Annotated in this window: 57 protein-coding genes and 1 pseudogene (2 of these 58 running past the window's edge); 41 read left to right on the top strand and 17 right to left on the bottom strand. The window is 68.7% G+C overall.

Translation table 11 applies throughout. From position 1 onward, the window contains the following. Positions 1-1,015: the 3' portion of an ArsA family ATPase gene (locus ACEWX3_RS27565; RefSeq protein WP_374158286.1), read on the top strand. It extends 47 nt beyond the left edge of the window; 1,015 of the gene's 1,062 nt are visible here — the last part of the coding sequence; its start codon lies off the left edge, out of view; its stop codon occupies positions 1,013-1,015. Between the two features lie 319 nt (positions 1,016-1,334). Beyond that, entirely contained in the window at positions 1,335-2,309 is a 975-nt protein-coding gene (locus ACEWX3_RS27560) for a pirin family protein (RefSeq protein ID WP_374158285.1), read from the top strand. Between the two features lie 137 nt (positions 2,310-2,446). On the opposite strand, the gene ACEWX3_RS27555 is transcribed toward ACEWX3_RS27560, so the two are convergent. Beyond that, positions 2,447-3,112: a nitroreductase gene (locus tag ACEWX3_RS27555; protein ID WP_207068837.1), complete on the bottom strand. Its 666-nt coding sequence runs from the start codon at positions 3,110-3,112 to the stop codon at positions 2,447-2,449. Between the two features lie 184 nt (positions 3,113-3,296). Then, positions 3,297-3,776, bottom strand: coding sequence for a MarR family winged helix-turn-helix transcriptional regulator (locus tag ACEWX3_RS27550; RefSeq protein WP_207068838.1), 480 nt, complete (start codon positions 3,774-3,776; stop codon positions 3,297-3,299). Between the two features lie 236 nt (positions 3,777-4,012). On the opposite strand from ACEWX3_RS27550, the gene ACEWX3_RS27545 reads away from it, so the two are divergent. The 3 genes from ACEWX3_RS27545 to ACEWX3_RS27535 are packed head-to-tail and all read left to right on the top strand — an operon-like array spanning position 4,013 to position 7,769. Further along, on the top strand, positions 4,013-4,498 hold the full coding sequence (locus ACEWX3_RS27545) for an MmpS family transport accessory protein (RefSeq protein WP_374159974.1): 486 nt from the start codon (positions 4,013-4,015) through the stop codon (positions 4,496-4,498). Continuing rightward, complete coding sequence (locus ACEWX3_RS27540; RefSeq protein ID WP_374159973.1) at positions 4,477-7,323, top strand: RND family transporter; 2,847 nt, start codon at positions 4,477-4,479, stop codon at positions 7,321-7,323. Before ACEWX3_RS27545 ends, ACEWX3_RS27540 begins: the two co-directional genes overlap by 22 nt. Next, positions 7,320-7,769, top strand: coding sequence for a hypothetical protein (locus ACEWX3_RS27535; RefSeq protein ID WP_374158284.1), 450 nt, complete (start codon positions 7,320-7,322; stop codon positions 7,767-7,769). Before ACEWX3_RS27540 ends, ACEWX3_RS27535 begins: the two co-directional genes overlap by 4 nt. 50 nt (positions 7,770-7,819) lie before the next feature. On the opposite strand, the gene ACEWX3_RS27530 is transcribed toward ACEWX3_RS27535, so the two are convergent. From ACEWX3_RS27530 to ACEWX3_RS27515, 4 genes are all read right to left on the bottom strand, one after another. After that, positions 7,820-8,734, bottom strand: a complete 915-nt coding sequence (locus ACEWX3_RS27530; RefSeq protein WP_374158283.1) for an MBL fold metallo-hydrolase — start codon at positions 8,732-8,734, stop codon at positions 7,820-7,822. A 166-nt stretch (positions 8,735-8,900) separates the two neighbouring features. Further along, complete coding sequence (locus ACEWX3_RS27525) at positions 8,901-11,069, bottom strand: FUSC family protein (RefSeq protein ID WP_374158282.1); 2,169 nt, start codon at positions 11,067-11,069, stop codon at positions 8,901-8,903. Positions 11,070-11,088: 19 nt separating this feature from the next. After that, positions 11,089-11,637 carry a hypothetical protein gene (locus ACEWX3_RS27520; protein WP_374158281.1) on the bottom strand — a complete coding sequence of 183 codons (549 nt, stop codon included), beginning with the start codon at positions 11,635-11,637 and terminating at the stop codon, positions 11,089-11,091. Beyond that, positions 11,630-12,196: a TetR/AcrR family transcriptional regulator gene (locus tag ACEWX3_RS27515; protein ID WP_163672550.1), complete on the bottom strand. Its 567-nt coding sequence runs from the start codon at positions 12,194-12,196 to the stop codon at positions 11,630-11,632. Before ACEWX3_RS27515 ends, ACEWX3_RS27520 begins: the two co-directional genes overlap by 8 nt. A gap of 146 nt (positions 12,197-12,342) precedes the next feature. Here ACEWX3_RS27515 and ACEWX3_RS27510 point away from each other — a divergent pair, with 146 nt between their 5' ends. The 8 genes from ACEWX3_RS27510 (at position 12,343) to ACEWX3_RS27475 (ending at position 19,522) form a co-directional block, all read left to right on the top strand. Further along, positions 12,343-12,978, top strand: a complete 636-nt coding sequence (locus ACEWX3_RS27510) for a TetR/AcrR family transcriptional regulator (RefSeq protein ID WP_374158280.1) — start codon at positions 12,343-12,345, stop codon at positions 12,976-12,978. A 134-nt stretch (positions 12,979-13,112) separates the two neighbouring features. Continuing rightward, positions 13,113-14,045: a class I SAM-dependent methyltransferase gene (locus ACEWX3_RS27505; protein WP_374158279.1), complete on the top strand. Its 933-nt coding sequence runs from the start codon at positions 13,113-13,115 to the stop codon at positions 14,043-14,045. A 119-nt stretch (positions 14,046-14,164) separates the two neighbouring features. Beyond that, on the top strand, positions 14,165-15,574 hold the full coding sequence (locus ACEWX3_RS27500; protein WP_283612287.1) for an aldehyde dehydrogenase family protein: 1,410 nt from the start codon (positions 14,165-14,167) through the stop codon (positions 15,572-15,574). 36 nt (positions 15,575-15,610) lie between these two features. Next, complete coding sequence (locus ACEWX3_RS27495) at positions 15,611-16,474, top strand: SDR family oxidoreductase (RefSeq protein ID WP_283607140.1); 864 nt, start codon at positions 15,611-15,613, stop codon at positions 16,472-16,474. Between the two features lie 7 nt (positions 16,475-16,481). Next, positions 16,482-17,444 (top strand): NADPH:quinone oxidoreductase family protein, encoded by a 963-nt coding sequence (locus ACEWX3_RS27490; protein WP_283607139.1) that lies wholly within the window; start codon positions 16,482-16,484, stop codon positions 17,442-17,444. A gap of 93 nt (positions 17,445-17,537) precedes the next feature. Then, complete coding sequence (locus ACEWX3_RS27485) at positions 17,538-18,254, top strand: haloacid dehalogenase type II (RefSeq protein ID WP_221350627.1); 717 nt, start codon at positions 17,538-17,540, stop codon at positions 18,252-18,254. Between the two features lie 10 nt (positions 18,255-18,264). Then, positions 18,265-18,996: a methyltransferase domain-containing protein gene (locus ACEWX3_RS27480; RefSeq protein ID WP_374158278.1), complete on the top strand. Its 732-nt coding sequence runs from the start codon at positions 18,265-18,267 to the stop codon at positions 18,994-18,996. Positions 18,997-19,036: 40 nt separating this feature from the next. Next, positions 19,037-19,522, top strand: coding sequence for a DUF456 domain-containing protein (locus ACEWX3_RS27475; RefSeq protein ID WP_221350623.1), 486 nt, complete (start codon positions 19,037-19,039; stop codon positions 19,520-19,522). Positions 19,523-19,526: 4 nt separating this feature from the next. Here ACEWX3_RS27475 and ACEWX3_RS27470 read toward each other — a convergent pair whose 3' ends face one another. Then, positions 19,527-20,339: a tyrosine-protein phosphatase gene (locus tag ACEWX3_RS27470; RefSeq protein WP_207069059.1), complete on the bottom strand. Its 813-nt coding sequence runs from the start codon at positions 20,337-20,339 to the stop codon at positions 19,527-19,529. Next, on the bottom strand, positions 20,339-21,664 hold the full coding sequence (locus ACEWX3_RS27465) for an acyl-CoA dehydrogenase family protein (RefSeq protein WP_374159972.1): 1,326 nt from the start codon (positions 21,662-21,664) through the stop codon (positions 20,339-20,341). Before ACEWX3_RS27465 ends, ACEWX3_RS27470 begins: the two co-directional genes overlap by 1 nt. 182 nt (positions 21,665-21,846) lie before the next feature. On the opposite strand from ACEWX3_RS27465, the gene ACEWX3_RS27460 reads away from it, so the two are divergent. Further along, positions 21,847-22,131 carry a hypothetical protein gene (locus ACEWX3_RS27460; protein WP_152514928.1) on the top strand — a complete coding sequence of 95 codons (285 nt, stop codon included), beginning with the start codon at positions 21,847-21,849 and terminating at the stop codon, positions 22,129-22,131. A gap of 161 nt (positions 22,132-22,292) precedes the next feature. On the opposite strand, the gene ACEWX3_RS27455 is transcribed toward ACEWX3_RS27460, so the two are convergent. Together ACEWX3_RS27455 and ACEWX3_RS27450 are read right to left on the bottom strand one after the other, a co-directional pair. Then, complete coding sequence (locus tag ACEWX3_RS27455) at positions 22,293-22,529, bottom strand: hypothetical protein (protein ID WP_221351029.1); 237 nt, start codon at positions 22,527-22,529, stop codon at positions 22,293-22,295. A gap of 345 nt (positions 22,530-22,874) precedes the next feature. Beyond that, the gene (locus ACEWX3_RS27450) at positions 22,875-23,918 is read right to left on the bottom strand and encodes a helix-turn-helix domain-containing protein (RefSeq protein WP_374158277.1); all 1,044 of its coding nucleotides are present in this window, start codon (positions 23,916-23,918) and stop codon (positions 22,875-22,877) included. Between the two features lie 501 nt (positions 23,919-24,419). On the opposite strand from ACEWX3_RS27450, the gene ACEWX3_RS27445 reads away from it, so the two are divergent. Then, positions 24,420-25,103, top strand: a complete 684-nt coding sequence (locus ACEWX3_RS27445; RefSeq protein WP_283612025.1) for a GAF and ANTAR domain-containing protein — start codon at positions 24,420-24,422, stop codon at positions 25,101-25,103. Between the two features lie 111 nt (positions 25,104-25,214). On the opposite strand, the gene ACEWX3_RS27440 is transcribed toward ACEWX3_RS27445, so the two are convergent. After that, entirely contained in the window at positions 25,215-25,451 is a 237-nt protein-coding gene (locus ACEWX3_RS27440) for a hypothetical protein (RefSeq protein WP_221351029.1), read from the bottom strand. 176 nt (positions 25,452-25,627) lie between these two features. Here ACEWX3_RS27440 and ACEWX3_RS27435 point away from each other — a divergent pair, with 176 nt between their 5' ends. The 6 genes from ACEWX3_RS27435 (at position 25,628) to ACEWX3_RS27410 (ending at position 31,492) form a co-directional block, all read left to right on the top strand. Then, entirely contained in the window at positions 25,628-26,272 is a 645-nt protein-coding gene (locus tag ACEWX3_RS27435) for a response regulator transcription factor (RefSeq protein ID WP_264002462.1), read from the top strand. 1 nt (position 26,273) lies between these two features. After that, positions 26,274-27,479: a sensor histidine kinase gene (locus ACEWX3_RS27430; protein ID WP_286183724.1), complete on the top strand. Its 1,206-nt coding sequence runs from the start codon at positions 26,274-26,276 to the stop codon at positions 27,477-27,479. A 303-nt stretch (positions 27,480-27,782) separates the two neighbouring features. Continuing rightward, a complete protein-coding gene (locus ACEWX3_RS27425; protein WP_207069064.1) occupies positions 27,783-28,901 on the top strand; it encodes a Re/Si-specific NAD(P)(+) transhydrogenase subunit alpha in 1,119 nt (372 codons plus the stop codon). Positions 28,902-28,903: 2 nt separating this feature from the next. Beyond that, positions 28,904-29,227, top strand: a complete 324-nt coding sequence (locus ACEWX3_RS27420; protein WP_207069065.1) for an NAD(P) transhydrogenase subunit alpha — start codon at positions 28,904-28,906, stop codon at positions 29,225-29,227. Then, complete coding sequence (locus tag ACEWX3_RS27415; protein WP_207069066.1) at positions 29,224-30,663, top strand: NAD(P)(+) transhydrogenase (Re/Si-specific) subunit beta; 1,440 nt, start codon at positions 29,224-29,226, stop codon at positions 30,661-30,663. Before ACEWX3_RS27420 ends, ACEWX3_RS27415 begins: the two co-directional genes overlap by 4 nt. 241 nt (positions 30,664-30,904) lie before the next feature. Beyond that, positions 30,905-31,492 (top strand): hypothetical protein, encoded by a 588-nt coding sequence (locus tag ACEWX3_RS27410; RefSeq protein ID WP_207086025.1) that lies wholly within the window; start codon positions 30,905-30,907, stop codon positions 31,490-31,492. Here ACEWX3_RS27410 and ACEWX3_RS27405 read toward each other — a convergent pair. Further along, positions 31,477-31,587: pseudogene (locus tag ACEWX3_RS27405) on the bottom strand (CAP domain-containing protein); the annotation flags it as partial. The gene ACEWX3_RS27410 and the pseudogene ACEWX3_RS27405 sit on opposite strands and share 16 nt — an antisense overlap. A gap of 122 nt (positions 31,588-31,709) precedes the next feature. Between ACEWX3_RS27405 and ACEWX3_RS27400 the strand changes: the two are divergent. Genes ACEWX3_RS27400 through ACEWX3_RS27390 form a run of 3 tightly spaced genes read left to right on the top strand, consistent with a single transcriptional unit; the run spans position 31,710 to position 33,565 of the window. Next, positions 31,710-32,366, top strand: a complete 657-nt coding sequence (locus ACEWX3_RS27400) for a TetR/AcrR family transcriptional regulator (protein WP_152514936.1) — start codon at positions 31,710-31,712, stop codon at positions 32,364-32,366. Positions 32,367-32,386: 20 nt separating this feature from the next. After that, on the top strand, positions 32,387-33,109 hold the full coding sequence (locus ACEWX3_RS27395) for a DUF72 domain-containing protein (RefSeq protein ID WP_374158276.1): 723 nt from the start codon (positions 32,387-32,389) through the stop codon (positions 33,107-33,109). A gap of 15 nt (positions 33,110-33,124) precedes the next feature. Further along, positions 33,125-33,565, top strand: coding sequence for an SRPBCC family protein (locus tag ACEWX3_RS27390; protein WP_207069069.1), 441 nt, complete (start codon positions 33,125-33,127; stop codon positions 33,563-33,565). A gap of 12 nt (positions 33,566-33,577) precedes the next feature. Here the strand turns inward: ACEWX3_RS27390 and ACEWX3_RS27385 are convergent, their stop codons facing one another. Continuing rightward, positions 33,578-34,264 carry a GntR family transcriptional regulator gene (locus ACEWX3_RS27385; RefSeq protein ID WP_374158275.1) on the bottom strand — a complete coding sequence of 229 codons (687 nt, stop codon included), beginning with the start codon at positions 34,262-34,264 and terminating at the stop codon, positions 33,578-33,580. A 146-nt stretch (positions 34,265-34,410) separates the two neighbouring features. On the opposite strand from ACEWX3_RS27385, the gene fadD5 reads away from it, so the two are divergent. The 14 genes from fadD5 (at position 34,411) to ACEWX3_RS27315 (ending at position 50,197) form a co-directional block, all read left to right on the top strand. Beyond that, positions 34,411-36,075 carry a fatty-acid--CoA ligase FadD5 gene (fadD5, locus tag ACEWX3_RS27380; protein ID WP_374158274.1) on the top strand — a complete coding sequence of 555 codons (1,665 nt, stop codon included), beginning with the start codon at positions 34,411-34,413 and terminating at the stop codon, positions 36,073-36,075. Between the two features lie 213 nt (positions 36,076-36,288). Beyond that, positions 36,289-37,083 carry an ABC transporter permease gene (locus ACEWX3_RS27375; protein WP_221350603.1) on the top strand — a complete coding sequence of 265 codons (795 nt, stop codon included), beginning with the start codon at positions 36,289-36,291 and terminating at the stop codon, positions 37,081-37,083. Position 37,084: 1 nt separating this feature from the next. Beyond that, the gene (locus tag ACEWX3_RS27370; protein WP_374158273.1) at positions 37,085-37,954 is read left to right on the top strand and encodes an MlaE family ABC transporter permease; all 870 of its coding nucleotides are present in this window, start codon (positions 37,085-37,087) and stop codon (positions 37,952-37,954) included. 5 nt (positions 37,955-37,959) lie between these two features. Further along, a complete protein-coding gene (locus tag ACEWX3_RS27365) occupies positions 37,960-39,177 on the top strand; it encodes an MCE family protein (RefSeq protein WP_374158272.1) in 1,218 nt (405 codons plus the stop codon). After that, positions 39,174-40,205: a virulence factor Mce family protein gene (locus ACEWX3_RS27360; RefSeq protein WP_374158271.1), complete on the top strand. Its 1,032-nt coding sequence runs from the start codon at positions 39,174-39,176 to the stop codon at positions 40,203-40,205. Before ACEWX3_RS27365 ends, ACEWX3_RS27360 begins: the two co-directional genes overlap by 4 nt. Continuing rightward, positions 40,202-41,785: an MCE family protein gene (locus ACEWX3_RS27355; protein WP_374158270.1), complete on the top strand. Its 1,584-nt coding sequence runs from the start codon at positions 40,202-40,204 to the stop codon at positions 41,783-41,785. The genes ACEWX3_RS27360 and ACEWX3_RS27355 overlap by 4 nt, the downstream gene beginning before the upstream one ends. A gap of 12 nt (positions 41,786-41,797) precedes the next feature. Continuing rightward, the gene (locus tag ACEWX3_RS27350) at positions 41,798-43,432 is read left to right on the top strand and encodes a virulence factor Mce family protein (protein ID WP_374158269.1); all 1,635 of its coding nucleotides are present in this window, start codon (positions 41,798-41,800) and stop codon (positions 43,430-43,432) included. 72 nt (positions 43,433-43,504) lie between these two features. After that, complete coding sequence (locus tag ACEWX3_RS27345; protein ID WP_374159971.1) at positions 43,505-44,590, top strand: virulence factor Mce family protein; 1,086 nt, start codon at positions 43,505-43,507, stop codon at positions 44,588-44,590. Positions 44,591-44,593: 3 nt separating this feature from the next. Continuing rightward, positions 44,594-46,156, top strand: a complete 1,563-nt coding sequence (locus ACEWX3_RS27340) for an MCE family protein (protein WP_374158268.1) — start codon at positions 44,594-44,596, stop codon at positions 46,154-46,156. After that, on the top strand, positions 46,126-47,046 hold the full coding sequence (locus ACEWX3_RS27335; protein ID WP_374158267.1) for a hypothetical protein: 921 nt from the start codon (positions 46,126-46,128) through the stop codon (positions 47,044-47,046). Before ACEWX3_RS27340 ends, ACEWX3_RS27335 begins: the two co-directional genes overlap by 31 nt. After that, entirely contained in the window at positions 47,043-48,026 is a 984-nt protein-coding gene (locus ACEWX3_RS27330; protein WP_374158266.1) for an RDD family protein, read from the top strand. Before ACEWX3_RS27335 ends, ACEWX3_RS27330 begins: the two co-directional genes overlap by 4 nt. Then, entirely contained in the window at positions 48,023-48,601 is a 579-nt protein-coding gene (locus ACEWX3_RS27325) for a mammalian cell entry protein (RefSeq protein WP_374158265.1), read from the top strand. Before ACEWX3_RS27330 ends, ACEWX3_RS27325 begins: the two co-directional genes overlap by 4 nt. Next, a complete protein-coding gene (locus tag ACEWX3_RS27320) occupies positions 48,568-49,428 on the top strand; it encodes a mammalian cell entry protein (protein ID WP_374158264.1) in 861 nt (286 codons plus the stop codon). Before ACEWX3_RS27325 ends, ACEWX3_RS27320 begins: the two co-directional genes overlap by 34 nt. Before the next feature lie 7 nt (positions 49,429-49,435). Beyond that, positions 49,436-50,197 carry a fructosamine kinase family protein gene (locus ACEWX3_RS27315; protein WP_374158263.1) on the top strand — a complete coding sequence of 254 codons (762 nt, stop codon included), beginning with the start codon at positions 49,436-49,438 and terminating at the stop codon, positions 50,195-50,197. Here the strand turns inward: ACEWX3_RS27315 and ACEWX3_RS27310 are convergent. Next, complete coding sequence (locus ACEWX3_RS27310; protein ID WP_207069053.1) at positions 50,190-51,272, bottom strand: phosphodiester glycosidase family protein; 1,083 nt, start codon at positions 51,270-51,272, stop codon at positions 50,190-50,192. The genes ACEWX3_RS27315 and ACEWX3_RS27310 overlap by 8 nt on opposite strands. 218 nt (positions 51,273-51,490) lie before the next feature. Here ACEWX3_RS27310 and ACEWX3_RS27305 point away from each other — a divergent pair, with 218 nt between their 5' ends. Then, positions 51,491-51,940: an SRPBCC family protein gene (locus tag ACEWX3_RS27305; RefSeq protein ID WP_207069052.1), complete on the top strand. Its 450-nt coding sequence runs from the start codon at positions 51,491-51,493 to the stop codon at positions 51,938-51,940. Here the strand turns inward: ACEWX3_RS27305 and ACEWX3_RS27300 are convergent, their stop codons facing one another. Both ACEWX3_RS27300 and ACEWX3_RS27295 read right to left on the bottom strand, forming a co-directional pair. After that, on the bottom strand, positions 51,941-53,308 hold the full coding sequence (locus ACEWX3_RS27300; protein ID WP_374158262.1) for a sorbosone dehydrogenase family protein: 1,368 nt from the start codon (positions 53,306-53,308) through the stop codon (positions 51,941-51,943). Then, positions 53,286-54,053 (bottom strand): pirin family protein, encoded by a 768-nt coding sequence (locus tag ACEWX3_RS27295; protein WP_374158261.1) that lies wholly within the window; start codon positions 54,051-54,053, stop codon positions 53,286-53,288. The genes ACEWX3_RS27300 and ACEWX3_RS27295 overlap by 23 nt, the downstream gene beginning before the upstream one ends. 97 nt (positions 54,054-54,150) lie before the next feature. Between ACEWX3_RS27295 and ACEWX3_RS27290 the strand changes: the two genes are divergently transcribed. Continuing rightward, positions 54,151-54,606: a MarR family winged helix-turn-helix transcriptional regulator gene (locus ACEWX3_RS27290; protein WP_221350576.1), complete on the top strand. Its 456-nt coding sequence runs from the start codon at positions 54,151-54,153 to the stop codon at positions 54,604-54,606. A gap of 71 nt (positions 54,607-54,677) precedes the next feature. On the opposite strand, the gene ACEWX3_RS27285 is transcribed toward ACEWX3_RS27290, so the two are convergent. Next, on the bottom strand, positions 54,678-55,730 hold the full coding sequence (locus ACEWX3_RS27285; protein ID WP_374158260.1) for a sigma-70 family RNA polymerase sigma factor: 1,053 nt from the start codon (positions 55,728-55,730) through the stop codon (positions 54,678-54,680). 52 nt (positions 55,731-55,782) lie between these two features. Between ACEWX3_RS27285 and ACEWX3_RS27280 the strand changes: the two genes are divergently transcribed. Continuing rightward, on the top strand, positions 55,783-56,086 hold the 5' end (the start) of the coding sequence (locus ACEWX3_RS27280; protein WP_221350572.1) for an alpha/beta hydrolase. Its footprint extends 539 nt past the window's final position; the window shows 304 of its 843 coding nt (coding positions 1-304); it begins with the start codon at positions 55,783-55,785; the stop codon falls past the right edge of the window.

Raw genomic sequence — 56,086 nt, 5'->3', positions numbered from 1 at the left:
CAAGGGCGGTGTCGGCAAGACCGCGGTCGCCTCCGCGACCGCCCTCGCCCAGGCCCGCGCCGGCCGCCGGGTGCTCGTCGTCTCGACCGACCCGGCCCATAACCTCGGGCACCTGTGGGAGTGCCGGATCGGTGACCGGATCACCCCGCTCGCGCGGAACCTCGGCGGCACCGGAGGGGGCTTCACGGGCGGCGTCCTCGACGGCCTCGAGGTCGACCCGGCCGCCACGGCCGACGCGCACCTCGCCACCGTCGGCGCCACGATCCGCCGGCTCATGCCCGAGCACCTCGCGGCCGAGGTCGACAAGCACATGGAACTTGCGCGCGACTCGCCGGGCACGCACGAGTCGGCGGTCCTGGAGCGGATCGCCGACCTCGTCGACACGGCCCTAACCGAATACGACCTGATCGTCTTCGACACCGCCCCGTCCGGGCACACCGCCCGGCTCATGGCGCTGCCCGAGATCATGTCCGCCTGGACGGAGGGGCTGCTGCGGCGCCGTGGCAGGGCGGAGAAGTTCGGGGCCGCCCTGCGGGGCCTCGAGGACCGGGACGCGGCGGGAGAGAGCACCGTGGGTACTGAGAGGCCGCGGGACCCCCGCGAGGAGCGCGACCTCGACATCCGGCGCATCCTGCTGCGCCGCCGCAAGCGGTTCGAGGTCCTGCGGGAGACCCTGGTGGACGCCGAGCGCTGCAGCTTCGTCATCGTCCTCGCGGCCGAGCGGCTACCCGTCCTCGAGACCGTCGAACTGCACGAGAAGCTGGTCCGCGCCGGCCTGGACGCGGGGGCGCTCGTGGTCAACAAACGCTCGCCGGCCCACGCCGGAAACTTCCTCGCCGAGCGCCGTGCCCTGGAGGAGGTGCACGTCGCCGCCCTGCGCCGCGCGCTGCCGGACGTCCCGCTGCTGCAGGTCCCCCTGCTGCCGGGGGAGGTCGTGGGCCGGGAGGCACTCGAACGTTTCGGGGACGCGCTCGCCCATGGGGACCCCGGGTCCGTGACAGCCTGGCGCGCATGACCACCGCCGCGGCCGACGCGAATGACCGGGGGGCGCATGACCACCGCCGCGGCCGACGCGAATGACCTGACGCGCATGACCACCGCCGAGGCCCACGCGAATGACCGGGGGCGCATGCCACCGCCGCGGCCGACGCGAATGACCGGGGGGCGCATGACCACCGCCGAGGCCCACGCGAATGACCTGGCGCGCACGACCTCGGCCAGGGATGAACGTCCGGGCACCATGCTCAGGGCGCCGACGATCGCGACGCGGGACTTCTCGCGGCGCCCACGGTCGACGGGGGAATTAATCGGACCACGGTCCGGTTGATTCGGGCATGCCTGCCATCACCGCCGACACCCTGACTTTGCCCCGCCTGACCGAACCCGCACCGACCGACACCGAACGCCCGATCCGGTCGGTGACTACCGGACCCCGCGGCTACGAAGGAGAGGGCTTCCCCGTCGTGCGGGCCTTCGCCGGGGTCAGCGCCCGCGACCTGGACCCGTTCGTGCACATGGATCAGATGGGCGAGGTGGAATACCAGCCCGGCGAACCGCGCGGCACCGACTGGCACCCACACCGCGGCTTCGAGACCGTCACCTACATGATCGACGGGCGCTTCGCCCACCAGGACTCCCACGGCGGTGGTGGGCTCATCACCGACGGCGCCACCCAATGGATGACCGCCGGGTCGGGCATCCTGCACATCGAGACCCCGCCGGCCGAGCTGGTGGACAGTGGCGGCCTCTTTCACGGCGTCCAGCTATGGGTGAACCTGCCCAAGAAGGACAAGTTCGCCGCCCCGCGCTACCAGGCGATCGAAGGCACCCAGGCCCGGCTGCTGTCCTCCACCGACGGTGGCGCGTTGGTGCGCCTCATCGCCGGGGACATCGACGGCAAGGCCGGACCCGGCATGACGCACACGCCGATCACGTTGGCGCACGCCACGATCGAGCCGGGTGCGCAGCTCAACGTGCCGTGGAACCGCGACTTCAATGCACTGGTCTACGTGCTGTCCGGGCGGGGCTCGGTGGGGCCGGTCGCGCACCCGATCCAGCAGGGTCAGCTGGCGGTGTTCGGCCCCGGCGACCGCATCACCGTGGCCGCCGACCCCGGCCAGGACGCCAACCGGCCGGCACTGGAAGTACTGCTGCTGGGCGGCAAGCCGATCCGCGAACCCGTCTTCCAGTACGGCCCGTTCGTGATGAACTCCAAATCCGAGCTGATCCAGGCGATGGAAGACTTCCAGGCCGGCAAGTTCGGTGTGATCCCGCCGGACGCCCTTATGCCGCACCGGCCGCGGCGCTGAGCGGGTGGCCCCAGGGCGCCGAGAGTGAATCTCTTGCGAAAAATCGGCGGGACCGTCGCGCAGGATTCACGGTCGGCGATTGCTGAGGACGCGTGGCCCGGGGCCGGTCGCGCGACGTGGCGTCTGGGCCCGGGGCATCAACCGTCGATGAAGGTGACCGTCTCGTGGATGGACGCACGGCCGGTACGGGCGTAACCCACTGTCTCATCGGCGAAACCGATCGACACACCGCAGAACAGAATGAGCTCGGCCGGCGGACGGACCAAGTCCGCCACCGTCCGACGCACCTGCGACCATGCCATCTGCGGACAGCTGTGCAGTCCTTCAGCGCGGAGCAACAACATGACAGTCTGCAGATACATGCCGACGTCGGACCATTGCGGAAGGCCCAAATCTCGGTGCACGTAACAGAAGAGCGCAGCCGGGGCCCCGAAGCAGTTCCAGTTGGCGATCGCGGCACGCTGGCGTGCCTCCCAATCCTCCCGTGCGATCCCGAGGGCGGCGTAGCGCTCTCGGCCGAAGGCCGACCTGCGCTCGCGGTAGGGAGATTCCAGACTCGTCGGATACATCTCGAACTGGCGCTCATCCCAGGCCTGACCGGTGCTGACCCGCTCCGTTGCCCGCTTCTTCAGCTCCGCCAGCGGCGCACCGGTCACCACGTAGGTGTTCCAGGGCTGGATGTTTGAGCCCGACGGCGCCCGGGTGGCGGCCGTGAGCACCCGCTCGAGCGTCTCCGGCGAAACGGGCCTGTCGGTGAACGCCCTTACTGATCGCCGACTTTCAACTGCCTCGTATACGTCCACGAGCACCTGCCCTCCCGCTGGTCATGCCTTCTGGATGAAGTGCCCCGCCGCGGCCAGAATGGCTTCCGTCCATCTCCCAGAACGGGGGGAACGCCGCCGATTCATCCCGGCGTCTGGATCCGGCTCGGGTCAATGTCCGTGCGGTAACCACCGCATGCCCCTCCTGCGGCTGACCACCGAGCGGTCACCCTCCCACGACCCCTCCGGAAACCGCTGATGTATCGGCGATCTCACGCATCTGATCGAGAAGGCGGGACGCGACGCGAGCAGCAAGCCAGAGCGAGACCTGATCGTCGTCCGACAATCCGGCCAACAGACCGGAGATGCGCTGCTTGCGGATCCCGGAGCGTGCGTCCCACAGCCGCCGCCCCTCCTCGCCGACCTGGACCAGGCATGCTCGCCCGTCGTCAGGGTCGCCGCAACGTTCCAGCAGCCCTTGACGTTCCATCCGCTGCACGAGCTGTGTCATTCCCGATTGACTGGCGCCCTCGGCCTCGGCGAGAGCGGTGACCCGCATGGGACCCTCCCTGTGGAGTCGGTTCAGCACGAGTGTTGCGCTGGCACTCAGTTCGTCACGGTCGGCGAGGTGTCGCCACATCAAATCTGCACTCGAGACGAGCATCTCCGAGATGGCGTCGACGTCACTGGCGGTCGTGTTGCTCATCCGACATTTATATCATTAACAGGAAGTAAATTGGCGACGCTCCTTCGCTGAACCTGGAGAACGAGGGCGACAGAAACGCGCGGCTCCGGACGAATTGATCCTGGCAATCAGCACTCAAATGCGGACTAGTGGCAGCGGTGGTGGAGCCGCAAAGGTGGCGCACCGCTGATGTCAGCGCACGCCAGGCAGGCACCTCGATTTGTGAAGAATATTGCGTATGCGATATAGATTGCAGCATGAGCGTGCAACCACCGGCGCGTGGGAGCGCGGATCGAGCAGGCCACCGCCGCCCATTCGGCCGGGCCGTTCTCCGGAACGGGTGGCTACCTCTCGTCACCGTGACAGCCCTCGCCACCGGTTCGGTCTGCATCTGGCACGTGCACCAGATGTCCGAGCCGGGCTCCGTCCCTTCCGTTCCCGCCGCGCAGGCGCCTGAACAGTTCACTCCGAAGCGGCTCACGTACGAACTGTTCGGGTCCATCGGCGACGGCGGGATCGTGAGCTATGTCGATGTCAGCGGCCACCCGCACGCCATCGAGCTCGCTGAACTGCCGTGGTCGCACACCGAGACGACCACGCTCACCGTCGTGTCCGGCAGTGTCTCAGCGCAGGTCGACGGCGGCGATCTGAGTTGCCGGATGCTGGTCAATGACGTTGTGCGCGACGAGCACCACTCCGACCATGCCGACGCGGACGTCACCTGCCGGGTGAAGTCGGCGTGAGCACTCATCGCGCCAACAAGCCGTTCGTCGCACGAACGGTGCGGTTCCTGGCGGTACCGATCATCATCTTCTGGGGCCTCGTCGCCGTGAGCACCAACACTTTCATCCCCCAGGTCGAGCGGGTCGCCGAGCAACTCGCGGGTTCGATGATTCCCAGCTATGCGCCCTCACAGGTCGCGATGCTCGAGATCGGCAAGAAGTTCGAAGAGTCGACGTCCACCAGCCTGGCGATGGTCGTCCTGGAGGCGGACCGTCCGTTGGACGGAGCCGATCACGACTACTACGACGATCTGATCGATCGACTAGGGCAGGACACTGAACACGTCCAGTACGCAATGGATCTGTGGGGAAAGCCGATCACCGCGGCGGGTGTCCAAAGCATCGACGGCAAGGCCACATTCGTGTTAATGCGGCTCGCCGGCAACACGGGCCAGATTCAGGCGAACGAATCTGTCGACGCTGTCCGCGAGATGGTCGCCGACAGCGCCCCGCCGCCAGGCCTCACCGTGTACGTGAGCGGCGCCGCACCGCTGGCGGCGGACACACTGTCGATCGCCAACTCAAGCCTGAACAACATCACGATCCTCACGATCATCCTCATCGTGGTGATGCTGCTGGTCGTCTACCGGTCGTTCTCCACCCTGCTGGTCCCCCTCGTCAGCGTGCTGATCCAAATGCTGGTAGCAAAGGGAATCATCGCCACGCTCGGACACTTCGGCATCATTCCGCTGTCGTCGTTCGCAGTGAACATCGTTGTGGCGCTGACATTGGGGGCAGGAACCGACTACGGCATCTTTCTGCTCGGCCGCTACCAGGAAGCCAGACAGGCCGGCGAGAGCCGCGAGGCCGCGTTCTACACGGCCTACCGCAGCGTGGCACCCGTCATCATCGGCTCGGGGCTGACCATCGCCGGTGCGTGTTACTGTCTGAGCCTGGCGCGTCTGGACTACTTCCACACCATGGGTCCAGCCGTCGCCATCAGCATGTTGTGCACCATCGCGGCTGCGCTGACGCTCGCACCCGCGCTGCTCACCCTCGGTAGCCTGTTCGGTCTCTTCGATCCCAGGCGTGCATCCACGGGCCGGCTGTATCGGCGAATCGGGGCCAGCGTGGTGCGTTGGCCCAAGCCGATCTTCGTGGCCAGTTGCGCCGTCGTGATGATCGGGGCCATCTTCGTCCCCAGCTATCAGGTGAACTACGACGACCGCGCATACCAGCCGGCCGACGCCTCGGCGAACCGTGGCTTCGCAGCATCGGATCGGCACTTCGCGGAGAGCAAACTGTTCAGCGAGATGCTGATGATCGAGACCGACCACGACATGCGCAACCCCGCAGACTTCATCTCGCTGGACCGCGTCGCCAAGAGCCTCATCCGACTCCCCGGCGTAGCCATGGTGCAGAGCATCACCAGACCGTTGGGCCGACCGTTGGAACACGCCACGATTCCGTACCTATTCACGACGCAGGGCAGCGGTAGCGGTCAGCAACTGCCTTTCAACGAGCAACAGAACGAGAACACCGATCGGCAAGCCGATATCCAAACGCGCTCCGTCGAGGTGTTGGCGCAGGTGCTCGATCTGACACAGAAGATGTCGGACGAACTGCACTCAACGGTACTCACCCTGGACAACGTCAAGCAGGTCACCGACGACATGAACGCGGGGATATCGAACCTCGATGACTTTCTGCGGCCGCTGCGTAACTATTTCTACTGGGAGCCGCACTGTTTCGATATTCCAGCGTGCTGGGCGATGCGGTCGCTGTTCGATGCGCTCGACGGCGTCGACAGCCTCTACGCAGAGATCACCGATGCCGTCGCCTCACTGCAGGCCGTGGACAGGCTGTTGCCGCGGATGATCGCTCAACTGGACCGGATGATGGAGGACACGCTCGCGCTACAGACCGTCATCACCAACTCGTACGGTCCGGCACATCTGCAGTCCACTCAGACCGATCAGACATACGACGACCTCATCAATGTCGGTAATGACTTCGACCGATCACGCAGCGATGACTTCTTCTACATATCCAGGGAGGCGTTCGACAACGAAGACGTCAAGACCGGCATGCAGTTGATGATGTCGCCGGACGGCAAGGCTGCCCGGTTCATCATCACCCACGAGGGCAACGCCATGGGGCCGGAGGGTGTCGAGCACGTGGAGCAGTTCCCCGAGGCGATCAAGATCGCGCTGAAGGAGACTTCACTGGCCGGGGCCAAGATCTACATCGGCGGTGCGGCGTCGAACGACAGAGACATCAAGGCCTATGCCGCGTCCGATCTGCTCATCGTCGCGGTGGCCGCATTCGTGCTCATTTTCCTCATCATGCTCTATCTGACCCGAAGTCTGGTGGCAGCGATGATCATTCCCGGAACTGTAGCGTTCTCCTATGCCGGCGCCTTCGGCCTTTCGGTGCTGGTCTGGCAACACCTTATCGGTCTGCCTCTGCACTGGTTGGTCCTGCCGCTCACCTTCATCATCCTCGTGGCTGTCGGCTCGGACTACAACCTGTTGCTGATCTCCCGAGTGAAGGAGGAGACGGGCGCCGGGTTGAACACGGGACTCATCCGCGCACTCGGTAGCACCGGCAGCGTGGTGACGTCGGCGGGTCTGGTGTTCGCTTTCACGATGCTGGCGATGCTCATCGGCGATCTGCGCACCATCGGCCAGTTGGGATCGACAGTGTGTATCGGGCTTCTGCTCGACACCCTGGTGGTGCGCTCGTTCGTCGTACCATGCATGATGCGTCTTCTCGGGCCGTGGTTCTGGTGGCCGACTCTTATCCGGCAACGGCCACTTCGGCGGAGACCGGAGGCGCGCAGATGACCACGTCCAGTCTCTACGGCACGCTGGCGATCGTCGCCTTTGCGCTGATAGGGGTGTTCGCCGCGGTTGCCTTCGTGTTCACCGGGCGGATGATGGGCCGCAGGCACGTCAGGCGCAGCCTGGACATCGGCGTGCTGCCGGCAACATTGCGAAAGGTCCGAAACCGCGACCCGCTTACCGACGATGAAATCGTTCTGGCGCGAGAGGTGCTTGCAGACCGAGGTAGTCTGCTGGCGCTGGCCGTGCCTGCCACCCTGTTCTGCCTCGGTTGCTTCTACGTGTTCGGCAGCCTCGAGCAACTTCATGGGCACATCGCCTCGGAGAGAACGTTTCTCGGAGTGATCCCGATGATCACGTCCACCAATATGGCGGTACAGATCCTGCGAAGCGTACGGCTCAAGCGGCGGTTGGTGAACGCAATCACGCCGAACGCACAGCCACGGTAGCGAATTCGGCAGACTGCCTACCGTGGTAGCACGCTCGGCGCGGGAGATCGTCAGTGATCCCAGACGATCGGCACGAACCGAAAAGCGTTGCCGGCGAAGGCCACGTGGCACACGGACGGAAAGGGCAGATGCGTGGCCACCAGCTGTTCCCCGCTCGCCGCCAGCTCAGACAACAAGCGGACCCGGACGCGGGCAGCCTCCTCGGGATCGTGTTCGAAACCGTTCTGCCACTCGGGGTTGTCGAACCCGGGCTGAAAGACCGCGTCACCGGCGAACGTCAACGCCTCGCCGCGGGACTCCAGGCGCACGACGCTGTGACCGGGTGTGTGGCCGCCTGTGCGCCGGACCAACACCCCGGGAGCCACCTCGTACTCCTCCTCGAACGGTCGCAACTGATTGCGGTACACGCTGAGAAACTGCGTGGCGGTCGCTCGGAGAACCTCCGGGATCGGCGCCGGCATGACGGTGCGGGAGAAATCTGGCGCCTCCCAGAACTCGGCCTCGGAGGTCGCCACATGCACGCGCAGGTCCTGGCGCAGCCGGCCGCGTAACCCGTCGACCAGCAGTCCGCCGATGTGGTCCATGTGCAGATGAGTGAGCACCACGTCGGTCACGGAGGACGGGGCGATCCCGGCGTCGTCCAACCGGGCGGCCAACTGTCCCGCACGCGGGAAGCCCGGAAACTCCGTCCCCAGACCGGAATCGATGAGGATGATCTTGCCGGCGCTGCGTACCACCGCCACGTTCAGCGGCCAGTCGAGCACTTCCGGCGGCAGATACATGTCCTCGAGCCAGGCCGACAGTTCCGCAGCGCCGACATTGGTGGCCATCGTGACGGCGGTGATGGGCAATACGCCGTCGCTGATCACCATCACGTCGATGTCGCCGACCTTCAGCGCATAGCGCGACGGAACCAATTCGCCGAGGCGCGTGCCACCGCCGTGGGAAATGCTGTCCACACTCATGTTTTTCTCTTTCTGCGTGCCTTGACCCGAAGAGACGGTGGAGATCACCTGTCCGTCCACCCGAACGCATCGCGGTAGCAGGATTCATCCGGCGGTCGACCCGCGTGCTTCTCGTCGTCGCCGAACGTGCAGCGAAGGTGCTGGATTGGATCTGCCGACCGGATTGCTACCGTGCTTGAACGTTGGGCGTGGCCTTCTGCAGCGGATAGATCAGCTCCAGCTCGCCGAGCGCCGCCGCCACCGTCAGCAGGGGCAGCGCGGCCGACACCCCCAAATCGTCGTCGGGCACCTCTGAGCGCAACGCCAGCACGAAGTCGTCGCCGATCGGCGACCAGTCCTGATCCGGGTCGAAGCGCCCGGCCAGCCGGTCGCTGATCGCGTCGACGTGAAACTCGAGCACCTTGCGGACATTCGGGTACGCCCCCAGCGGCGGCGGGGTCGGGATGTCGGCGATCAGGTCGGCTGCGGCGCGCAACCGGATCGCCCGGTTGAACGACCGCACCACCGGCGCGCGGAAGTCGGTCTCACCGCTGCTCTCGGACAGATACTGGCGTACCGCGTCGTCGATCACCCGGGAGGCGGCCAGCGCGTTGTGACTCAGCGTCGCCACTTCGTCGCGGCGCTCCTCGAACGCGCCGCGGGTGATGCGCAGTACCGCCACCTGCAGGTACCGGCCGAAGATGCCGCGCGCGGAGTCGATGGCCCTGGTGACCGAGGCGGTCGCGCCGCGCGGCCACAGCAGCACCGACACCACCACCCCGACGAGTGCGCCGACGACGACGTCCTCCACCCGGATCAGACCGACCTCCCAGCCGGTGGGCACGATCAGGTTGAAGAAGATCAGCACCATCATCGTGAAGGCGGCCTGCGCCGCGGTGAACGACGCGATCTCGGGCACATACGCCGACCCGAACACCACCAGCGGCATCAGCAGCCACAGCACCGGCGGATCCACGCCGACGAGGTTGATCAGCAGGGCACCGAGCAGGAAGCCGATGCCGGTGCCGATCACCGCGCGCCACACCCGGGTGCCGGTGGTCAGAGCACTGGAGCGCAGCACCGACAGGGCACCGAGCACCACCCAGAAACCATGTTCCACGGGAAACAGGTGTGTCACGGCCACGGCCAGCGCCAGCCCCAGCCCGGTGCGCAGGCTGTTGCGCACCGCCACCGCCCGGCTGGTGACGAACCCGGACGCGATCTGGGCGGCCACCTTCGTCTCGGGCAGCAGACGCTCGGACGCCCCGGTCGGCGGCAGTCGCAGGCCCAGCGCACGCGCCCACACCGGGCGGGCGTCGGCGGCCGCCGCCGCGGCGATGATCCGTCCGGTCGCGCCGATGGTCGCCGCGATGGTCCGCCGCCGCAGCAGCTCGCGGCCCAACCGCACGGCATGGTCGTCGTCGACGGCGCCCAAGATCGTCTGCAGGTCCTCGCGGTAGCGGCCGCGCGCCACGGTGCGCAGGTCGCTCAGGGCGGCCTCCAGTGCGGCGCGCCCGGCGTCCCGGTCCACCGACCGGGGCTGCTGCAGGACCGCCGCCGCGCACCGCAGCACCCGCACTGCCGGAGCCCGCATGTCCGCCAGGGCCGCCCCCGCGCGCTGTCCGGTCCGGTCGGACACCCACTCCAGATCGTCGACGACACGGACCAGCGCACGGCTGCCGGCGGTCAGACCGACCGGGCGGAAGTCGGCGCCCAGGAACGTCTCCCGCAGCCGGTCCATCGCGCGGGTGACGTCCTCGGCGGTGGCCGCGCCGTCCAGCCGGTCAGCCAGCGTGCGGCAGGCGCGGGCCGCGCGGCGGCGCAACTGGCCGTGGTGACGCGGCGGCAGGAAGAACAGCGCGGCAGGCACACACACCGCCAGCGCGATCGTCCAGCCCAGCAGCCGTTCCTCGACCGGGCCCACCGGTGTGCACGCCGGGAGCACGAACGTCAGCAGCGTGGCGCGCTGACCGGCGGCGATCGTCTCGCTGAACACCCCGCAGAACGTCACCACGGCGCCGAGCACGAACATCGTCACGACCGCGGGCACCGGATACGGCGCGACCAGCGTTCCGAGCGTGATCATCACGTAACCGTTGAGGGCCAGCCCGGTGTAGGCCAGGGCGCGGTTGTTCGCGTTGCCCGGAAAATCGCTGAACACCAGCAGTGCGACCGACCCGAAGATCGTGAACAGCGGCGTCTGCGAATTGCCCGCCACGACGAAGCCGACCGCCCCGGCCAGTGGCACCACCAGGGCCGCGCGCAGGGCACGCCGCAGCGCGTCACCGTCGGGATCGCGCCGCTGGATCCGCTGCGCGATGCGGTCGCGCAGAGCGGCTGGCCGGAGGGAGCGCACGGCGGTCGTCAGCGCGCCATCAGTGCGCCAACACCTTGATGGCGATGACGAGGAGACCGAGGGCGACCAATGACAGAACCGTCAGAGTTTGCTGCCACCAGGGCAGTGCCGTCTTGCGGACCGCCAGCAGCGCGATCACGCCGAGCTCGACGACCAGGATCCACTTGGCGATCCACACCGCGGTGTCGGTGTCGAGCAGGCCCAGACCGGCGGTCGCCAGCGCGCCCAGCGGCAGCACGCTGGCCTCGAGGATCTGCCCGGAGGCCTGCAGCATCCGCCAGCCTTCGACCCCCCGCGGGGCGTGGCCGTAGACGCTGAGATGCGCGACGAAGTCCGACAGCAGGCTGGCCAGCCACAACCCGCCCATCGTCACGGCCACGTCGATCATGCGGTCCCACCCGCTGGTCTCGTCGCCGGTGTAGCGGGTGAGCACTGCCAGCGTCGCCAGACAGGAGATGGCCCCGTAGAGGCGCTCGCGCAGCATGGCCACCACGTGGGTGTCGGGGACGGCCGGCTCCTCGCCGCGGGCAGCAGCCGGATCCCCGGCCCGGCCGGTGGCCTCAGTCATCGGTGAGCACCGTGGCGAAACAACCGGAGTCCAGGGCATCGAGCAACTGCTCGACGATCCACGTCAGCCCCGGGGTGTCCGACGGCAGCAGCGTCTGCTCATAGCCCACCAGCAGGTAGACCGCCCACGCCGCGAACAGGTGCGCCTGGCGGGGGGAGCGCAGGATCTCCAACGCGCTGACATACAGCGCGTCGAACCGCTGCCGGTCCACCGCGGCCTGCACCGTGCGGACCTCCGGGTCGATGGCGGCCCACACCCGGATGGCGGCCTCGGCGCCGTGCGGCAACAGCAGCCCGGCGCGGATCAGCTTGTCGATGCGCTGCCGGGCGTCCGGCTCGGCCTGCACCGCCTCGACGACTTTCACGGTCATTCCCTCCTGCCAGTGCGCCACCAGCTGCCGGGTGAAGACCGGCCAGTTGGCGAAGTAGTGATAGAAGGATCCCGTGGTGACGCCCAGTCGTTGGCACACTTCGGCCAATTTCAGTCCGCCGTAACCCAGGTCGGAAAGCACTTCCAGCCCGGTATCGAAGAATGACTCTCGCGACGCGACGCCCCCCATGCCGTAGCACGATAGTTCGGTGCGCTATCACGGCGCGGTGCGCGCGCCTGGCGAGACCGCGCCGAATGTTTGCCCGATTGTCACGGTTGGGCCGCTGACAGCCACTGCGTGGCCAACTGCCAGGTGACGTGTGGCACAATTTGACCGTGCCGTATACGGCTAGTCGAGGTCCAGGTCGCCCTCCCGCAGCGAAGGCTGCTGAGACGCGCGAGCGCATTGTGCGTGCTGCTCGTGAAGTTTTCAGCGAACTTGGCTACGACGCTGCCACGTTTCAGGCCATCGCGGTCCGCGCTGACCTCACCCGTCCCGCCATCAATCACTACTTCGCCAGCAAACGAGTGCTGTGGGCCGAGGTGGTTCGGCAGACCGATGAGTCGATTGTTAGCGCGGGGATCGCGCGGGCGCAGGAGCAGACCGGGTTGATCGGGCGGCTGTCGGCGTTCCTGTCGGCGGCGACGCAGTCCGACGTCGAGGACCGCGCCGCGGCGGCGTTCCTGGTGACCTCGGTGCTGGAGACCCAGCGGCATCCCGAGCTGGTCAGCGAGGAGCACGATCCGCTGAGAAACTCCCGCGCCTTCGTCACGTGGGCGGTCAACGATGCGATCGCCCGCGGCGAGCTCAGCGCCGACACCGATGTCGACCATCTGGTGGAGATGCTGGTCGCGGTCGTGTGGGGGATGGGTTTCTACGCCGGGTTCGTCGGCGATCGCTCGGCGCTCGGCGCGGTGGTGCACAAGCTCGAACTGCTGCTGGCCAACAAACTCTGGAACCTCAGCGAGTAGTTCCTCACATCCTCGGGTCCCAGACGGGCCGGCAGGTTCTGTTGTGGATCGCTGTGGTGTGCAGCACACCCGCGGGTGTCACGACACTCTGTTAGATAGACTCGCGAAGTAATTCTTCTCGAGACGGAGCTGTCATGAGTTCACTGCGCACCGACAACGACACCTGGGACATCGCCTCCAGCGTCGGCGCGACCGCCGTCATGGTCGCCGCCGCGCGTGCCGCCGAAACAGCGCGCGACGACGCCCTGATCAACGACCCCTACGCCAAGATCCTGATCGCCGACGCCGGCACGGGGGCCTGGGAGTACATGCTCGACGACGACTTCATCGCCAAGGTCGCCGAGGCCGACGCCGAGCTGGCGCCGCTGTTCGAGCACATGGGCAACTACCAGGCGGTGCGCACCCTCTTCTTCGACGACTTCTTCGCCGGCGCGGTCGAGGCCGGCATCCGCCAGGTCGTCATCCTGGCCGCGGGCCTGGACTCCCGCGCCTTCCGGCTTCCGTGGCCGGCCGGCACCACGGTGTACGAGATCGACCAGCCCAAGGTGCTCGAGTACAAATCCGCCACACTGGCCGCGCACCGCGTCCAGCCCAGCGCCGACCGCCGGGAAGTGCCCATCGATCTGCGCCAGGACTGGCCCGCCGCCCTGTGCGCCGCCGGTTTCGACCCCGCCGCGCCGACCGCCTGGCTGGCCGAGGGACTGCTGATGTACCTGCCCGCAGACGCCCAGGACCGGCTGTTCGCCCAGGTCACCGAGCTGAGTGCGCCGGGCAGCCGGGTCGCCGCCGAGTCCATGGGCATGCACGCCCAGGATCGCCGCGAGCGGATGCGGGAACGGTTCGCCGCGCTCACCGCGCAGTTCGGCATGGACGAGCCGATGGACATCGCCGAACTGACCTACGAGGACCCGGACCGCGCCGAGGTGGCCGACTGGCTCTCCGCGCACGGCTGGCGCGCGCAGCGGGTCGAGTCGAAAGACGAGATGCGTCGCCTCGACCGTCTCGTCGAGCTGGTCGATGCGGACGAGGATTCGTTTTCGACGTTCACCACCGCCGAACGGGTCTGACCTCCGCGTCAGGCCACGATTACCCCCGTCGGGGGTCGCATCCCGCCCCATCGGGCGCTGTTCACCAACCGGGTGGTTGGTTAGGATTCGGGTATTCCACAGGCCAGGAGGACCCCACCATGACCACCGAATCCGTCGCGCCCGTCGAGGTGAGCAGCACGACGACCGACATTCCGGCAACGGTGCGCCGCCTGCGGCAGACGTTCGCCACCGGGCGCACCCGCAGCGTCGAATGGCGTAAGGGCCAGCTGCGCGCGCTGGAGCGGCTGATGACCGAGAACGAGACGGCGATCGCCGACGCGCTGGACAAGGACCTGGGCCGTTCGCCGTTCGAGGCCTGGCTGGCCGACGTGGCCAGCACCGCCGGGGAGGCCGCGTTCGCGGCCAAGAACGTCGGCAAGTGGATGAAGCGCCGACACCGGCTGCTCGAGATGTCCCAGCTGCCCGGCCGGGGCTGGGTGGAACACGAACCGTATGGCACCGTGCTGATCATCGGCGCCTGGAACTTCCCGTTCGCGCTCACCCTCGGCCCGGCCGTCGGGGCGATCGCGGCCGGCAACACCGTGGTGCTCAAGCCCTCCGAGGTTGCGCCGGCATCCGCGGCGTTGATGGCCGAGCTGGTGCCGCGCTACCTCGACAAGGACGCCATCGCCGTCATCGAGGGTGACGGTGCGGTCAGCCAGGAGCTCATCGCCCAAGGCTTCGACCACCTGCTGTTCACCGGCGGCACCGAGATCGGCCGCAAGGTCTACGAGGGTGCCGCGGCGCACCTGACCCCGGTGACGCTGGAGCTCGGCGGCAAGAGCCCGGTGATCGTGTCCGCAGACGCCGACGTCGAGGTCGCCGCCAAGCGCATCGCCTGGACCAAGCTGATCAACTCCGGGCAGATCTGCATCGCCCCGGACTACGTGATCGCCGAGGCGCCCATCCGCGATCAGCTGGTCGACCGGATCCGCGCGGCGGTAGAGGAGTTCGAGGCCGGCAACGCAGCGGGCAAGAAGATCGTCAACGAACGCCACTTCAACCGGCTGACCACCGCGCTGGCCGCCACCAAGGGGCAGATCGCCGTCGGCGGCGGCTCCGATCCCGCGGGGCTGAAGATCCAGCCCACGGTGGTGGTGGACCCAGACCCGGCCGAACCGCTGATGACCGACGAGATCTTCGGCCCCATCCTGCCCATCGTGACCGTGCAATCCCTCACCGAGGCAATCGATTTCGTCAACGCCCGGCCCAAGCCGCTGGCGGCCTACCTGTTCACCAAGACCAAGGCGGTGCGCGAGCGCGTGATCAGGGAGGTGCCCGCAGGCGGCATGGTCATCAACCACCTGCTGTTCCACTTCGCCACCCACAAGCTGCCGTTCGGCGGTGTGGGGCCGTCCGGGCTGGGCGCCTACCACGGCAAGTTCGGGTTCGAGGAGTTCAGCCACCGCAAGTCGGTCATGACCAAACCAACCCGACCCGACATCGCCGCCTTCATCTACCCCCCGTATACAGAGAAGGCGTGGAAGCTGGCGCGCAAGCTCTTCTGACCGCGCCGGTTCGGACCCTTTCAGAGAGGAAGATCAGTGCCAGGAGTGCAGGATCGTGTCATCGTCGTCACGGGCGCCGGCGGAGGGCTGGGGCGTGAGTACGCGCTGACGCTCGCCAAGGAGGGCGCGAGCGTCGTCGTCAACGACCTCGGTGGCGCGCGCGACGGCACGGGCGCCGGCCACAACATGGCCGACGAGGTGGTCAAGGAGATCAAGGACGCGGGCGGTCGGGCGGTCGCGAACTACGACTCCGTCGCCGAGCCCGAGGGCGCGGAGAACATCATCAAGACCGCCGTCGACGAGTTCGGCAAGGTCGACGGTGTGGTGAGCAACGCCGGCATCCTGCGCGACGGCACCTTCCACAAGATGGAGTTCGCCAACTGGGACGCGGTGCTCAAAGTGCACCTGTACGGCGGGTACAACGTGATCCGCGCGGCGTGGCCGCACTTCCGCGAGAACGGTTTCGGCCGCGTCGTGGTCGCCACCTCGACCAGCGGGCTGTTCGGCAACTTCGGCCAGGCCAACTACGGCGCCGCCAAGCTCGGCCTGGTCGGGCTGATCAACACGCTGGCCCAGGAAGGCGCCAAGTACAACATCAAGGCCAACGCCGTCGCCCCGATCGCGGCCACCCGCATGACGCAGGACATCCTGCCGCCTGAGGTGTTCGAGAAGCTCACCCCCGAGTACGTCGCTCCGGTGGTGGCCTACCTGTGCACCGAGGAGATGCCCGAGACGGCGTCGGTGTTCATCGTCGGCGGTGGCAAGGTCCAGCGGGTCGCGCTGTTCCAGAACAGCGGCGTCACATTCACCGAGGTGCCCTCGGTGGACGACATCGCCGGGCGGTGGGACGAGATCGCCGACCTGTCGGCGGCCGAACGCGCCACCTTCAGCCTGGGCTGATACCTGCATGAAAGCGCTTGTCGCGCAGGAGCTGTCAGGGCCGACCGGGTTAGTCTACACCGATGTCCCGGATCCGGCGAACCCGGACCAGGTGGTCATCGACGTCGGTGCTGCCGGCGTGTGCTTCCCGGACCTGCTGCTCCTGCGCGGTGAGTACCAGATGCGCCTCGACCCGCCCTTCGTGCCCGGCATGGAGGTCGCCGGCGTGGTGCGGTCCGCCCCGCAGAGTTCCGGTTTCACAGCCGGGCAACGGGTTTCGGCGTTCACGATGCTCGGCGGCTACGCCGAGCAGGTCGCCGTGGCACCAGATGCGGTGGTGTCCACACCGGCCGACATCGACGACGCGTCGGCCGCCTCGCTGCTGGGCAACTACTACACCATGCAGTTCGCCCTGCAGCGCCGCGGCGCGCTGCACCCCGGCGAGACGGTGCTGGTGCTCGGCTCCGCCGGCGGGGTCGGCACCGCCGCAGTGCAGATCGCCAAAGCCATGGGCGCCACCGTCATCGCGATGGTGCACCGGCCCGGGGCCGTCGAGTTCGTGGAGTCACTCGGCGCTGACGCGGTGCTGCCGCTGACCGACGGCTGGCGCGACGCAGTACTGGCCCACACCGGCGGACGCGGGGTGGACATGGTCGTCGACCCCGTCGGAGGTCCGGCCTTCGACGACGCGATCCGCGTGCTGGCCACCGAGGGCCGACTGCTGGTCATCGGATTTGCGGCCGGCGGCATCCCCACCGTCAAGGTCAACCGGCTGCTGCTGCGCAACGTCGGGGTCCTCGGCGTCGGATGGGGAGAGTTCGTCAACCGCACTCCGGGCGCGCAGGCTGAGGTCGGCGCGGCGCTCGGGGCGCTCGTCGAGGCCGGGCTGCGCCCCCCGCCGCCGGTGCGGTGCCCCCTGGCCGAGGGGGCGGCGGCGCTGCAGCGGCTGGCCGACGGCGACGTGCACGGAAAGCTGGTGCTGCAGCCGTGACCAGCCCCCAGGTGCTGCCGTGACCAGCCCCTCAAGGTTCTGCCGTGACCAGCCCCCAGGTGCTGCCGTGACGAGCCGCTCTCTGGTGCAGCCGTGACCAGTCCCCAGGTGCTCGCCTTCGATGTGTTCGGCACCGTCGTCGACTGGCACTCCAGCGTCACCCGCGAACTCGCCGCGTTCGGTGAGCGCCACGGTGTGCACGCCGACTGGGCCCGCTTCGCCACCGACTGGCGGGCGGGTTACGTGCCGGCGATGGACCGGGTCCGCCACGGCGAGCGGCCCTGGACCCGGCTGGACACGCTGCACCGCGAACGGCTGCTCGAGCTGCTCGACTCGGCCGGCATCAGCGCCGGGGATGCCGATATCGACCACCTCAACCGGGCGTGGCACCGCCTCGATCCGTGGCCCGACTCGGTCGCCGGACTGGCCCGGCTCAAGGAGCGGTTCGTGCTCACCACGCTGTCCAACGGCAACGTCTCGCTGCTGACCGACATGGCCAAGCACGCCCGCCTGCCGTGGGACTGCGTGCTGTCGGCCGAGCTCTTCGGCCACTACAAGCCCGATCCCGAGGTCTACCTCGGTTGCGCCGACCTGCTCGACGTGTCGCCCGGCGAGGTCATGCTCGTCGCGGCGCACCCCGCCGACCTGCGCGCCGCCCGCGCCGCCGGGCTGCGCACCGGGTTCGTCTACCGCCCCGCCGAGCAGGGCCCAGGCCGTACCGCGCGTCGGCCGCCCGACGGCGAATTCGACGTGCACGCAGAGGATTTCCTCGACCTCGCCGACCAGCTGGGCTGTCCGCCCGGCGGGTAGCGTGGACGGTGTGACTGCGACACTCCCGCCCGCGCTGGCCGCGGCGCAGAAGCTGCTGACCGACCCGCCCGCCGACCCGGACGTCAGCCGCGGCTACCTGGACCTGCTGGGCGCCCAGATCAGTGACGTACCCGAGAACACCGGCCTGATCCAGGCGCTATGGGCGTCGCCGATCGGGTCGCTGCTCTACGACAACGCCCAGACCGTCGCGCGCCGTCTCCTGACCGCCTGGCAGCAGCCCACCGAATGGCTCGATCTGCCGGCCGGCGGCATCGCCCTCGACGTCGGCTGCGGGCCCGGCAACGTCACCGCCGCGCTCGGTCGCGCCGTCGGGCCCGACGGGCTGGCGCTGGGCGTGGACATCTCTGAACCGATGCTGGCCCGCGCGGCGGCCGCCGAGGCCGGACCCAACGTCGGATTCCTGCGGGCGGACGCGCAACGGTTACCGCTGCGCGACGCGTCCGTCGATGCCGTGGCGTCGATCGCGATGTTGCAGCTGATCCCGGATCCGGCCACCGCGATCGCCGAGATGGTGCGGGTGCTCCGGCCGGGACGGCGCATCGCGGTGATGGTGCCCACCGCGGGGCGTGCCGCCAGCCTGATCCGGCTGCTGCCCAACGGCGGCGCCCACGCGTTCGGAGACGACGAACTCGCCGACACCTTCGAGAGCCTCGGGCTGAGCAGCGTGCGCGCCAAGAACACCGGCACCATCCAGTGGGTGCGCGGCGTCAAGGCCGCATGACCCACCGCCGCCGCCCGGCTGAGCCAGTAGGCTCGCGGCCGTGAGCACCGGCGGCCTCGCCCTCGTCGCGCTGGCGATCGCCGTCGGCCTGGTCGGCATCATCGTGCCGATCCTGCCCGGCGGGCTGCTGGTGATCGCCGCCATCGGCGTGTGGGCGTTCGTCGAGGGCAACGCGATCGCGTGGGTGACCTTCGCCGTCGCGGCCGCGGTGTACCTCGCTGCCGAGGTCATCAAGTACACCTGGCCGGTCAAGCGGATGCGGCAGGCTCAGGTGCGCACGTCGGTACTGGTCGCCGGCGCGTTGGCCGGCATCGTCGGCTTCTTCGTGATTCCGGTGATCGGACTCGTGATCGGCTTCGTGGCCGGCGTGTTCCTCGCCGAGGTCGTGCTGCGCCCCGACCTGCCGAGAGCGTGGGCGTCCACCGTGCACGCGCTCAAGGGAGTGGCGCTGTCGGTCGGCGTCGAGCTGGCTGGCGCTCTGCTGGCGACGATGGCCTGGGTGATCGGCGTCGTGCTGACGGTCTGAGAGTTCAGTCGCGCAACGCGGCGCGCAGCCGTGCCAGGTCCTCGTCGGTGACACCCGCGGCCTCCAGGAAGCCGCGAAGCGAGCCGAACTCGTCGTCCAGCGTGCGCCGTGCCATGTCGAGATACTGCTCGCGCACCCCGAGGACCGCGTCAGTCAGCCGGGCCTCGGCCAGTTCGAGGATCTCGGGCGCCTCCGCGGCGCGCTCCCGGATCGTGGCCAGGATGCTCTCCCGCAGCTGCGGCACCGCGACGTTGCTCTGCAGATAGTCGGCCATGATCGCGTCGCGGTCCACGCCGGCCGCCTCGAGCACCACTGCGGTGGTGAACCCGGTGCGGTCCTTGCCCGCGAAACAATGGGCGAGCACCCGGCGGTCCGAGCCGAGTAGCTGCACCACGCGATAGACGGCCGTGCGTGCCAGCGGGGCGGCGGCGATGCGTCCGTACTCCTCGGTCATGTACTGCGCGGCAGCGTCCGCGACCGACATGCCCTCGGGTTTGTCGGTCATCATCCGCTGGAAGGCGTGCTCGTGCGGCGCCTCCCCGTCGGAGGCGGCGGTTTCGACGAAGGGCAGGTGGTGGATGTCCACCCCCGGCGGGACCAGGCCGGCGCCGTGGCGTTCCAACTCGCGCAGCGTGCGCAGGTCTGCGACGTCGGTGACGCCGTAGGCAGTCATGGCGCCGCGGCCGGCCTCGTCGAGCTTGGACAGCTCACTCGCCCGGAAGAACCGGCCGGGCGTGATGCCGGTGTGCTCGGCGACGTCACGGAAGTTCCATGCGCCCGACAGTTCCTGGCCGCTCGAAACCCGACCGTTCGCCACTAGCTCGTCACCGCCGGACCCGATTGGCGGCTCGCCGCGCCATCCGATTGGCGGCTCGCCGCGCCATCCGATTGGCGGCTCGCCGCGCCATCCGATTGGCGGCTCGCCGCCGTACAGGCCGCGGCCAGCGCCGACTTCTCCCGCCCCAGCTCCGCCCGCGCGATCGTGCGCATGTGCACCTCGTCGGGCCCGTCGAACAGCCGCATCGCCCGGTGCCAGCTGTACAGCCGGGCCAGCGGGACGTCGTCAGACACCCCCGCCCCGCCGTGCACCTGGATAGCCCGATCGATGACGTCGCACGCCATCTGCGGCGCGACCGCCTTGATCTGGGCCACCAGCAGCTGCGCGTCCTTGCTCTTGTTGCCGTGCTGGTCGATGGTCCATGCCGCCTTGTGGCACAGCAGCCGGGTCTGTTCGATCTCGTTGCGGGACTTGGCAATCGCCTCGCGGACCACGCCCTGCTCGGAGAGCGGCTTGCCGAAAGCGATCCGGTTCTGCACCCGGTCGACCATCAGGGCCAGCGCCCGCTCGGCCGCGCCGATCGCTCGCATGCAGTGGTGGATGCGGCCGGGGCCCAGCCTCGCCTGGGCGATGGCGAACCCGCTGCCCTCCTCGTCGAGCAGATTCGAGACCGGCACACGGACGTTGTCGAACACGATCTCGCAATGGCCGTGCTGGTCCTGCCAGCCGAACACCGGCAGCGAGCGCTGGATGTCCACACCCGGGGTCTCGGCAGGCACGAGAATCATCGACTGCTGACGGTGGCTGGGGCCGTCGGGATTGGTGCGGCCCATGACGATCAGGATCTTGCAGCGCGGGTCCGCCGCCCCGGTGATCCACCACTTGCGGCCGTTGATGACGTAGTCGTCACCGTCGCGCAGCATGGTTGTCTCGATGTTGCGGGCATCGCTGGAGGCCACCGCGGGCTCGGTCATCGCGAAGGCACTGCGGATCTCGCCCGCCAACAGCGGTTCCAGCCACTGCGCGCGCTGCTCCTCGGTGGCGAACAGGTGCAGTGTCTCCATGTTGCCGGTGTCCGGCGCCGCGCAGTTGGTGACCTCGGGGGCGATCTCCATGCTCCAGCCGGTCAGCTCCGCCAGCGGGGCGTACTCCAGGTTGGACAACCCGGACTCGTCCGGCAGGAACAGGTTCCACAGGCCCCGCTCCTTGGCCAGCGCCTTGAGCTCCTCCACGACCGGCGGCACCGTGTGGTCGTCGGGGCCCGCCTCCGCGCGGTAGCGGTGATAGGCCTCCTCGGCCGGGAACACGAACTCGGTCATGAAGTCGGTCAACCGCTGGTGGTAGTCGGCCGCCTTGGCTGACATCGCGAAGTCCATGACCGCCACGATATGACACCTGTAAACGCGCCATCTTGCGAGTAGTCGTCTCGCTGCGCAACGTGCAGCCAATCCTCAGCGTAGGGAGCCCGCGGACGGGTTACCCGATAACAAGGGCCTCGGCGAGGCCGGCGCTGACGACACGGACCGAGAACGAAAGCGGAGAACACATGTGGCCTGCATCGTGGACCAACGGCTACCAGAATGCGCCCGCCCAACACCTGGACCAGGCACGCACGCTCCATCTGGCCGAGGGCACGCTGATGGCGCTGCTCCGCTGCCGCGACAAGGCCGCGATGGACGACCTGGTCGAGGGTGCCCGTAGCGCATGCCTGTCGCCCTATGCCGTGGCTGCCGCGCTGGTGTCGGTCATCGCAGGGGACAGCGCCCCCGACTCGCAGGACCCGGCCCACGTCCTGGTCCGCCAGCGCTGGGGTGCGCTGCTCGGGCTCTGACCTGCCGCAGTCTGTCATAGCGTGTCCGAGGGCATGCCGCACCACGACGAAGCGGCCCTCCCGGAGTCCGGGAGGGCCGCTTCGTGTCGAGGGCTCGGCACGGCCCAGAACGTCAGCAGTCCAGATATTCGGTGCCGCCGAGGCCGGGTGCCGTCGGAAGCTCAGTGCCGCCAGTAGTTGTTGTGGCTGTGGTGACGCTCGGTCCAGGGGTGCAGTTGCTGGCCGCCGTGGGCCTTGTCGGTGGCCCGGGTGTCGGGGGTGGTGACGATCGAGTGGCTGCCGTTGGTGTGGGTGGTGGTGGTCGCGGCGGCGGCCGGGCCGGCCAGGCCGAGGGCCGCACCGCCGATGACGCCGGCGGACAGCAGGGGCAGGACCAGGGCGCGGGTGATGTTCTTCATGATGAGTTCTCCTGTGTGAGTTGACTTTTCGGTTCTTCCGCCGGTGTGTTCCGGCGATGACTCAAGAATGCCGCCTGCGGCCGTCGATGTCTGTCGGCGTACCGGTGGATGCGGTGGTGGAATCGGTGGTCCACCGATCGGGGGATAGCGCTGCCCGGTTGTGGGAGGCTGAGCGCGTGGCCAGCGGAGAACGGGTGCAGGTGGTGGCCATCGTGTCCCGGGCGCTGCAGCACGGCGCGGCCGGATTCCTGGCGAAGGAGTCCATTCCGCGGTGAACTGGTCACCGCTGGACTGCGCCAAGTGCCCCTCTGACCGACTGCGCCGAGTGTCGCCGGCCTGCTCCGGTCAGGACCGCAGGGTGTCCGAGGGCATGCAGCCATAGGTTCGGCGGTACATCGCCGCGAACCGTCCGGTATGTGCGAATCCCCAGCGCGCGGCGACGTGCTGCACCGTCGCCTCGACGGGGTCGGCGTCGACCAGGTCGTGGTGCGCGTGGTCCAGACGCACCCGTCGCAGGTACGCCATCGGCGTCATGTCCAGGTGCCGCTTGAACATGTACTGCAGCGCGCGCGGGGTGACGTGCACGCTGGCGGCGACGTCGGACAACACGATCGGCGAATCCGCGTTGTCCTCGATGAACGCGATGGCCCGCCTCAGCAGCACCGGCCGGGTGTCGGTCGACGCTTCGGCGGTGCGGTCGGGGCGTGACGCGGTGTTGGGAAAGGCGGACAGCACCGCGCCGGCCAGCATCGACGCGGTGGTGGAGGCGACCAGCCGGGTGACGGGGGTGCCGTCGGACGCCAGCGACCGGACGTAGTCGAGCGTGGCTCGGACGTGCCGCTCGGCTTCTTCGGACACCGGGCGGTGCCCGAGCAGTTGCACCTGTTCGCCGTCGAGACCGGCCAACCTGTCGAGCAGTTCGACGTCGAACATCGTCAGGTCGTAGCTGGCATTGCACACCCGCCCGGAGTAGGGCACGTCCGGATGGCAGAACAACGCCACGTCACCGGGACCGAGCACATCGCGGCCGTAGCCGGCGACCTCCTCTTCGATCGTGCCGGCATGAACCTGACTCAGGCAGACCCGGTGCATCGGTGCGGCGTCAAAGGTCATGTGGAACCCGACGTGCAGCCGGTCGATGTCGATGGGGCCGAAACTCTGTCGTTCGATGTGCGTCGACGCCGTCTCACCCGGCTCGGGCCGGATCGTCGTCTTCGAGTACGCGCGGGTGAGAAACGCCTGGGTGGCGACCACGTCGTCACTGTCGAACACCAGACCCGCCGCACCATCACCGGGCTGATTCGGCCGGGTGCTGCCCGAGCAGGCTGTGGGGTGTCGTTGCGGGGTCGACGCGGCGTCCAGCAGCGTTGACGAATTGTCGTCGAACATCACAAACCCCGCATCTGCGGCGGATTGGTGGGGCGCTCGGCTTCACCCCCGTGTCGAGAACCATACCCGTACCGTCGCCGTCTCAATCCGGCCGAAGACGTGCCCACGGCGTGCCGTGCCGAGGGTGGCCATCCGCAAAACGAACAACCGGTGATCCACAAAACGAAACCGGCAGCGCCGAGACCGTGAATTGCGCTGGTACAGAGCGAGTGTGAGCCGTCCAGGCGCTGATCCGCGTATCGGAGACTGATCTAACGTTGAGGGTGGACCTGACAGGCCGACACGGTCGGCGCAGGTCAGCTGGGCGCCCCGACATCTGGCCGGTGACTTTGGACGTCGCGGTGGACAGATGAGGTGCCTACGAGAGGGATTGACGTGCCCAATGACCAGATCGATTCAGTGGACAAGGACGCGCAGAACACCGAAGCGCTACCGGAATCCACCGAGAACCAGACCATCGACTGGCACGCCGAGCGCCGCCACCTCTACGAAGTCGCCGCGATGGTCGACAGCATGCAGCGGCGCGGGGTCGGCGAGTTCGAAGCGGTGATGCGGGAGATGAACGCGACGACCGTTGCGTCCGTGCCCGGTGCGCAATATGCCTGCGTCACGACCGTCGGCAACGATCGGGCGGTCGCGTCGCTGGCCTCGACGCATCAGTATCCGATCATGCTCGACGACGTGCAGCGCGACGTCGACGAAGGCCCGTGCCTGTCGGCGGCGTGGGAGCACGACATGGTGGCCATCGAGGACCTCAGCGTGGAGACGCGCTGGCCGCGCTACCGCGACGCGGCGCTGCCGCTGACACCGATCCGGTCGATCCTGTCGTTCCGGCTGTTCAGCGATGGCAAGAGTCTGGCCGCGCTCAACCTGTATGCCGAAGGCGCCCACAAGTTCGACGAAGAGTCGGTCGAACTGGGCCTGGTGTTCGCCGCCCACACCTCGGTGGCGTGGAACACGATGCGCCGCACCGAACAGTTCCGCAGCGCGCTGGCCAGCCGTGACCTCATCGGCCAGGCCAAGGGCATCCTGATGGAGCGGTTCGCCATCGACGCGGTCGCCGCCTTCGACCTGATGCGGCGGCTCTCCCAGGAGTCCAACGTCAAGCTCCTCGAGATCGCCGAGAAGGTCGTCGCCGACCGTCGCGCCAAGGATCACGGCGCGCCAGAGCCAAGCGGCCGATAGCCGCACCACGACGAAGCGGCCCCTCCCGGAGTTCGGAGGGGCCGCTTCGTGTCGAGACTCAGCGCGGTCGCATGTGCAGTGCGGTCGGCGGTTCAGTGTTGCCACTGAAGCTCAGTGCCGCCAGTAGTTGTTGTGGCTGTGGTGACGCTCGGTCCAGGGGTGCAGTTGCTGGCCGCCGTGGGCCTTGTCGGTGGCCCGGGTGTCGGGGGTGGTGACGATCGAGTGGCTGCCGTTGGTGTGGGTGGTGGTGGTCGCGGCGGCGGCCGGGCCGGCCAGGCCGAGGGCCGCTCCGCCGATGACGCCGGCGGACAGCAGGGGCAGGACCAGGGCGCGGGTGATGTTCTTCATGATGAGTTCTCCTGTGTGAGTTGGCTTTTCGGTTGTTCCGCCGGTGTGTTCCGGCGATGACTCAAGAATGCCGCCCGCGGCCGTCGATGTCTGTCGGCGTACCGGTGGATGCGGTGGTGGAATCGGTGGTCCACCGATCGGGGGATAGCGCTGCCCGGTTGTGGGAGGCTGAGCGCGTGGCGAGCGGAGAACGGGTGCAGGTGGTGGTCGGCGACGACCATCCGATGTTCCGCGACGGGGTGGTGCGCGCACTGCAGTCCAGCGGGTCCATCGAGGTGATCGCCGAGGCCGACGACGGAGTCGAGGCCCTGGCCGCGATCCGCGAGCATCGCCCGCAGGTGGCGCTGCTGGATTACCGCATGCCCGGCATGGACGGTGCGGCGGTCGCCGCCGCGGTGCGCCGCGACGAGCTACCCACCCGCGTGCTGCTGATCTCCGCGCACGACGAATCCGCCATCGTGTACCAGGCGCTGCAGGACGGCGCGGCCGGATTCCTGCCCAAGGAGTCCTCCCGCGGTGAACTGGTCGCCGCCGTGCTGGACTGCGCCAAGGGCCGCGACGTCATCGCCCCGAGTGTGGCAGCCGGGCTGGCGGCCGAGATCCGCAAGCGTTCGGTGCCCGACGGTCCGGTCCTCAGCCCGCGGGAGCGTGAGGTGCTGACCCTCATCGCGGCCGGCCGCAGCATCCCGGCCATGGCCAAGGAATTGTTCCTGGCCCCCTCGACCGTCAAGACGCACGTGCAGCGCCTCTACGAGAAGCTGGGCGTCAGCGACCGCGGCGCTGCGGTGGCCGAAGCCATGCGCCGCAAACTGCTGGACTGACGTGAATTTCTCCGGGCAGCGGCTGCGCTCCTACCGCGACTTCCTGGCCGCCGAACCGGTCCGCGTCTCGGCGGTGCTGCGCCTACCGCTGATCGTGCTGATCGCGGCACTGGTGTGGATCTGGGAGGTCGACCACTGGTTGCCCCAGCTGTACGCGGTGATCCTCGGTGTCTACGCGGCGGTCGCGGTGGTGTGGTTGCTGGCGGTGCTGCGCGGCCCGGTGCCGCGGTGGGCGGCGTGGGCGTCGACGGCGGTCGACCTGCTGGTGATCCTGTTGCTGTGCGTGGTGTCCGGCGGGGCGACGGCGGCCTTGTTGCCGGTGTTCTTCCTGCTGCCGATCTCGGTGGCGTTCCAGGACCGGCCGGGTCTGACCGCCGTCATCGGGTCGATCACCGCCGCCGGCTACCTGACCGTGTGGATCTTCTACTCCAAACGCGACGACACCATGGGGCTGCCCAACATGGTGTACACCCACTTCGGTTTCATCGTGTGGATGGCCGTGGCCACCACGGCGCTGAGCTTCGTGCTGGCCCGGCGGGCGGCCCGGCTGGCCGCGCTGCAGGAGGTACGCACCCAGCTGGTGTCGGAGGCGATGCAGTCCGACGAACGGCACAACCGCGAGGTCGCCGAACATCTACACGACGGTCCGCTGCAGACTCTGCTGGCCGCACGTCTCGAGCTCGACGAGGCCCGCGACCGGATCTCCGACCCGGCGCTCGACCACGTCTACGCGGCCCTGCAGGACACCGCGGCGGGGCTGCGGGCCACCGTCACCGAGCTGCACCCGCAGGTCCTGGCGCAGCTCGGACTGACCGCGGCGGTGCGAGAGCTGCTGCGGCAATACCAGTCTCGGCACGACATCGACGTCATCGCCGATCTCGACGACGTCGGCAAGCCGCAGTCGCAGTCCCTGCTGTACCGGGCCGCGCGCGAGCTGCTGACCAACGTGGCCAAGCACGCCCGTGCCAGCACCGTCTGGGTGGAGGTGCACCGTGACGGCGACCGGGTGTTACTCAGCGTTCGCGACGACGGCAGCGGCTTCGATCCGCAGCAGGTCGGCAATTCGGTGGCCGCGGGCCACATCGGTCTCGGCTCCCTGCTGGCCCGGTTCGACGCGATGGGGGGCGCCATGCACATCGAGTCCACGGCCGGCTCCGGTACCCGGATCACTGCGGTTTCACCGCCGGAGCCCCCCGACGAGGCTTGACGCCCGTCAACCCCGCTCCGTCATTGTGGCGGTGATCACACTGTCGTCCGTCGGGGTGCTGCCCGCGGTGGAGGCGGTTTCTGCGCTACTGCCTCGCCCGATACCGGCGATCCCACATACTTGGAGACCACCGGCGCCGCCGTCCCGGTCGCTGAACTGTGCCGATGGGGCCGAAACGGAATCGGCTCTCGACGTTTGCACCCGCTATGGTGTCTGATCACACATCGCGCCCCACGTTGACGCGGGCTCGCCACCGACAGAACCCGAACCACCCCGAATAACACGGAAGAGATCAACGTCGCCATGACAGAAGTCGAATCCGGCGCCCCGCGCCCCGACGCCACGACGGTGACCGTCGGCGTGCCCGCCGAGTCGGCCGCCGGTGAACGGCGCGTCGCGCTCGTTCCCAAGGCGGTCGCCGGACTGACCAAGAGCGGAGTCAGCGTCGTCGTGCAGTCCGGCGCCGGTGACGCGGCCCTATTGCCCGACGAGCTCTACACCGAAGCAGGCGCCGTCATCGGCGACCCGTGGGCCGCCGACGTCGTCGTCAAGGTCGCCCCGCCCAGCGCAGAGGAGATCGCCAAGCTGCGCTCGGGCCAGACTCTGATCGGGTTCCTGGCGCCCCGCAACGCCGACAACCAGATCGGTGCGCTCAAGTCGGCCGGTGTCCAGGCCTTCGCCGTGGAAGCGATCCCCCGGATCTCCCGCGCGCAGGTGATGGACGCGCTGTCCTCGCAGGCCAACGTCGCCGGCTACAAATCCGTGCTGCTGGCCGCCTCGGAGTCGACCCGCTTCTTCCCGATGCTGACCACCGCAGCCGGCACCGTGAAACCGGCGACGGTGCTGGTGCTCGGTGTCGGTGTGGCGGGTCTGCAGGCGCTGGCCACCGCCAAGCGCCTCGGCGCGCGCACCACCGGCTACGACGTGCGCCCCGAGGTGGCCGACCAGGTCCGTTCGGTGGGCGCCCAATGGCTGGACCTCGGCATCGACGCGGCCGGCGAGGGTGGGTACGCCCGCGAACTCACCGACGACGAGCGCGCCGCGCAGCAGAAGGAACTCGAGAAGGCCATCACCGGGTTCGACGTCGTCATCACCACCGCGCTGGTGCCGGGCCGCCCCGCGCCGCGGCTCGTCACCGCCGCGGCGGTGGAGGGCATGAAGTCCGGCTCCGTCGTCGTGGACCTGGCCGGTGAGACCGGCGGCAACTGCGAGCTCACCGAGCCCGGGCAGACCGTCGTCAAACACGGCGTCACCATCGCCTCGCCGCTGAACCTGCCGGCCACGATGCCCGAGCACGCCAGTGAGCTGTACTCGAAGAACATCACCGCACTGCTGGATCTGCTGATCACCGACGGCGCACTCGCGCCGGACTTCGACGACGAAGTGATCGCGGGCGCCTGCGTCACACGCGAGGGGAACTAGCCATGTACGACCAGTTGTTGTTGAACATCGCGATCCTGGTGTTGGCCGGGTTCGTCGGGTTCGCCGTCATCTCCAAGGTGCCCAACACGCTGCACACCCCGCTGATGTCGGGCACCAACGCCATCCACGGCATCGTGGTGCTGGGTGCGCTGATCGTGCTGGGCAACCTGCCCGCCGACGCCGGCTGGGGGGTGCGCATCATCGCCTTCATCGCGCTGATCTTCGGCACGCTCAACGTGATCGGCGGCTTCCTGGTCACCGACCGCATGCTCGGCATGTTCAAGGGCAAGAAGCCTGCCGCGTCCAAGGACGGGGCAGCCCAGTGACCTACCTCGTCAACGTCCTCTACATCGTCGCGTTCGCGCTGTTCATCCTCGGCCTGTCCGGCCTGACCGGCCCCAAGACCGCGGTGCGCGGCAACTGGATCGCCGCCACCGGTATGGGTATCGCCGTCGTCGCCACGCTGATCGCGGTCCGCGACACCGCCGCGATCAACTGGATCCTGATCGTCGCCGGTCTGGCGATCGGTGTGGTGCTCGGTGTGCCGCCGGCCAAGAAGACCAAGATGACGGCGATGCCGCAGCTGGTCGCGCTGTTCAACGGCGTCGGCGGCGGCACCGTGGCGCTGATTGCCTGGGCGGAGTTCATCGAGACCGACGGCTTCTCCCACTTCCGACCCGATCAGCAACCCACCGTCGCACTGGTCGTCGGGTCGCTGTTCGCCGCGATCGTCGGCTCGGTGTCGTTCTGGGGTTCGCTGGTGGCGTTCCTGAAGCTGCAGGAATCGATCCCCAAGAACGTCGAGAAGGCGCTGGTCCGCTCCGCCAAGCTGTTCCAGGCCGCCAACATCGCGCTGCTGATCGTGGCGGTCGGGGTCGCGGTCTACATCGGCCTCAACGCCGCCCCCGGCAACGAGACCAGCGGCTGGTGGATCGTGGCCGTTCTCGCCGCCGCCGGCGTGATGGGCCTGTTCGTGGTGTTCCCGATCGGCGGCGCCGACATGCCGGTGGTCATCAGCCTGCTGAACGCGCTGACGGGCCTGTCGGCCGCGGCGGCCGGTCTGGCACTGAACAACACCGCGATGATCGTCGCAGGCATGATCGTCGGCGCGTCCGGCTCGATCCTGACCAACCTGATGGCCGTCGCGATGAACCGGTCCATCCCGGCCATCGTGTTCGGCTCCTTCGGTGGCGACTCCGCGGCAGCCGCGGGACCGGGCGGCGAGCAGGGCACCGTCAAGGCCACCTCGGCCGCCGACGCCGCGATCCAGATGGCCTATGCCAACCAGGTCATCGTCGTGCCCGGTTACGGCCTGGCCGTCGCGCAGGCCCAGCATGCGGTCAAGGAGATGGGCGACATGCTGGAGAGCAAAGGCGTGGAGGTCAAGTACGCCATCCACCCGGTCGCCGGCCGGATGCCCGGACACATGAACGTGCTGCTCGCCGAGGCCGACGTCGAATACGACGCGATGAAGGAGATGGACGACATCAACGGTGAGTTCAACCGCACCGACGTCACCCTCGTCATCGGCGCCAACGACGTCACCAACCCCGCCGCGCGCAACGACCCGAGCTCACCGATCCACGGGATGCCGATCCTCAACGTCGACCAGTCCAAGTCGGTGATCGTGCTCAAGCGCTCGATGAGCTCCGGCTACGCCGGTATCGACAACCCGCTGTTCTTCGCCGACCAGACCTCCATGCTGTTCGGCGATGCCAAGAAGTCGGTGACCGAGGTGATCGAGGAGCTCAAGGCGCTCTGACCGGGCAGGTCTTCACAGGGCTCTGACCGGGCAGGTCTTCACGGGACTCTGACCGGCCAGGTCTTCAAGGGCTCTGACCGGGCAGGTCTTCGAGGGCTCTGACCGGGCAGGTCTCGAAACGGCACCGATCAGGCATCGAGATCTGCGCCCCAGGTGCGCGTCACGTGCTGCGCCACGCACGATGACCAACGTGAGCATGGTTGTGGAACGTGGGCTGGCGCGCTGTCCGCGATGCGTGTCGATGGCTGACTACGTCTTCATCGAGACGGTCACCGACGACGCTTCGCCCGTGACGCGCTACGAGGTGCGGTGCCGCAAATGCGGGGAGTGCTACGGCGAGGAGAGCCAGCCGCTGACGTACCCGCCGGTGTCCGGCGCGGTCGAACCGCCCATCGTCTGGCCGCGGGACCAGGAACCGGTTCCGCCCCGCGACTGGCGCCAAGAGCTTCGTGAGCGCGTCGACCGGGCCGGTCGCGTCACCACCCGCGTCGGCAAGGAGGCGGCGGACACCGCGGAACGGTGGGGTGGACACGCCGCCGGGCGGATGCGCACGTGGGCCGGCGCCGTCAAGGACACGCTGGAGAGCACGAAACACACGCTGGAAGAGAAGGTGGCGGCGCGTCGGCGCGGCGAGCACGAACCGGACGCGCCGGACGAGAACCGGCTCACCGCCGAAGAGCACGGCCTCAGACCGGAGACGTCCGCGGACACCCAGGAGGCGGCCGCGAACACGATGGAACGGCCCGCGGTCATGCCGCAGAAGCCCGCGGTCACCCCGGAAGGCGCCGCGGCTTCAGAGGTGGCCGGTGGCGATCACACCGGCGGGTAGGCCGGTGGCGGATACACTCCGCGAAGGATCCAGGCGAACCAGTTGATGCCGTACTCCAACTCGTCGCTTGCGTCGTAATCCGGGTTCGGGTCCACGTCATCACCTCTCGCCTGCAGGGCTCTGGCCGAGTGTAGACCTGCCGCCCCCGCGGCGGCACCGCATCCGCCTAGACTGAACCAACCAGTTAGTGGACCGCCCCTGCCTATAGTGAGTCGCCATGTCTGAAACCGTCACCACGAACGGGATGTCCCGTCGCGAGGAGCTGTTGGCCGTGGCCACCAAGCTGTTCGCCGCGCGCGGCTACCACGGCACCCGGATGGATGACGTGGCCGACGCCGTGGGGCTGAACAAGGCCACGGTCTACCACTACTACGCCAGCAAGTCGCTGATCCTCTACGACATCTACAAAGGTGCCGCCGACTTCACCGTGGACGCTCTGCACGACGATCCGTCGGCCTCGGCGCGGGAGATGATCTACCACTTCACCAGGCGCCTGTTGGTCGGCATCGCCGGCAACATCGAGCGGGCCGCCGTGTACTTCCAGGAAGGGCCCTACATCACCGAGTGGTTCACCGAGGAGCAGGTGGCCTACATCCGGGAGAAGGAAACCCAGGTCTACGAGCACGTCCGCGACGTGATCGACCGCGGCATCGCCAGCGGTGAGCTGTACGACTGCGACTCCCACGTTCTCGCTCTGGGCTACATCGGGATGACGCTGGGCTCCTACCGATGGCTGCGGCCGCACGGGCGGCGCACCGCCCAGGAGATCGCCGTGGAGTTCAGCACCGCACTGCTGCGCGGCCTGATCCGTGACGACGCGGTCCGGCAGAGTTCACCGCTGGGTGTCACGGTCGAGGCCGACACGCTGACCTGAAACGCGGGTACCCGGGTGCGGTGACGGTTCACATCGGCACCTCCGGATGGTCGTACAACCACTGGGCAGGCGTGCTCTACGAGCAGGGGGTGCCGACGGCGCGACGGCTGGCCCGTTATGCCGCCGAGTTCGACACCGTGGAACTGAACGGCAGCTTCTACCGCTGGCCTCGCGACGAGGGCTTCGCGCGGTGGCGCGACCAGCTCCCGTCCGGGTTCACGATGGCGGTGAAAGCGGCCCGCGGGCTGACCCATGCGCGCCGCCTGCGGTCCCCGGAAGAATGGATCGAACGCCTGCACCGCGGCTGGAGCGCCCTGGGTGACCGCGCCGGACCGCTGTTGGTCCAGCTGCACCCGGCGCTGGAGCGCGATGACGCCCGGCTCGACCATTTTCTCGGTGCGATGCCGGCGCAGATCCCCGTCGCCGTCGAGTTCCGCCACCCGTCCTGGGACGACGAGCAGGTCTACCGCCTGCTGGAGAAGCACGGCGCCGCCTACGTCGTGATGAGCGGGGCGAATCTGCCGTGCGTGCTGAAGGCCACCGCCGGTTTCGTCTACGTGCGACTGCACGGCCCCGATCCGGACGCGCTGTACGGCGGCTCCTACAGCGGTGAGGACCTGCGGTGGTGGGCCGAGCGGATCCGGGAATGGCAGGCGCAGAGCCGAGATGTGCTGGTGTACTTCAACAACGACCTCGGTGGCAACGCGGTGCGCAATGCGCGGGAGCTGCGCGCCCAGCTGTGACGATATGCTCGCCCGATGCCGTTGGTGAGCAAGACCGTGGAGGTGGCTGCCTCCGCCGAGACGATCATGGGGATCGTCGCCGACTTCGAGGCCTACCCGCACTGGAACGAAGAGATCAAGGGGTGCTGGGTGCTGGCCCGGTACCACGACGGCCGGCCCAGCCAGCTGCGGCTCGACGTGGTGGTACAGGGTCAGGCCGGCACGTTCATCACCGCGGTGTACTACCCGGGTGAGAACCAGATCTACACGATGCTGCAGCAGGGCGACTTCTTCTCCAAGCAGGAACAGAAGTTCTCGGTGGTGCCGATCGGCCCCACGTCGCTGCTGACCGTCGACCTCGACGTCGAGACCACCATGCCGATTCCCAAGCAGATGGTGAAGAAGGCCGTCAACGACACCCTGGAGTATCTGGCGGACAACCTGAAGGCCCGCGCCGAGCAGCTCGCCGCCGGCTGACCCCGGATCGGGTCAGTCCCACAGCCCGATCTGGTCCAGATAGGCCAGCAGCCGGGCCAGTCCGTCGGTGAACTGACCTTCGGTCAGCGCGACGACCGTCGGTGCGTCGCGGTGGCGCAGCGCATCGATCAGTTGCTCGTGGCTGGCCACCGCGCCCGCCGCCCAGGCCGGGTCGGTCGCGAACAGCCGCGGCGGCAGGTATCGCGAGGCATGCAGCAGGAACCAGGCCAGCTTGATCCGCTCGCCCGCACGGTTGAACGCCCGGTGGAAGGCGAACTCGCACTGCGCGACCTGGTCGGGGTCGCCGGTCGCCGCGGCGGCGGCCAGTTGGGTGTTGAGTTCGACCAACTCGTCGATCTGGTCGGGGGTGATGCGGCGGGCCACGGTGGTGGCGAGTTCGCGCGCGATGGCGCTCTGGAGCCAGAAGATGTCCTCGATGTCGGCACGGCTGAGCGGGACGACGCGGTGACCGCGATGGGGCTCCAACTCGACCATGCCCTCGCCGCGCAGCGTGCGCAGCGCTTCCCGCACCGGTGTGATGCTGACGCCGAGCCGCGCCGCGGTCTCGTCGAGGCGGATGAACGTGTTCGGTCGCAGCGCGCCGGTCATGATCTCGCCCCGCAGCCGCGCTGCCACCTCGTCGGAGAGCTGCTCGCGGCGCACCGCACCCGCCGAACGGGAGCGGACGGGGGCGTACATCGGATGCAAGGCCTTTCGGGCAGATCTCGCCGGGTGGCGATCGAGACTTGTCGCGAGCCCGCCGGGGCCATACTGTGACCGAGGCAACACCATGTTTGATCAAATATCACCGCACCGCAAGCCACGATCCCACGAAGCAGGACACGTTGACTGTTCCCGCCGGTACGCCTGAGCATCCGACCGAGCAGCCCTACCTCGCCCGTCGGCAGAACTGGACCAACCAGCTCGCCCGGCATGCCCTGATGCAGCCCGGCGGCACCGCGCTGCGGCATCTGGGCGCGACGACCACCTGGATCGAGCTGGAGCGCCGGGTGACCGCGCTGGCCGGGGCGCTGCACCGGCGCGGAGTCGGGTTCGGGGACCGGGTGCTGATCCTGATGTTGAACCGCACCGAGTTCGTCGAGTCGGTCCTGGCGGTCAACAAACTCGGCGCGATCGCGGTCCCGGTGAACTTCCGGATGACCCCGGCCGAGATCGCCTACCTGGTCTCGGACTGCGCCGCCGCGGTGGTCGTCACCGAGCCGGTGCTCGCGCCGGTCGCGACCGCCGTCCGAGACCTGGACCCGGCGCTGGCCACCGTGATCGTCGCCGGCGCCGCCACCGAGGGCGGCGTCCTGGGTTACGAGGATCTGGTGGCCGAGAACGCGCCCTGTCCGACGGTGGACATCCCCAACGACTCGCCCGCGCTGATCATGTACACCTCGGGCACCACCGGCCGGCCCAAGGGGGCGGTGCTGACCCACACCAACTTGGCCGGGCAGGCGATGACGCACCTGTTCACCAACGGCGCCGACATCAACAACGACATCGGCTTCGTCGGGGTCCCGCTGTTCCACATCGCCGGCATCGGCAACACGATCTTCGGTCTGCTGCTCGGCCGCCCCACGGTGATCTACCCGCTGGGCGCCTTCGACCCCGGCCACCTGCTCGACGTGCTGGCGCAGGAGAAGGTCACCGGGATCTTCCTGGTCCCCGCACAGTGGCAGGCGGTGTGCGCCGAACAGCGCGCCAACCCCCGCCGGCTGCAGCTGCGCACGCTGTCCTGGGGCGCCGCCCCGGCCTCGGACACGCTGCTGCGTGACATGGCGCAGACGTTTCCCGGCGCCAAGATCCTGGCCGCGTTCGGCCAGACCGAGATGTCGCCGGTCACCTGCATGCTGTTGGGCGAGGACGCCATCCGCAAGCTGGGATCGGTCGGCAAGGTCATCCCGACGGTGTCGGCCCGCATCGTCGACGACGACATGAACGACGTGCCCGTGGGCCAGGTGGGTGAGATCGTCTACCGCGCCCCCACCCTGATGGCCGGCTACTGGAACAAGCCCGAGGCCACCGCAGAAGCGTTCGCGGGCGGCTGGTTCCACTCCGGTGACCTGGTCCGGCAGGACGAGGAGGGTTACATCTATGTCGTCGACCGTAAGAAGGACATGATCATCTCCGGCGGCGAGAACATCTACTGCGCCGAAGTCGAGAACGTCCTGGCGGCCCACCCCGACATCGTCGAGGTCGCTGTCATCGGCCGGGCGCACCGCAAGTGGGGGGAGGTCCCCGTTGCTGTGGTCGTCGTCCGGGATTCGCTGGGATCGGCGCGTGAGTCGGCGGTGAGTGTCGCCGCCCTCGGGGAATTCCTGTCGGCCGAGCTGGCCCGCTACAAGCACCCCAAGGCCGTCGAGATCGTCGAGGCACTGCCGCGCAACCCCGCCGGCAAGGTTCTCAAGACCGAACTGAGGTCGCGGTTCGGCGCGGCAGCCGAGATTGACGTCCCCGAAAGTTCCTCTCCGACAACCGTTTCAGCCGGTGCGCGGCGGACCTAGTCGAGAGGGGGCGGCATTGCTTACGGTTCGGCGGTCAATCGCGCCGATGCAGTACGTCGGACTCAACCCATCGGGTACAGTCCGGTGGTCCGCCTTACTACCAGCGAGTAATAGGGCGGAGATCACACTGACCGGGTCCGGGCTGGAAGGGAGCGTGCGACAGGTGCCACCGGTGCGCTACGCCAGCCCTGGGGACGTCGCGGGAGTTGCCCGATGACGACTCAGAACCTCGGCACGTACATCCGCGAACAGACCAAGCCCGGCCTGGAGGCCGTCGGCGGTTTCGTGCGCATGTGCGTGCTCGTCGGTAAGGCGCTGCTGCGGCCGCCGTTCCAGTGGCGGGAGTTCATCCTGCAGAGCTGGTTCTTGATGCGGGTGGCGTTCCTGCCCACGCTCGCGGTGTCCATCCCGCTGACCGTGCTGCTGATCTTCACCCTCAACATCCTGCTCGCCGAGTTCGGCGCCGCCGACGTCTCCGGCGCCGGCGCGGCGATCGGCGCGGTGACCCAGCTGGGCCCGCTGGTGACCGTGCTCGTGGTCGCCGGGGCCGGCTCGACCGCCATCTGCGCCGACCTGGGTGCGCGCACCATCCGCGAGGAGATCGACGCGCTCGAGGTGCTCGGCATCGACCCGATCCACCGCCTCGTCGTCCCCCGCGTCATCGCCTCCACGTTCGTGGCGATCCTGCTCAACGGCGCGGTGATCACCGTCGGTCTGGTCGGCGGCTTCATCTTCGGCGTCTACCTGCAGAACGTCTCCGCCGGCGCCTACGTATCCACGCTGACACTGATCACCGGCCTGCCCGAAGTCGTCATCTCCATCGTCAAAGCCGCCACCTTCGGTCTGATCGCCGGTCTGGTCGGCTGCTACCGCGGCCTCACGGTGGCCGGCGGCGCCAAAGGCGTGGGCACCGCCGTCAACGAGACCCTGGTGCTGTGCGTCATCGCGCTGTTCGCGGTCAACGTCGTGCTGACGACCATCGGCGTCCGATTCGGAACGGGGAGCTGACGTGTCGACCTCTGCAGTCATCCGGGCCCGGTTCCCCCGCGGAGTCGCCACCGCCGAGAAGTGGGCCGGCGCGCCGGGCCGCGGACTGGAGGCGATGGGGCACATCGCGGTGTTCGTCATCACCGCGATCGGCTCGATCGGACACGCGCTGCGCTACTACCGCCGCGAGATGCTGCGGCTGATCGCCGAGATCGGCATGGGTACCGGCGCGATGGCAGTCATCGGCGGCACGGTCGCGATCGTCGGGTTCGTCACGCTGTCAGGCTCGTCGCTGGTCGCCATCCAGGGCTTCGCCTCACTGGGCAACATCGGGGTCGAGGCCTTCACCGGCTTCTTCGCCGCGCTGATCAACGTCCGCATCGCGGCCCCGGTGGTCGCCGGCCAGGCGCTGGCCGCCACCGTCGGCGCGGGTGCCACCGCCGAGCTGGGTGCCATGCGGATCAGCGAGGAGATCGACGCGCTGGAGGTGATGGGCATCAAGTCCATCTCCTACCTGGTGTCCACCCGCATCATGGCCGGCTTCGTCGTGATCATCCCGCTCTACGCGATGGCGATCATCATGAGCTTCCTGTCCGCGCAGGTGACCACCACGGTGTTCTACGGCCAGTCGATCGGCACCTACGAGCACTACTTCCGCACGTTCCTGCGGCCCGACGACGTGTTCTGGTCCTTCGTGCAGGCGATCATCATCTCGGTCATCGTCATGCTCAACCACTGCTACTACGGCTTCTACGCCAGCGGCGGCCCGGTCGGCGTCGGTGAGGCCGTCGGCCGGTCGATGCGCGCCTCCCTGGTCGCCATCGTGTGTGTGGTCCTGTTCGCCTCGTTGGCGCTCTACGGCGTCGACCCGAACTTCAACCTGACGGTGTAGCGGCGATGACGGCTCCCATCAACACCAAACGCCAGCCCCCCTACAAGGTGGCCGGCCTCGTACTGGCCCTGCTCACCATCGCGGCCGTGGTCGTGGTGTATCTGCAGTTCCGCGGCGACTTCCTGCCCCGCACCCAGCTGACGATGATCTCGGCGCGCTCGGGCCTGTCGATGGATCCCGGGGCCAAGGTGACCTACAACGGCGTGCAGATCGGCCGGGTGGGGCAGGTCGAACAGGTCACCGTGGACGACGAACCGCGCGCCAAGATCATCCTCGAGGTCAATCCCGAGTACCTCGACCTGATCCCGCGCAACGTCAACGCCGACATCACCGCGACCACCGTGTTCGGCAACAAGTACGTCTCCTTCACCACCCCGAAAGACCCCTCCAGCGAGCGGATCACCGCCAGCGACGTCATCGACGTGTCGTCGGTGACCACCGAGTTCAACACGCTGTTCGAGACCGTGGTCGAGGTGGCCGAACAGGTCGACCCGATCAAGCTGAACCAGACCCTCACCGCGACCGCCGAGGCGCTCGACGGGCTCGGCGAGCGCTTCGGCGACTCGATCATCGACGGCAACCAGATCCTGGCCGAGGTCAACCCGCAGATGCCGACGATCCGGCGGGACAACCAGCTGCTCGCCGACCTCGGAGAGGTGTACGCCGACGCGGCGCCCGACCTGTTCGACGGTCTGGAGAACGCCGTCACCACCGCCCGCACGTTCAACGAACAGCAGGGCGACGTCGACCAGGCGTTGATGGCCGCGGTCGGGTTCGGCAACGTCGGCGGGGATGTCCTCGAGCGCGGCGCGCCCTACTTCGTGCGCACCGCCGAGGACCTGATCCCGACCACCGCGCTGCTCGACGAGTACAGCCCGTCGATCTACTGCATGATGCGCAACTACCATGACGTCGAACCCAAGATCAGCGACGCGTTCGGCGGCAACGGTTACTCGCTGAAGACCAACTCGGAGGTGCTGGGTCTGGGCACGGCCAACGCCTACGTCTTCCCCGACAACCTGCCGCGGGTGAACGCCAAAGGCGGGCCGGGCGGACGGCCGGGCTGCTGGCAGCCCATCACCCGGGATCTGTGGCCGGCGCCGTTCCTGGTGCTGGACACCGGCGCGTCGATCGCCCCGTACAACCACATCGGCCTGGGCTCGCCGCTGCTCACCGAGTACGTGTGGGGACGCCAAGTCGGGGAGCACACGATCAACCCATGAAAATCACCGGAACCGCGATCAAGCTCGGCGCCTTCTCCCTGGTGCTGCTCATGTTCACCGCGATCATCATCATCGTGTTCGGCCAGGTGCGCTTCGACCGCACCACCGGCTACTCGGCGGTGTTCTCCAGTGCCAGCGGCCTGCGCCCCGGCCAGTTCGTCCGCGCGTCCGGTGTCGAGGTCGGCAAGGTCGAAGACGTCACCCTCATCGAGGGCGGCTCCAAGGTCAAGGTCGACTTCAACGTCGACCGGTCGTTGCCGCTGTTCGACGAGACCCGTGCGTCCATCCGCTATCTGAACCTCATCGGGGACCGCTACCTGGACCTGTCCCGCGGTAACAGCAACACCAAACTGGCTGCCGGAGCGACGATCCCGATCGAGCTCACCGAACCGGCGCTCGACCTCGACGCGCTGATCGGCGGCTTCCGCCCGGTGTTCCAGTCGCTGGAGCCCGAGAAGGTCAACACCATCGCCCAGTCGCTGATCACGGTGTTCCAGGGGCAGGGCGGCACGATCAACGACATCCTGGATCAGACCGCGTCGCTGACCAATGCGCTGGCCGACCGGGACCGCGCGATCGGTGACGTCATCACCAACCTCAACACCGTGCTGGACACGACGGTCAAGCATCAGCAGCAGTTCGACGAGACCATCCAGAACTTCGAGGTCCTCATCACCGGGTTGAAGAATCGTGCCGATCCACTGGCCACCTCGGTCGCCGACATCAGTGACGCCGCCGGCACGATCGGGGACCTGCTGGCCGACAACCGGCCGCTGCTGCAGCAGACCATCAGCAAGCTCGAGGTGCTCAACCAGCCGCTGGTCGACCAGCGCGACGAGCTCAACCAGCTGCTGATCGACCTGCCGGACGCGCTGGCGGTCATCGGCCGCTCCGGCGGCCTCTACGGCGACTTCTTCAACTTCTACGCGTGCGACATCACGTTGAAGCTCAACGGATTGCAGCCCGGCGGACCCGTGCGCAAGGTCAAGGTGTGGAGCCAGCCGACAGGTAGGTGCACGCCGAAATGAGAGTCCTCGAAGGGTCCAACCGCGTCCGCAACGGGTTGATGGGCATCCTGATCGTGATCCTCGTGATCGGGGTGGGCCAGAGTTTCGCCAGCGTGCCGATGCTGTTCGCGACGCCCACCTACTACGCGGAGTTCTCCGACACCGGCGGGCTCAACAACGGAGACAAGGTGCGCATCGCCGGCGTCGACGTCGGCACCGTGCGCTCGATGGACATCGACGGTGACAAGGTCGTCATCGGTTATGCGCTCGGCGGCACCCAGATCGGCAAGGACAGCCGGGCGGCCATCCGCACCGACACCATCCTGGGCCGGCGCAACATCGAGATCGAGCCCCGCGGCACCGAGGTCCTGCAACCCGGCGGCACGCTGCCGCTGGGCCAGACCACCACGCCGTACCAGATCTACGACGCGTTCTTCGACGTCAGCAGCAACACCTCCGGCTGGGACACTCAGACCGTCAAAGAGTCGCTCAACGTGCTTTCGGAGACGATCGACCAGACCTACCCTCACCTCAGCGCGGCGCTGGACGGGGTCGCGCGGTTCTCCGACACCATCGGCAAACGCGACGACCAGATCCAGAAACTGCTCGCCAACGCCAACAAGGTCGCCGGAGTGCTCGGCAACCGCGGCGGGCAGATCAACGAGCTGCTGGTCAACGCCCAGACGTTGCTGGCCGCGATCAACGAGCGCAACTACGCGGTGGGCCAACTCCTCGAGCGCGTGGGCACGTTCTCGACCCAGGTGCGCGGCGTCATCGACGACAACCCGAACCTCAACCGCGTCCTCGAGCAGCTGCGCACCATCAGCGGTGTGCTCTCCGAGCGCCGCATGGACCTCTCCGACACGCTGACGTCGCTGTCGAAGTTCATCGTGTCGCTCGGTGAGGCGCTGGCCTCGGGGCCGTACTTCAAGGTGATGCTGGCCAACCTGGCGCCCTACTGGCTGCTGCAGCCCTACGTCGACGCCGCCTTCAAGAAGCGCGGCATCGATCCGGAGGAGTTCTGGGGCAACGCCGGACTGCCGGCGTTCCGCTTCCCGGATCCCAACGGCACCGGGTTCTCCAACGGCGCCCCGCCGCCGGCCCCGACCCCGCTGGAAGGCACCCCGGCCAATCCCGGGCCGGCCGTCGTCCCCGGTTCGCCGTGCTCCTACACGCCGGGCCCCGGCGGGGACCCGACCCCGGGCAACCCGCTGCCCTGCGCGGACCTGACCGTCGGTCCGTTCGGCGACAACCCGTACGGACCGAACTACGCCGGGCAGGGTCCCAACGTGGCCACGTCGCCGCCCAACGCCCACGGGCCGCAGCCGTCCCCGGGTGTGCCCGCCTCGGCGATCCCCGGTCAGCTGGCCCCGACCGTTCCCGGTGCGCGGGTGCCGTTGCCGCCGGCCCCGCCCGGAGCGCGCACCGTTCCGCTCGAGCCGCAGCCCTCGGCGCCGGACTTCACCCCGGGCATCGCGCCGCTGCCTCCGGCTCTCGACGGGCCCCCGCCGCCACCCGGGCCGGGCCTGACACTGCCGCCGGCCGGTGAGCCGCCGCTGCCCGGCAACCCGCCGTTCCTCCCGCCGGGATCGCAAGGCTAGGGGAGGAGAGAGATGTCGACGATTTTCAACGTCCGGAACCTCAAACTGTCCGGCCTGTCCCGCGCCTCGGTGATCCTCCTCGCCGTGGTGCTGATCCTCGGGATCATCGCCGCGGTCATCGGGTGGAACCTCTACAAGAAGGCCACCACCAACTCGGTGACGGCCTACTTCACGCAGACGCTGGCCCTCTACGAAGGCGACGACGTCCAGATCATGGGCGTGCGGGTCGGCTCGATCGACGGCATCGTGCCCGACGGCGACAAGATGAAGGTCACCTTCCACTACGACGACAAGTACAAGGTGCCCGCCGACGCCACCGCGTCGATCCTGAACCCCAGCCTGGTCGCCTCCCGCACCATCCAGCTGGCGCCGCCCTACACCGGCGGCCCGGTGCTCGAAGACGGTGCCGTGCTGGGTCTGGACCGCACCCAGGTCCCCGTCGAGTACGACGACCTGCGCAACTCGATCAACCGGCTGCTGACCGACCTCGGGCCCACCCCCGAGCAGCCCAAGGGGCCGTTCGGCGACATCATCGAGTCGGCGGCCGACGGATTCGCCGGCAAGGGCCAGCAGCTCAACCGCACGCTGACCAACCTGTCCGAGGCGCTGTACACCCTCAACGAGGGCCGTGGCGACTTCTTCAGCGTGATCAAGAGCCTGGCACTGTTCGTCAACGCGCTCTACCAGAGTGACCAGCAGTTCGTCGCGCTGAACGACGACCTCGCCCAGATCACCAACGCGTTCACCAACACCGACAACGAGGTGGCCGACGCGCTGCAGGATCTCAACGAATTGCTGGACACCACACGCGGATTCATCGACGAGAACGGTGAGGTGCTGGCGACCGACATCCAGAACCTGTCCGATGTCACCAACGCGATCCTGCAGCCGCAGGCTCGCGAAGGCCTGGAGACGGCGCTGCACGCCTACCCGAACGTCGCGGCGAACCTGATGAACATCGCGTCGCCGAACGCGGGCGGCATCGTCACCACGCCGGTGATCAACAACTTCGCCAACCCGATGCAGTTCCTGTGCAGTGCGATCCAGGCCGGCAGCCGGTTGGGTTATCAGGAGTCGGCGGAGCTGTGCGCCCAGTACCTCGGGCCCATCCTCGACGCGATCAAGTTCAACTACCTGCCGTTCGGCGCCAACCAGCTGCGCACCGCGATGACGCTGCCCAAGCAGATCGCCTACTCCGAGGAGCGCCTGCGCCCGCCGCCCGGCTACAAGGACACGACGGTGCCCGGCATCTGGTCGCGAGACACGTTGTGGTCGCACGGCAACCACGAGCCCGGCTGGATCGTCGCGCCCGGCATGCAGGGCGTCGAGGTGCAGCCGTTCACGCAGAACATGCTCACCCCCGAGTCGCTCAACGAGTTGATGGGCGGACCCGACATCGTCCCACCGCCGGCTCCGCCGGCCTTCGGCACCACGCGCGACGGCAACCTGCCCGGCCCGCCGAACGCGTTCGACCAGAACAACCCGTTGCCGCCGCCGTGGTACCCGCAGCCGGCCCCGCCGCCTGCACCCGCGCCGGGCGTCGTCCCGGGCAACCCGTTGGGCGCCATCGCCCCCGCAGCGCCGCCGGCGGCACCGGCGCCGGCCGCCCCGGCAGGGCCGCTGCTGCCGGCAGAGTCGGGAGGCTGACCTGTGAAACTCTCGAAAGTCAGCTGGCGCAAACTCCCCAAGCGCGTGGTGGCCCTCGGCGCCGCGGCGCTGATGCTCACCTCGTGCGGCTGGCAGGGCATCTCGAACGTGCCCCTGCCCGGCGGTCCGGGCACCGGGCCCGGCGCCAAGACGATTTACGTGCAGATGCCGGACACGTTGGCGCTCAACGTGAACAGCCGGGTGCGGGTTGCCGACGTCTACGTCGGGCGGGTGCGCGCCATCGAGCTGAAGAACTGGGTGCCCACGCTGACGCTGGACGTCGACCCCAGCGTGGAGCTGCCGGCCAACGCGCTGGCGAAGATCGGCCAGACCAGCCTGCTGGGTTCACAGCACGTGCAGCTGGATTCGCCGCCGGACCCGTCCGCGCAGATGCTGAAGAGCGGCGACACGATCCCGCTGAAGAACGCGTCGGCGTTCCCCACCACCGAACGGGTGCTGGCCAGCATCGCCACCATCCTGACCGGTGGCGGCGTGGCGAACCTCGAGACCATCCAGACCGAGGTCTTCAACGTGCTCAACGGGCGCGCCGACGAGATCCGGACGTTCCTGAACCAACTCGACACGTTCACCGACGAGCTCAACCAGCAGCGTGAGGACATCACCAGGGCAATCGACTCGACCGACCGTCTGCTGGCGATCGTCGCCCAGCGCGACGAGACGTTGGACCGGGTGCTCACCGAGTTCCCGCCGCTGATCAAGTACTTCGCCGACACCCGCGACCAGTTCGCCGACGCCGTCGAGGCGGTGGGGCGGGTCAGCAACGCCGCCGAGGGCATGCTCGCCCCGGCCAGCGACAACCTGAACACCAACCTGGCCAACCTGCAGCGCCCGCTGCGCGAACTGGGCAAGTCCGGGCCGTACCTGCTGGGCGCCCTGCAGATCTTCCTGACCGCGCCGTACCCGATCGGCAACGTGGACAAGGTGATCCGCGGCGACTACATCAACACGTCGATCCTGATCGACCTGACGCTGTCTGCCATCGACAACGGCTTCCTGTCCGGAACCGGTGTGTCGGGCATGCTGCGCGCCCTCGAGCAGTCGTGGGGCCGCGACCCGAGCACGATGATCCCGGACGTGCGGTTCACCCCGAACCCGAACTCGGTGCCGGGTGGCCCGCTGATCGAAAGGGGTGATTGACCGATGCTGACCCGGTTCATACGGCTGCAGCTGCTCCTCTTCACGATCCTCACCGTCATCGCGTTGGCCGTGCTCGGGCTGTACTACCTGCGTCTGCCCAGCCTGGCCGGCATCGGCCAGTACACGCTCTATGCGCAGCTGCCGAGTTCGGGCGGTCTGTACGAGACGGCCAACGTCACCTACCGCGGCACCCAGATCGGCAAGGTGACCGCCGTGGAGCCGACCGAGTCAGGCGCTCGGGCCACCATGCGCATCAACGACGACTACCGCATCCCGGCGGATGTCCGGGCGGACGTGCATTCGGTGTCGGCGATCGGTGAGCAGTACCTCGACCTGGTGCCCGACACCGATTCGGGCCCGTTCCTGCAACCCGGTGCGGTGATCACCGACAGCACCGTGCCCGCGCCGGTCGGCCCGGCGCTCGATGCGGCCAACAAGGGCCTGGCCGTGCTGCCGAAGGAGAAGATCGACACCCTGCTCACCGAGACGTCGCTGGCCGTCGGCGGTCTGGGACCTGCCCTGCAGCGCCTGGTGGAGTCGACGACGAACCTCGCCGGCGGCTTCCAGGAGAACCTGCCGCAGGTCAACGACATCATCGCCAACGCGGAGCCGATCCTGCAGAGCCAGGTCGACTCCGGGGACGCGATCGGCCAGTGGTCGCGCAACCTGAACGTCATCGCCTCCCAGGCCGCGCAGCAGGACGCCGCGCTGCGCAACGGGCTGCGCAACGCCGCACCGACCCTGGATCAGGTGACGACGGTGTTCAGTGACGTCCAGGAGGCGCTGCCGCAGACCCTGGCGAACCTCGCCGTGGTGTCCGACATGCTCAAGCGCTACAACAAGAACATCGAGCAGACGTTGGTGATCTACCCGCAGGGGGCGTCGCTGCTGCAGATGGGGTCCATCATGGAGGACGGCGGCCTGCTGCACTTCGGCCTGTCGATCAACCTGCCGCCACCCTGCATGACCGGCTTCCTGCCGGCCTCGGAATGGCGTTCGCCCGCAGACACCAGCCGCGCCCCGTTGCCGTCCGGCACGTACTGCAAGATCCCGAAAGACTTCCAGGGCAACGTCGTTCGCGGCGCGCGCAACTATCCGTGCGTGGATGTGCCGGGCAAGCGCGGGGCCACCCCGGCGGAGTGCCGCAGCGATGAGCCGTATGTGCCGCTGGGCACCAACCCCTGGTACGGCGACCCGAACCAGGTGCTGGCCTGCCCGGCCCCGGGTGCGCGCTGCGACCAGGGTGTCGATCCGGGCCGGGTGATCCCGGCCCCGTCGATCAACAACGGCACCAACCCGCTGCCGGCCGACAAGCTGCCGCCGCCGCAGTCGACGGCGCCGATCAGCGACCCGGTCAGCCCGCCCGGTTCGGGTACCGTCAGTTGCAGTGGACAACAGCCCAACCCGTGCATCTACACTCCGGCCCAAGGCCCGCCCGGCACCACCGCCGCCTACAACCCCAGCAGCGGCGAGGTGGTCGGCCCGGATGGCGTCCGGTACAACGTCAGCAATTCGAGCAACCCAGGAGACGACGGATGGAAGGAGATGCTGGCACCAGCCGGCTGAACCCCACCACCGACGCCGACGCTGACAGCGCGCCGCAGGACCCCGCGGCGGCAGCTGACGACGACACGGTAGTTGAAGACAAGACGGTCGTCGACGACCAGTCCGCAGCCGACGACGCACCAGCTGACGAATCCGCCGCCGGCGATGCGGGGTCGGAGGCGACCGCCGACCAGGATTCCGAGGCCGCAACCGAGGGCCCTGCCGCCGATCCTGCGCCCGACGACCCTGCGACCGGGGACGCTGCCGACGACGCTCCGACCGGGGATGCTGCTGACGACCCTGCGACCGGGGATGCTGCCGCCGACAACTCCGCCGCCGACAGCCCCGCGGCCGGGGACCCCGCGCTCGAGGACGCGACGGTCGGCGCCGGCGGGCCCGCGGACCGCCGCCCGAGCCGGCTCGGACGCGGCTGGCTGACCGCGGTCTGCGCGGTGTTGGTGCTGCTCGCCGTGGGCGCGGTGGCCGGCGGCTATGTCGCGTGGCGGGCCAATGAGCGGGCCGCCGAGATCGCCCGAGCCGACGCGGCCGCGCTGGCCGCCGCCAAGGACTGCGTCGCAGCCACCCAGGCGCCCGACACCGCGGCGATGACGGCGGCGCAGTCGAAGATCCTGGAGTGCTCCACCGGCGAGTTCGGGGTGCAGGCCGGCATGTACAGCAGCGTGCTCGCCGAGGCGTACCAGGCCGCCAACGCCACGGTCGTGGTCGACGACCTGCGCGCGGCGGTCGAGCGGCACAACGACGACGGCAGCATCAACGTGCTGGTGGCGCTGCGGGTGAAGATCTCCAATGTCGAGGCCACCGACAACCAGGTCGGCTACCGCCTGCGGGCGACGATGGCCCTCGACGAAGGGCAGTACCGGATCGCCAACCTGGACCAGGTCACGTCGTGACCGCGGTGCTGGACACGACGCCGGAGCATTCGGAGGCCGCGTCGACACCGGATCCGGTGCCGGCGTCCTGGGCCGCCCGGGCGGGCGCGCTGCTCGTCGACACCCTGCCCGGTGCCGGGGTGGTCGCGACCGCGGCGCTGTTGGCGCTGGCGACTCCGGCCGACGATGCGATGCGATGGGTGTTCACCGCCGTTGCGGGGCTGGCCCTGTTCGCGATGGCGGTCAACCGCTTGGTTCTGCCGCATGCCGTCGGATGGACGCTGGGCCGCGCTCTGTTCGGACTGCGTGTTGCGCACCGCTCCGGGCGACCGGTCGGGGTGGTGCGGCTGGCGGTGCGGGAGCTGGCGCACCTGCTCGACACCCTCGCGCTGGGGGTGGGCTGGCTGTGGCCGCTGTGGGACCGCCGCCGCCGGACCTTCGCCGACCTGTTGCTGCGCACCGAGGTGCACCGCGTCGTCGCACCGAACCGCGACATGCGCCGGTTGGTGGCCGCAGTGCTCATCGGCGCCGCCGTGGTGTGCGCGGCGGCCGCGGGAGCGGCCTATGCGGTCGTCTACCGCCAGGAGCGGGCGGTGGACGAGGCGCGTGCCCAGATCGCCGAGCAGGGCCCGCGCATCGTCGAACAGATGCTCAGTTACAGCGTCGACACGATGGACGAGGACTTCGACCGGGCTCAACAACTGACCACCGACGGCTACCGGCCGCAGCTGACCGCCCAGCAGCAGGCCCTGCGGAGCGGGCAGGCCACCAGCAACGAGTACTGGGCGGTGGCGTCGGCCGTGCTGACCAATCCGCCGGTCACGCCCGACCGCGCCGCGATGCTGCTGGCGATGCAGGGGCAGCGCGGCACCAACCCGGAGGACCTGCGGTTCATCACCGCCACCGTGCGTGTCGAGTTCGAGCGGTCCGCGCAAGGCCGATGGCAGGTCGCCGGCCTCACGGTGCTCAAGAAGCCGATGATGAGCGAGGCGGGGCAGTGAGCCCGCGGCGCAGGATCGACCTGAGCGTGGAAGGCAACGTCCAGGATGTGATGGGCGCCGGCTACTTCGACGTGGCACCGAGAAAGCCGCGCCGCTGGGGCCTCGCGCTGGTGGCCGCGGTGTGCGCCGTCGTCGTCACCGCGGCGATCGTGGGCAGCGCGCTGATGCTCGTCCGCCACGAGGCGGACCGCCGGGCTGCGCTCGAGGAAGCGGCGGCACTGGGCTACGCACGGGAGTTCATGACGATGTACACGTCACTGGACCCGTTCAACGCCAACGCCTACGCGGACCGGGTGCTGGCGGAGGGAACCGGTGAGTTCGAGCAGAATTTCCGGGACAAGCTCAACGAGATCCTGATCCAGGTCGCACAGGCCGAACCCACCACCGGCAGCGTCCTCGAGGCCGGAGTGCAGCGGTGGAACGACGACGGCAGCGCCGACGTGCTCGTCGCGACCAAGGTGACGTCGAAGACACCGGACGGCAAGACCACGATCGAGAGCGGCAGCCGCTGGATCGCCACGACGACCAGGGAAGGACAGCAGTGGAAGATCAGCAACCTGATCCAGGTGATCTGACCGCCGATGCCGCCGAGGCGCCGAAGACCCCGGTCGGTAAGGCAGACCGTGGGAAGAACCAGCCCGCCGCGCCCGTCGACGTGACGCCGCCCGGGCACCCCGAGAAACCCGCCGAGAGCCCGGAGGGCACTGACGGGGCGTCGCCCGGGATTTCCGACGAAGCGTCGTCTGCGGACACCGACGGCGAACCCGACAATCCAGACGAGACGTCGCCCGACGCCGCGGACGACGCATCACCCGCGGGCGCCGACGAGACCACCGACGGGAACCCCGACGACGTCGTGCTCGTCCCGCACCGCCCGGCGGGCAGGCGGCTGATGCTGGCCGCGGTGGTCGCCGCGGTGCTGTTCGTCGGGTCGGCCGGTTTCGCCGGAGCGATGGTCCAGCCCTATCTGTCCGAGCGTGCCCTGGTCGCGACCAAGCTCGAGATCGCCCAGACCGCCGCCGAGGCCATCACGACACTGTGGACCTACACCCCCGAGGACATGGCGACGCTGGCCGACCGCGCGTCGCGCTACCTCGCCGGTGACTTCTCCGAGGAGTACGCCCGCTACATCGACGCGATCGTCGAGCCCAACAAGCAGGCCCAAGTCACCAACAACACCCAAGTGGTCGGCGCCGCGGTGGAAAGCGTCTCCCCGCCCGATGCGCCCGAACAGGCCACCGCGATCGTCTACACCAACTCCGTGGCCACCAGCCCGGTCACCAAGAACATCCCGTCGCTGCGGTACCTGTCCTACCGGTTGACGATGGAGCGCGACGGCAGCCAGTGGCTGATCACCAGGATGTCGACGGTGACGTCGTTCGATCTGACCCCGCAGTTGTAACCAGGCCGTGAGCTTCGTCAAGCGCAACCCGCAGGCGCCGGCGGGCTTCTTCGCCTGCGAGGCGGCCGGACTGCGCTGGCTGTCCGCCGCGGCCGACGGCGTGCCGTGCGCGCAGGTGGTGGCCGTCGACGACGCCTCCCTGACACTCGAGCGTCTGGCGGGTGCGGCGCCCGACCGTGTCGCTGCCGAGCAGTTCGGCGCCCGCCTGGCCCACACGCACGACGCCGGCGCCGACGGCTTCGGGGCCGCCCCGGACGGCTGGACGGGGCCGGGGTTCTTCGGTCCGCTGCACCAACCGCTGCCGATGAGCTATGCCGCCGAGGCGAGCTGGGGCAGCTTCTACGCCGAGCACCGGCTACGCCCGTTGGCCGAACGGGCCGCGTTGGACAGCGCCACCGCCGAGGACGTCGCCGCAGTCGCCGACCGTTGCGCCGCCGGTGATTTCGACGACGACGACCAACCCTGCCGGCTGCACGGCGACCTGTGGAGCGGCAACGTCATGTGGACACCGGACGGCGTGGTGCTGATCGATCCGGCCGCCCACGGCGGGCACCGCGAATCCGACCTGGCCATGTTGGCGTTGTTCGGGTGCCCGTACCTCGACGCCGTGCTCGCGGGATACCAGCGCCACCATCCACTGCGGTCGGGGTGGCGTGACCGGACAGGTCTGCACCAACTGTTCCCGCTGCTGGCGCATGTCGCACTGTTCGGCGGTGGCTACCTGGGGCAGGCGCGGGCCGCCGCGCGCAGCGCACTGGCGCTCAGTTGAACGCCAGCCACGCCGGTTGTGCGCGCTCACGGGAGTCGCACAGCACCGCCATCGTGTCGCAGGAGCCGCGCGGTGCGCCCGCCCCCGCCCACATCCCGCCGGTGTCGCGACGCAACACGATCGCCGAGGAGCCGCCACCGTCGAGCAGCACGGCGGTGTCGCTGCCCAGACCCCGGAACAGATCCTGGATCTGGTCGGGGGTGTAGCTGCCGCCCTGGAAGACGTACATCTCGTCGCGGTCGCGCACATAGGCGATCGCGGTGCGCGCCGCGCTCGGCCCGGGGTCGTTGAGTTGGCCGGTGTCGCCCGGGGCGAGCAGTCCGAGGCCGGCGACGGCGACGAAGCGGGTGCCCTTGTCGATCAGCCCGGTCACCACGGGCGTCGCCGCGTCGTAGTCGTCGTCGCTGCGCGGCGGTACGACGAACGGCGCCCCGGCGACCGGCAGGATCATCGTCGACAGCGCCATCCAGCGCTCGTCGCCGCCGGACAGCCCCTGCTTGCCTGCGTAGGCCAGCGTGCCCGTCACCGCGACGTTGGTGCGGCCCAGGCCGCGGGTGTTGTCGACGTAGGCGCCCAGCGGCGAGCTGCAGCCGGTGGTCTTCCACGACCCGCCCTGCTGGCCGCGCACGTCGAAGAAGTTGGCGTTGATCGCGATGGTGGGTTGGCCGAGGGCCTGCCAGGCCTGCAGCGGCGAGTAGATCTCGGCTGCCTGCCACAGCCCTTCGCCGGTGCGGGCGCGGGGATCGCGTTCACACCGAGCCTGATAGCCGGTGTGGGAATCGGCCAGCAGGCGCGGGGCCAACCGCTGCGAGGCGGCCTTGATGATCATCAGACGGCCGCCGTTGTTCAGCTCGTACGAGCGACCGGACGCATCGGTCATCGGGGCCGGGAATCCGCCCCCGAAGTTGTACACCAGATACGAGCCCTGGGTGTTGGCGATCGCGGCGGCGAGCAGCTCACGGGCGCTGGCGGCGCCGGCGACAGGAGCCGCGGCCGTGGCGGCGACGGCGGCCGTCAGCCCGGCGGCCACCGCGCGGACGCCGAGCCGGCGGATGTTTGCCCCGCACCTGCGCACCGGCGGCTCCTCTCGGCGATCGGGCCGGGCTTGACGGCCGGCACAACAACAGTAATCCCAGCAGAAACGGTGTCAACTTTCGTCACAGCAGCATCACAGGACCGTCGCGATTGCGTCGCCGCGGCATTTGCTGAGGTCACGCACCGCGTAGCGGTGCCGAGTCCGGGAAGGCGGTGTCCGGGCGTGGATCGCACGGCCCATCGGGGTATCCGGTACCCATGGCTGCAGTTAACCGAGTCTCCCGGACCTTCGACGTCAGCCCGCCTCCGCATGTCGTGGTCGACTACCTCAAGGATCTGGGCCACGCCGCACAGTGGGACCCCGGCACGCGCACCTGCGAACGCATCGACAACGGACCGGTCGGGGAGGGCGCCTACTGGCACAACGTCTCGACGATGCTCGGGGTCACCGCCGAGACGACCTACAAGCTGTGCGAATTGACCGACCGCTCGGTCGTTTTCGTCGGTGAGAGCCGCTCGTCGACGGCGGTCGGCACCATCACCGTCGAGCCGGCCGGTGCCGGATCGACCGTCACCTATGAAGCCGAACTCGAGATGCACGGCTCAGCGCGACTGCTCAACCCGGTGATGAAGAAGGCGTTCGAAAAGCGCGCCGTCGGGACCCAGCGTCAGCTGACCGCCGTGCTGAACGCACTGGTGACCAGTTAGCTACGGCCGCGGCGGAGCCAGCCGGTAGATGGCGTCGGCGTCGTCGTCGGTGATGTACACCGCGCCGTCGGGTCCGGCCACCGCCGCCACCGGCCTGCCCCAGCGGGAGCCGTCGGGATTCTGGAAGCCGCCGACGAAGGTCTGCTGGTCGCCCAGCGTGCCGTCGCGCCACGGGTAGAACGACACCTCGGGCGGTCGTGGTGGCTGCCGATTCCATGAGCCGTGCACACCGATCAGCGCGCCCTGGCCATACGGCTCGGGGAGCGCGCCGTCGACGAACGTCATCCCCAGCGGCGCGGAGTGCGCGCCCATGCTCTGCTCGACCGGCGGGAGTGCCGCGCAGTCGAGCTTTTCGCCGTCGGGGTTGGTCTGTACATCGCGGACGAACGGGAGGTCGGCCGGCCCGCCGGTGTTGTTGCAGTAGGGCCACCCCAACTCCCGGCCGGGCGTGAGCCGGGCGATCTGCTCGGGCGGGTTGTCGTCGACGTAGTCGGGCAGCACCTGGCCGTACTGCGGTCCGGGTTCGGGGAAGGCCACGTTGTCGCGGCCGTTGTTCGCGGTCCAGACCGAACCGTCGGGCGCGACGGCAAGGCCGGTCCCGTTGCGCACGCCCGTCGCGAACGGCTCGGCGGGTCCGCCGCCGGGCGGCACCCGCAGGATCGTCGCGCGCGGCGGGTCGGCGGTGCGGTCCTCGGCGGTGATGTTGCCCGTCGATCCGATCGAGAAATAGACGGCGCCGTCGGGGCCGACCGCGACGCTCTTGAGGGCGTGGGCGTACGCGCCCCGCAGCTCCGGACTCTCGGCGTTGGGTAGGCCGCGCGCGATCACCCGCTGATTCGTCGCGGCGCCGTCGGCGTAGTCGTAGGCCGTGATCTGGTCGCTCTCGGCGACATACAGGGTGGAACCGTCGAAGGTCAGGCCGTGGGGCTGCTCGAGCCCGTCGAGCAGCACCGACTCCTCCGGCCCGTCGGGCCCGGGGGTGAACCGCAGCACCCGGCCCTGCGCCGGAATCGACACCAGCAGCTGGTCATCGGGTGTCCAGACAGCAAGCCGGGGGCGGGCCGTGCGCGCCCACACCGACATCGTCCAACCCTGCGGCACCTGGGCCCGGCGTTCCTGGTCGAACGGTGCGGCATCCAGACCGGGTCCGGCCTGCACGGTCACGGTGTCCGTCTGGGGCTGGGCCGCTCCGTCGCGGGGCGTACTGGACGGCGACCCGGGCGTCGGTGCCGCGGTCGAGGGACCGGTTGACGGCCCACTGGAGGGCGACCCCGACTCGGGCTCGCCACCGCCGGTGCACCCGGCGGTCAGCAGCAGCGCTCCCGCCATCAGCGCTCCGGTTCGCTTACGCCGCAGAGAGTCCCGCATGCATCTCCCAGACCAGAATCTCAGCGGGCGCGGTCGCGGTGACCCGCTGACCGCCCGACGCGGTGAATCTCACCGCGTCACCCTGCTCAAGGGCGCCGGCTCCCTCCAGCGTCACGTCGCCCTGCGCCACGAACAGGTGCAGGTACGGAGCCTCGGGCACCTGCACACTCTGACCGGGCTGCAGGCGCGCCCCGTGCAGCGCGGCGTACCGGTTGCGGATGGTGATCGCCGCGGCGTCGCGGTGCTCGGGCATGCCCGACGCGATCGTGACCAGGTTGCCGCGCAGCAGCTCGTCGTCGATCTCGAGCTGCTGGTAGCCGGGGGTGATGCCGGACTCGTCGGGGACCACCCACATCTGCACGAAATGCACGGGCTCACTGTGTGATTGCTCGCCGGTCAACGTCCACGAGTCGTTCTTCTCCGAGTGCAAGATCCCGCGACCCGCCGACATCCGCTGCGCGAGGCCGGGGTAGATGACCCCGGAGTGCCCGGTCGAGTCCTGGTGCACGAGCGATCCGCGCAGCACCCAGGTGACGATCTCCATGTCGCGGTGCGGATGGGTGTCAAAGCCGGTGCCTGGGCTGACGATGTCGTCGTTGTTCACCAGCAGCAGGCCGTGATGGGTGTTGTCGGGGTCGTAGTGGCCGCCGAACGAGAAGGAGTGCTTGGAGTCGAGCCAGGCGATCTCGGTCTTGGCGCGGTCCTGGGCGCGACGGACGTCGACGATGCTGCGGGGGCTGGTCATGCGATCACTCCTCGGGAGTCTTTGTCAGCCTAGGTGGCCGGTACTGCACCCGACAACATGCATGACGCGTCATGTATTCCAAGGCTAACCTGGCGGGGTGGAATGGCTCACCGACGAGCAGCAGCGGGTCTGGCGCAACTATCTGGCGATGAGCGGCGCGCTGAACACCGCGATGCACCGGCAGCTGCAGTCCGATTGCGAGCTGTCGCTGGCCGATTACGACGTGCTGGTGGCGCTCTCGGAGCGGGGGCCGATGCGGATCAACGAGCTCGGCTCGCTGATCGGTTGGGAGCAGAGCAGGCTCTCGCACCAGCTGCGCCGGATGCGGGGCCGCGGACTGGTGGACCGGGAAGGCGATGACGACGACCGGCGCGGCGCCACGGTGACGATCACCGAGGCGGGCGCCGGGGCGCTGCACACCGCGGCGCCGGGACACGTGGACCTGGTGCGTGACGTCGTGTTCGACGGTCTGTCGCCGACGCAGCTGGAGGCGTTCGGCGCGGCGATCGACACTGTGCTGGGCCGCCTGCGCCGCCACGCGCCCGAGGGTTAGGTGTCCCGCCCAGGCAACGACGGCTAGTCCAACGCTCCCTTGGGCCCGTGACCCGTCCACGCCCCCGAGGGTTAGGTGTCCCGCCCAGGCAACGAAGGCTCGTCCAGCACGTCGGGCAGGTCGAACTTCGCGAACAGCGCGGTCTCCATGAAGGCGACCACATGGGCGATCCCCGTGTCCCGCACGTCGAGGACATGCAGCTGGAACGCCTCGTGCCGGCCGGTCTGCGGGTTGAGCATGTACAGCGCCGCAACCGGCTGACCATTGGCGGTCGTGGTGAGGAATCGCATGTCGCCGGACTTCTCGGCCGGGCAGTGCGTCCTCGACAGCGTGACGATGTCGGCGGGGCCGTGATACCAGCCGTCGAAGGGCGGCATCTCCCACACCGCGTCGGCGGTGAACAACTCGGTCAGCTTGTCCAGGTCGTAGTTCTCGAAGGCCGCGATGTACTGGGCCAGCAGCTCGGCGGTCTCCGGGGACTCCGGCGCCAGCGCGCGGTCATCGCGGCTGGGCTGGACCTCGTCGAGCTGCGCCCGGGCTCGCTGCAGCAGGCTGTTGACCGCGGCCGTGGACGCTCCGACCGCCTCGGCCACTTCGGCGGCCTTCCACTGCAGGACCTCGCGGAGCACCAGCACCGCACGCTGCCGTGGGGGCAGGTGCTGCAGAGCGGCGACGAACGCCAGGCGCACCGATTCTCGGGACTCGGCGATCACCGAGGGATCCGACGGATCCTCCCGGGGCGCATCCGGCAGTGGCTCCAGCCAGGTGATCTCGTGATTCTGGGCGATCTCGCCGGTGGGATCCGACGCGGGGGCGCCCAGGCCAGTGGGCAACGGCCTGCGCTTGCGGCCTTCCAGGGACGTCAGGCAGGTGTTGGTGGCGATCCGGTACAACCACGTCCGCACCGACGATTTGCCCTGGAAACCGTCGTAGGACCTCCAGGCTCGCAGGTAGGTCTCCTGGACCAGGTCCTCGGCGTCGTGCAGGGACCCGGTCATCCGGTAACAGTGCGCCAGCAGCTCGCGCCGGAAGCGCTGCGCATCGGCCAGGAACGCTTCCCGGGACCCACCGTCCTCTACTGCCACCACGCTCACGTGACGCAGCTTACGCAGTGAGTCTGACAACCGGCTGCCTGCAGTTCAGGCACCGTTGGGTAGGCCGGATAGTCTCTCGGGAATGGCCGTGACCCACTCCGAACACAGTTTCACCGGTGTCGGCGGCGTCCGCATCGTCTACGACGTCTGGACCCCCGACCAGCGCGAGCCCCGGGGCGTCGTGGTGCTCGCCCACGGATACGCCGAGCACGCCCGCCGCTACGACCACGTCGCGGCGCGGTTCGCCGACGCCGGTCTGATCACCTACGCGCTGGACCACCGTGGCCACGGCCGATCCGGCGGCAAACGGGTCTACCTGCGCGATATCACCGAATACACCGCCGACTTCCACACCCTCGCCGGGACCGCCGCCTCCGAGCATCCCG

Source organism: Mycobacterium sp. G7A2, assembly GCF_041902445.1.
In the GTDB taxonomy this organism is placed as follows: Bacteria; Actinomycetota; Actinomycetes; order Mycobacteriales; family Mycobacteriaceae; genus Mycobacterium.
The sequence above is the reverse complement of the archived record's forward strand: the minus strand, read 5'-3'. Positions and strand labels throughout refer to the sequence as shown.

What these genes read in the sequence shown, in the direction of transcription:
- ACEWX3_RS27420 (WP_207069065.1), top strand. Translation starts at nt 28,904, where the DNA reads ATGTACGACCAGTTGTTGTTGAACATCGCGATCCTGGTGTTGGCCGGG.
- ACEWX3_RS27300 (WP_374158262.1), bottom strand. Translation starts at nt 53,308, where the DNA reads ATGCGGGACTCTCTGCGGCGTAAGCGAACCGGAGCGCTGATGGCGGGA.
- ACEWX3_RS27410 (WP_207086025.1), top strand. Translation starts at nt 30,905, where the DNA reads ATGGCTGACTACGTCTTCATCGAGACGGTCACCGACGACGCTTCGCCC.
- ACEWX3_RS27360 (WP_374158271.1), top strand. Translation starts at nt 39,174, where the DNA reads ATGAAAATCACCGGAACCGCGATCAAGCTCGGCGCCTTCTCCCTGGTG.
- ACEWX3_RS27560 (WP_374158285.1), top strand. Translation starts at nt 1,335, where the DNA reads ATGCCTGCCATCACCGCCGACACCCTGACTTTGCCCCGCCTGACCGAA.
- ACEWX3_RS27465 (WP_374159972.1), bottom strand. Translation starts at nt 21,664, where the DNA reads ATGTCAGCCAAGGCGGCCGACTACCACCAGCGGTTGACCGACTTCATG.
- ACEWX3_RS27490 (WP_283607139.1), top strand. Translation starts at nt 16,482, where the DNA reads ATGAAAGCGCTTGTCGCGCAGGAGCTGTCAGGGCCGACCGGGTTAGTC.
- ACEWX3_RS27440 (WP_221351029.1), bottom strand. Translation starts at nt 25,451, where the DNA reads ATGAAGAACATCACCCGCGCCCTGGTCCTGCCCCTGCTGTCCGCCGGC.
- ACEWX3_RS27305 (WP_207069052.1), top strand. Translation starts at nt 51,491, where the DNA reads ATGGCTGCAGTTAACCGAGTCTCCCGGACCTTCGACGTCAGCCCGCCT.
- ACEWX3_RS27335 (WP_374158267.1), top strand. Translation starts at nt 46,126, where the DNA reads ATGGAAGGAGATGCTGGCACCAGCCGGCTGAACCCCACCACCGACGCC.
- ACEWX3_RS27365 (WP_374158272.1), top strand. Translation starts at nt 37,960, where the DNA reads ATGACGGCTCCCATCAACACCAAACGCCAGCCCCCCTACAAGGTGGCC.
- ACEWX3_RS27515 (WP_163672550.1), bottom strand. Translation starts at nt 12,196, where the DNA reads ATGGGGGGCGTCGCGTCGCGAGAGTCATTCTTCGATACCGGGCTGGAA.
- ACEWX3_RS27425 (WP_207069064.1), top strand. Translation starts at nt 27,783, where the DNA reads ATGACAGAAGTCGAATCCGGCGCCCCGCGCCCCGACGCCACGACGGTG.
- ACEWX3_RS27345 (WP_374159971.1), top strand. Translation starts at nt 43,505, where the DNA reads ATGCTCACCTCGTGCGGCTGGCAGGGCATCTCGAACGTGCCCCTGCCC.
- ACEWX3_RS27455 (WP_221351029.1), bottom strand. Translation starts at nt 22,529, where the DNA reads ATGAAGAACATCACCCGCGCCCTGGTCCTGCCCCTGCTGTCCGCCGGC.
- ACEWX3_RS27500 (WP_283612287.1), top strand. Translation starts at nt 14,165, where the DNA reads ATGACCACCGAATCCGTCGCGCCCGTCGAGGTGAGCAGCACGACGACC.
- ACEWX3_RS27530 (WP_374158283.1), bottom strand. Translation starts at nt 8,734, where the DNA reads ATGAGTGTGGACAGCATTTCCCACGGCGGTGGCACGCGCCTCGGCGAA.
- ACEWX3_RS27355 (WP_374158270.1), top strand. Translation starts at nt 40,202, where the DNA reads ATGAGAGTCCTCGAAGGGTCCAACCGCGTCCGCAACGGGTTGATGGGC.
- ACEWX3_RS27400 (WP_152514936.1), top strand. Translation starts at nt 31,710, where the DNA reads ATGTCTGAAACCGTCACCACGAACGGGATGTCCCGTCGCGAGGAGCTG.
- ACEWX3_RS27520 (WP_374158281.1), bottom strand. Translation starts at nt 11,637, where the DNA reads ATGACTGAGGCCACCGGCCGGGCCGGGGATCCGGCTGCTGCCCGCGGC.
- ACEWX3_RS27375 (WP_221350603.1), top strand. Translation starts at nt 36,289, where the DNA reads ATGACGACTCAGAACCTCGGCACGTACATCCGCGAACAGACCAAGCCC.
- ACEWX3_RS27545 (WP_374159974.1), top strand. Translation starts at nt 4,013, where the DNA reads ATGAGCGTGCAACCACCGGCGCGTGGGAGCGCGGATCGAGCAGGCCAC.
- ACEWX3_RS27450 (WP_374158277.1), bottom strand. Translation starts at nt 23,918, where the DNA reads ATGTTCGACGACAATTCGTCAACGCTGCTGGACGCCGCGTCGACCCCG.
- ACEWX3_RS27505 (WP_374158279.1), top strand. Translation starts at nt 13,113, where the DNA reads ATGAGTTCACTGCGCACCGACAACGACACCTGGGACATCGCCTCCAGC.
- ACEWX3_RS27550 (WP_207068838.1), bottom strand. Translation starts at nt 3,776, where the DNA reads ATGAGCAACACGACCGCCAGTGACGTCGACGCCATCTCGGAGATGCTC.
- ACEWX3_RS27385 (WP_374158275.1), bottom strand. Translation starts at nt 34,264, where the DNA reads ATGTACGCCCCCGTCCGCTCCCGTTCGGCGGGTGCGGTGCGCCGCGAG.
- ACEWX3_RS27445 (WP_283612025.1), top strand. Translation starts at nt 24,420, where the DNA reads ATGGTCGACAGCATGCAGCGGCGCGGGGTCGGCGAGTTCGAAGCGGTG.
- ACEWX3_RS27350 (WP_374158269.1), top strand. Translation starts at nt 41,798, where the DNA reads ATGTCGACGATTTTCAACGTCCGGAACCTCAAACTGTCCGGCCTGTCC.
- ACEWX3_RS27295 (WP_374158261.1), bottom strand. Translation starts at nt 54,053, where the DNA reads ATGACCAGCCCCCGCAGCATCGTCGACGTCCGTCGCGCCCAGGACCGC.
- ACEWX3_RS27390 (WP_207069069.1), top strand. Translation starts at nt 33,125, where the DNA reads ATGCCGTTGGTGAGCAAGACCGTGGAGGTGGCTGCCTCCGCCGAGACG.
- ACEWX3_RS27460 (WP_152514928.1), top strand. Translation starts at nt 21,847, where the DNA reads ATGTGGCCTGCATCGTGGACCAACGGCTACCAGAATGCGCCCGCCCAA.
- ACEWX3_RS27340 (WP_374158268.1), top strand. Translation starts at nt 44,594, where the DNA reads ATGCTGACCCGGTTCATACGGCTGCAGCTGCTCCTCTTCACGATCCTC.
- ACEWX3_RS27535 (WP_374158284.1), top strand. Translation starts at nt 7,320, where the DNA reads ATGACCACGTCCAGTCTCTACGGCACGCTGGCGATCGTCGCCTTTGCG.